Origin of the sequence: Silvimonas soli (genome assembly GCF_030035605.1) — a bacterium.
GTDB lineage: Bacteria > Pseudomonadota > Gammaproteobacteria > Burkholderiales > Chitinibacteraceae > Silvimonas > Silvimonas soli.
The window spans coordinates 2,939,141-2,996,811 of the sequence record NZ_CP106736.1; the positions used below are offsets into that span (position 1 = coordinate 2,939,141).

The window sequence follows — 57,671 nt, forward strand, 5'->3', positions numbered from 1 at the left end:
TCATTTGCGTGATCGCGTGCAATTTACCCAACTGAATCTGATGGCTTTACCGGCCAGGCTGGTGCCGTTTGATGTGATCTTTCTGCGCAATGTGATCATCTATTTTGATGCGCCCACCAAGGCCAAAGTGCTGGCTTCAGTGGTGCATTTTCTGCGTCCGGGCGGCTGGTTGCTGGTCGGGCATTCCGAATCACTGCATGGCATCCAGTTGCCGTTGCAAATGGTTTCACCGTCTGTGTATCGCAAGCTGCCATGAGTACGCCGCGCACTTTCGTCAATCCCGGCGATATCTATTTTGGCCGTGGTGATCAACGCATCGAAACCTTGCTCGGGTCATGCGTGGCCGTCACGTTTTGGCACCCGGCGCTGCATCTGGGCGGTATGTGCCACTTTTTGCTGCCGGGCCGCATCCACGAAAAAGCGCCGGTGATGGCCGGAGATGGCCGTTACGGTGATGAGGCCTTGCAGTACCTGGTCGAGGAAATCGCCTTGCACCACACACAGCTGCGGGATTATCAGGTCAAGGTATTTGGCGGCGGCCGGATTTTTGCCACCGAGTTGCCCGGCGCCAGCATTGGCGAGGCCAACGTGCGCTTTGCACTGGATGCCTTGCGCAAGTTCAATCTGCCGGTGGCGGGGCAGGATGTGGCCGGGTTTGGCTACCGCTATCTGCGGTTTGAACTGGGTAACGGCGATGTCTGGGTACGGCGCGGGCGCGGCCTGCCTGCGAGCGCAGAAGGTACTGGCGTAGTGAAACCGGTCAGGAGCATGTGATATGGCAATCAAGGTAATGATCGTGGACGACTCTTCGGTAGTGCGCCAGGTGGTGCAGGACATCCTGGCGCGCCATCACGATATCGAGGTGATCGGCACCGCGCCTGACCCGATCTTTGCCATGACCCGCATGAAAACCCAATGGCCCGATGTGCTGCTGCTGGATATCGAAATGCCGCGCATGGACGGCATCACCTTTCTGAAACAGATCATGGTCGAGCATCCGACGCCGGTGGTGATCTGTTCCACACTGACGCAAAAAGGCGCGGACATCACCATGGAAGCGCTGGCCGCGGGCGCGGTGAGCGTCATCACCAAGCCCACACTGGGTTTGCGTAACTTTCTGCAAGACAACTCAAATGACTTGGTGAGCGCCATCCGCGCTGCATCCCGCGCAAGGGTGAGCAATTTGCGCAGCATGCCCGCACGTGCACCAGCGGCATCGTCCTCGACCTCGACCTCGGCAGGGGCAATTCGCGAACGTATGGAAAACCCCAAACTGAGCGCTGATGCCGTGCTCAACGCGCCGACCTCCAATGCGTTTTTGCCCACTACTGAAAAAATCGTCGCGCTCGGTACATCGACCGGCGGCACGCAGGCGCTGGAAGTCATCCTCACCGCATTGCCGCGTAACACGCCCGGCGTGGTGGTGGTCCAGCACATGCCGGAGAAATTCACCAAAAGCTTTGCCGACCGGCTTAACGGCATGTGTGAGGTTGAAGTGCTGGAAGCGCAACATAACGACCGTATTGTGCCAGGGCGGGTGTTGATCGCGCCGGGCGGCAAACACATGGTGGTCAAACGCAGTGGCGCGCAATATCACGTAGATGTGGTGGACGGCCCGCTGGTTAGCCGTCACCGGCCTTCTGTGGATGTGTTGTTTCGTTCGGTCGCCAAATGCGCCGGGCGTAATGCGGTGGGCTTCATCATGACCGGCATGGGTGATGATGGCGCGCAAGGCCTCAAAGAGATGCACGACACCGGAGCAACCACCTACGCCCAGGATGAAGCCAGTTGCGTGGTGTTTGGCATGCCCAAAGAAGCCATTGAACTGGGCGGAGTGGATGAAGTGGTCGGGCTGGATCGCATCGCCGGGCTGATCCAGCGCGTCGGACGTTAAACGCCCAACCCAACACAGCCCAGACCAGCAAAGACAAACCGCACAGGAAAGCAACGCAATGCCGAACGCTCGCCCGTCCATGTTGATTGCCGATGACAGCTCGCTGCAGTTGAACCACGCCGTTGAACTGTGTGTGCAGTACGGCTGCGAAGTCATCTGGCAAGCCATGAACGGCCAGGAAGTGCTCACCTTGCTGGCGAGCCTGCCGGAGCGGCCCGACATTCTGCTCACCGATCTGGAAATGCCCGGCATGGACGGTGTGGAGTTGCTGCGCCATCTGGCCGAAAACGACATCCTGATGCCAATCATTTTCATGAGCAGCACCGACGAGCAAGTGTTGCATGCGGTAGAAGCTGCCGCCCTGGCTTATGGCTTTCCGGTGCTGGGTACGCTGCAAAAGCCAATGGCGATTGACGAGCTGAACGCCGCGCTTGACCACTTCACACCAGTGAATCAGCCCGCGTTCAGCCCGGCGCCGGCAGTGGACGTCAGTGACATGGTCCGCGCGCTGGATGCCAGTCATTTTGTGCCGTGGTTTCAGCCTAAAGTGACCACCCGCAGTGGTTTGTTTCAATCGGCCGAAGTGCTGGCCCGCTGGATGCATCCAGAACTGGGCATGATCGCGCCGGTGCATTTTGTGCCGTTTATGGAGAAATCCGGCCTGATCGGGCGACTGACCGAGCAGATCATGGTCAAGGCCATGCGTGAGACCAAATTGCTCTACGCCCGCGGGCTGAAGTTCGGGCTGGCGGTGAATATCTCGGCCGAAAACCTCCCCGAGCCAGGCTTTGCCGAGCGCATCAAGTCACTGCTGGCGCAGGAATCTTTTCCGCCCGGCCAGATGACGCTGGAGATTACCGAATCGGGCGTGATCGCCGATCTGGCTCGCTCGCTGGGCGCCCTGGCACGGCTGCGCATGGCGGGCGTGGGTATCTCGATTGACGATTACGGCACCGGCAATGCTACCTTGCAGCAATTGATGCGCACGCCGTGTTCCGAACTGAAAATTGATCGGGCCTTCGTCAACGGCGCCTCGCGCCGCCCGCAATTACGCACTTTGCTGGAAAGCACCGTTGAGATGGCGCACCGGCTCAAGCTGATCGTGGTGGCCGAAGGCGTCGAAGATGCCGAAGACTGGAAGCTGGTGCAAGAACTGGGTGTTGAACTGGTCCAGGGCTACTTTGTCGCCAAACCCATGCCGGGCGAAAAAATCCACGAGTGGGTACGCAACCGGCATGAGTGGCTGCATTTGTGGGGCAAGCTGCAAAACTGCTGAGCTTATTGCTGGCCACAACCGATATCGCCTTCCTCGCAATGCAGTTGTTCATCCAGCAATTTGGTCTGTTCTTGGGTTAAACGATCAAGGCACATTAAATGCAGCATGGGCTGGGCGCTGTAGGGCGTGGTCGATGAGGTCAGGTATTCGCACTGCGCATCGCGATAGATCAGCCACGCACGCTGGGCTTTTTGCAGCAGCGGTTTGCCATGCTCACTGGTTTGCTTGAGCAGCTGGTTGTAGCTGGCGTTGAGCTTTTTGTCGGATGCTTTGTAGTCCTGTCCGGCGCAGATATTCAGGCTGGTCTGGTCTGAAGCGTTCTTGCAGTCGACGGCAGCGCTGGCGCTGGTGGCAGTGACTAACAAGGCGAATGCCAGCGAACAGGCAGAGATAAGGCGCAAGGTCATCGGGTGTTCTCCAGAATTGAATGCAATGAATGAAAAAACGCGCAGGCAAAAAGAAGCGCCTGCCAGATGTTCAAGCGATGAGTGCGGGATGAAACGGTTGTCGCATCAACGTCTCGTAAAACTGGCAAAAATTTGCGAGTGGCTTACTTTGCCACCATAGTCAGGCTGCGCTTTATGGCGCGTTAACCCATCCTGGTGATCTGACTACACCGTGCCCAGCTTTTTGCAACCCAAGACCCCGCCCAGCAATGGTGACTGGATTACCGAATACGCCAGAACGACCCGCGTTCAATGGCAGGGTGATTGCGTCACTTTGCGCGATATCCGCAATTTTCGGTATATCACCCGCGACCAGCCTCTGCCCGCCTGGTACGACGCCAGCTATGACCTCAACACCGTGCAGTCGGTGGACCTGGTGGTATCGCACTGGTCCGGTCCGGCTATCGCGCATGTGTTTATCAGCTTTGGTTTCAGCGATGGCCGCTATCTGGCCATTTCGATAGAAACGCGACGGCAGAACGGTCAGAAGTACTCCCCGTTTGGCGGCTTTTTACGCAATTACGCGCTGATTTACGTGGTGGCCGATGAGCGTGACCTGATCGGCGTGCGTACCGATATCCGCCGCGAGCGGGTGCATCTGTATCGGCTTGATCTGTCTCCCGCCGTTGCCCGCCAAGTATTTGAGCAATACCTGGCCCGAGTCGATCATCTGAACCGGCATCCCGAGTTCTACAACACGCTTTTCAATAACTGCACCACCAATATCCTGCGTCATGCCCGCGCCTTGGCTCCGCAATTTCGCTATAGCTGGAAAATCCTCGCCAGCGGTTACGCCGATGCCTACACGTGGGATCTGGGCTTGCTTGATCAGGCCATTCCTTTTGCCCAACTCAAGGCACAAAGCCTGATCCAGCGACCGGCCGACGCGCAGATCGACGAACAGTTTTCCAGCACTATCCGCCAGCAGCGAGGCACGCACATTTAGCGCGGCAAGCGTTGGGTAATGAAGGCGATCTCGTATTGATGCCCCGGATAACGGCTGCTGACGCGGCTGGAGAAATCCGTCACCGACATGCGGTGATCATAAGTGTCATGCAGCCATTGCACGAACTCATTGGCTTGTTCATCAGTGTTCAGCGGAATCTTGCGGTATTGCCGGTCGGCCTGGATGTCGCTGGCCAGTTGCATATACCAGGCGAAAAAGGCCGGGTCATTGTGGGCAGAAACGGCGCGCGGGTCGTTCACGCTGGCGCAGCCCTGAGTGAGCAGCACACCGCCCACAGACAACGCAATCATTACGCCAAGCAAAAATTTTCTGAGTTGTTGCTGCATGGTGATTCTCCTCAATCTGTAAAACCGGAAACAACCGGTGGGCGAATCACTGCAGTGTGGGCGCGTCGTACGCTTGGGTAAACCAGGCTAAGTATCGTTATCCATTGCCAATTTTCGCTTAGGTATGGGCATAGGCGATCCCGCATTGGTGGGACTCGTTGGCTGGCGTTTTTTTGCATTGCGCAAAGCCGCCACAGTTTTGAATTGAAAACGAGGGCTTTCTGCGAGCTTGCTTTACCATTTGCCACGGATAAACCTAATATCGCCTGAAATGAAATATTGATAGTGAGTGTGGATGAAATGGTTCGGTTGATTTTGCTGTTGCTGGGTGTGGATTACCTGCGTAAACGCTGGCGTGCGCTGCGGTTGATGGGCTGGATCTGGGCAATACTCGGCATCGGGCTGTTTATTGATGCGCTGGATAACGCCATTTATTTCCCGCTCAATTTCTTTGCCGGGCTACTGATGCTGGATGGTTTTTCCACGCTGGCCGTGGCGTGGACGGGTATGGGCGGGCAGAAAATGCTGCGCTACGTAAAAGGCGGCGCGTTTGTGTTTTCTGCCATGCTGATTCTGGCCGGGCATCACCACGGCAATTTTGTGTTGTCGATGATCTTTGGCACGTTGTTCCTGGCTGACGGCTTGCTGCAAGCAGTGTCGGCGTGGGTGGTGCGTTATCCGCGCTGGCGCCCGGCGTTGATTGGCGGGGTAGTGGAGATCGGCATCGCGATCTTTTTCTATCAGCCATATCCGACTCACTACGTTGGCACCGTGCCGTATTGCATTGGCCTCGGTTTGTTTTTCAGCGGCTGGAGCATGTTGCTGCTGGCATACCGCGTGCGGCGCATGTCCGATAAAGCCTTTGTGAATGCGGTGCTGGAGCGGCCCGCTGCCCAAGCCTGGAAGAACTACAACCCCGAGATTGCCGCCGATGCGCCGCTGGAATGGGATGGCCCGCCAGCAGAAAGCGAGCGGGCGCTGACGGTGCATGTGTGGACGCCGGTTGGCTCATCCAAAGCGCCAGCCCAGCGGCGCTTGCTGGTGGACCGTTATATTGCGGCGGTCGATGCCAATGGCGTGATCTCCACCGGGCATGCGGCACTCGAGTCGCCCGAAGGCATCTACATCAGCTTGTATCCGGGCGTGGAAATTGATCGCTCGCCAGACGATTTTGGCCGCCTGTTGCGCGCCACACGGGAGAACGACGTACCGGGTGTGTTCCAGCCGGATTACGCGACAGAAGCGCAAGCCTGGTGCCCGTCGACCACTCGCGTTCGTATCCGCAATTACAGCCCGGAGCGCTTGCGCGTGTTCTGGGAGGAATACCGCCAGGACACCACCTATAACCTGACCTGGCGCAATTGCTCCAGTACGGTGGCGCGGGCGCTGGAAGCCGCGGTGGAAGGTTCGGTCGGGCACTTTCGCGGGAAGGATCGCGGCTGGGCGCCGTTTTTGCGCATGTTGAGCACGCCGGAATTATGGGTGGCGGCGCAAATTCGCAAACGTGCCAAAACCATGGCCTGGACTCCCGGTTTGACGCTGGATTACGCTCGCGCGCTGAGCATGCTGGTCGATCCGCGCCCGTTTGGCTGGCTGAAAATGGCGCGGATCGCCGTCAAGCGCATGGTGCGTTCGCGGCGGCGCTGGCATCAGGAAGAAGCAACGGCCAAGGCAGACGGGCGTCCTCATTAGCCGGTGAGTGCATGGCAACGGGCCAGCGACAAGTGCGCAGTCATGCAACACCGGGAGATGCCATGCGCTTTGCCGTTTTCTTTCGCAATCTCAATTTCGGGCACGCGGGCAGCCCGACCAAAGCGCAATTTTTGCAGGCGCTAGAGGCTGGCGGCGCGAGGGCGGCCGCGTCCATTCTCTCGCATGGCACAGCGGTTTTTTCGGCCGATTCTGATGAGCATGCCCAGTCTGTAGTGGCGGCGACGTGCGGCCAATTGCAAACGTTATGTGGCTGGCTTGATGCAGCCCATGTTCGCTGCATCGCCGACCTGGCCCGGTTGGTGGCGAGCGAGCCGTTTGCCAGTGGCCCGCAAGACGAGATTTACGAGCGTTGTGTCACTTTTCTGCCCGCCAAAGCAGGCCACGCACTGACTATGCCGATCATCAGCCCGCGCCGCGATATCGAAGTCTTTGCCGCTTTGCCGGACATCGCGCTTGGCGTGGTGCGACTGGTGAACGGCCGCCCCGGCAATATCAATGCATTGCTGGAGCGCCTGATTGCCGCCCGCCTGACCACCCGCAACTGGAACACCGTGTCACGCGTGGTGCGGCAAGAGGCTGCGGCGGGTTACTGCTGATCAGATCGCGCGGCGGGCATCATTCCCAGATCCATTTCCACAGGCCAGGTAGTTCCGGAATTTGGGCGCCGTCTTGCACGCTACGGCCCAGTGCGGCACGTTCCACCGCGCGGCGGTCGTCATAAAATGGCTTGGCGGCAGTCTGCAGATGCACTTCGCGGGCGCTGGTGGTGAGAATCTCCAGGTACTCCGCCATGTGGTCAGCGGTGTAGCTGTTGATGTCGTGAAACGCGACCAGCACCGGGATATTGCCGTCAACGACTGGCAGTTTGCCCTGGGCGATATGCTCACGCAGGTCCGCCAGTTCATGCAGCAAATTGGAGCGGCGGCGCAAGCTGCCTTTAATGCCGTAGATCTTGCCGTCGTTGGCGCTCAAATCGGTCAGCAGAATGTGCATGCCGTGCTGCTGATAGGTGGTGAAAGTACGTTGGTCGTAATTCCAGAAGGGCGGACGCACCAGCTTGGGCGGCTCGCCCTGCAGCGCGGTGATATCGCTAATGCCATCGTTCAGCGATTGTTCCAGCACTTCTGGTTTCAGAAAACGGTGATTGGAATGGAACGGCGTGGCGGTATGAAAGCCCAGCAACTGGCCCTGCGCCACTTCCTGCCGCATGATTTCTTGTCCGGCCACCGTATCGCCTGCGCCCCATGAGCGCGTTTGCACGAAGAACAGTGCCTTGATGCCGTTTTCTTGCGGGTTGTCGGCCAGCGTATGCAGAATCGACAATGTGGGGTTGTCGGTTTTGTCGCGGCTCGGGCCATCATCAAAGGTCAGCAAGAAACGGATGGGTGGTTGCGCTTTGAGCAGCGCCTCGGTTTGCGGCGATAGCGGCGGTGGCGCAGCCGCGCAGCCAGCCAGCAATACGGCAAGCGCACTGATGCTCAATGCCGAATGAGTACGTTGACGAACTGCGGTGATTGTTTGCTGGAGCATGGACATACGGAAGCATCTGATAGAAAAGGCGAAATGGCTGCGAATAATACCCGTGTCTTTACGCTACTCCCGCAGCTTGTTACAAACGGCTACAGCTGGCTGTGAGGTTGTTCGCAGTATTAAGCCAAATTGAGACAGATATCGCCGCCGCGAGGAGTGCCGCAAAAATCTGCAGACTTCGCGTAAATCGGCATAAGATTTGCGCGACTCATTTTCTGGATTGCCGCGTGTCATTTTCGATCAGTCAGAACCGGCCGAACTGGCTTGCCTTGCTGCACAAACTGTTATTGGTGGCCGCAATAACGGCCCTCACCGGCTGCGCCGTGCTGGACCCGCACCGGATTGTCTCGCGCCAGGTCGACCGGCTTACCGTCAGCAGCACGCTGGACGCCCACAACCGGGAGGCCGCATTCAACCAGGTATGGCAAACCATTAACGACGGTTATGTTGACCCGCATTTCAACGGCGTCGATTGGGTGGCGGTGCGTGAGCGTTACCGCCCGCTGGTGCTGAACGCGCCGGATGACGCCACCTTCTGGGCCGAGCTGGATCAGATGGCAGGCGAGCTGAACGATGTCCATACCCGTGTGGAAACACCGGCCCGTTATGCCCAGATCAAACATGACAAAGCCGCTGGCCTGGGCATCGGTGTGGCTTTGCTGGATGGCCAACTGGTGATTGATGGCGTGGGCGGGCAGACGCAGGCGGCGTTGCTGGGGGTGCGGTCCGGGCAAGTTCTGACCGGTATCGACGGTCAGCCTGCGCTGGATTGGTGGCAACAACAGCTGGCGCATGTGCGCGGCGGTTCCACCAGTTGGTCACGCGATGCCTACGTGCTGCGGGCGCTGAATAATCCGCTGCCCGCCACGCAGCGCATGCTTGAACTGGAACGTCCGGACAAATCGGCTTTCAGCGCAACCCTGCGCGACGAACAGATCAAAGCACCGCCGTGGCTGCTATCCCACACGCTGACCGGCAACATCGCCTACCTGCGTTTTTCCGGATTTGACCGGGATATCAAATCCGACATCATGACCGCGCTGGATCAGGCTCAGACCGCGCAAGGCATCGTGCTGGACCTGCGCAGCAACGGTGGCGGTGATGGGCTGATGGCGCTGGATATCCTTGCCCGCTTTGTCACCGGCGAAGTCAAAGGCGCGCGGGTAATTACCCGTGATGGCAAGCCGGTACGGCTATTGGGATACCCGCTGCTGGAGACCGAACCCGTATTGCAAGGGTCGGCTCACCCGCTGACCGCACCGTTGGCGATTTTGATTAATCGCCACTCCGCCAGCGCTGCCGAGTTAACCGCCGGGGCCGCGCAAGCCATCGGCCGGGCTCGGGTGTTTGGCGAGGTCAGTTGCGGCTGCTTGCTGGGTTTCTTTGATTACGACCCGCTACCGGGCGGCGGCGCGCTCGCCTACAGCGAGGTGGATATGCTGCTGCCCAATGGCCAACGCATCGAAGGCCGCGGCGTGCTGCCGGACGAGCCAGTCAAAGTGACGCGCCAGACCTTGAGCCAGGGATCGGACCCGGTTCTGCACGCCGCGCTGGACTGGCTGCAACAGCAAAAACACCCCGCCGCATCAGTGCAGCAGACCAGGTAAAGCACCGGCAATGCCACTGGCGATCACTACCAGCCAAGGTGGTAGTCGCCATAACATCAGCGCGGCCAGCGCCAGCAATACCAGGGCGATATCGGCGACTCCGCGTACCGCGCCAGTCCATACCGGTTGATACAGTGCTGCCAGCAACAGGCCCACCACCGCCGCGTTAACGCCGGTCAGCGCGGCCTGGGTACGCTGGCTGTGGCGTAATGTCTCCCAGAACGGCATTACTCCCAGCACCAGCAGCATCGACGGCAAAAAAATAGCAATCAGGCACCAGCTGCCGCCCAGCCAGCCACTGGGTGTCCCACTGCTGGCCGCCCCGAGAAAAGCGGCAAAGGTGCACAGTGGGCCGGGCATGGCCTGGGTTACGCCATATCCTGCAAGAAACAGATTGGCCGAGACCCAGCCATGCGGAATCACCTGTGCCTGTAGCAGCGGCAACATGACGTGCCCGCCACCAAAAATCAGCGAGCCGGTCTGGTAAAACTCGCTGAACATGGTCAGTGTCTGGCTGGGCCACTGCCGCGCCAGCAATGGCAAACCTGCCAGCAAAGCAAAGAACAACAGCAAGAAGACGGCGCTGGCAGAACGGCTGCGAGTCGGGATGATTGATTCCGGCTGCCGCAGTTGTTGCTGACCGGCAAACAGGCGCATTCCCAGCAAACCCGCGAGCGCAATCAGCGCTAATTGCATGCCGGCTATTGGCCAGAGCAGGACCGTGCCAGCCACCAACAGGGTCAGCAACGCGCGCGCGACACTTCCACTATGCGTGCGGGCCATGCCGTAAACGGCTTGCGCGACCACGGCCACCGCCACCAGTTTCAATCCATGGAGCGCGCCAGCGGGCACCAGATTGCCCCAGTGCGTCAGACCTTGTGCCAGTGCGATCAGCAAGCAGGCTGACGGCAGGGTAAAACCGGCCCAGGCGGCCAGCGCTCCTGCCACACCGGCTCGGCTTAATCCGATCGCCATGCCGACCTGGCTACTGGCCGGGCCTGGCAAAAACTGGCACAACGCGACCAGATCACCAAAGCTGTGCTCGCTGAGCCAGCGGCGGCGCACCACGAATTCCGCACGAAAGTAACCCAGATGCGCGACTGGCCCGCCAAATGCCGTCAGCCCCAGACGTAAAAAGGCAATGAAGACAGGCCATACTTGCCGGCCATGTTCGGAGTCAGGTTGCAGTGCCGGGGCGACTTGAGACATCGGTTGATTCGGTAATCCAGAAAAAATGATTAGCACCGATTCTGCCAGAGCTTGATGGCAACTGTTGCTTTGCCATTCTCGCTTGCCCCGAACAGTTTTTATGCCTTTGGTATTAAGAACGTCGTCATAATGCCGATATAGCGGGGGCGGCGTGACAATAGAGCAGCATAAACAGAAGTACCGGCCCGAGCTTAATTGAAACCGGTTTCAAGATTTAAGTCTGAGTCCTGGGGAGGGCACCATGTTCAAGAGCATGGGTATACGGCAGCGCATGCGCGTTTTGCTGATTTGCATGATGGCGGGGCTGGTTATCGTTTCGGCGCTGGGTTTGTTGTCGACGCGGCAAGGCATGATGGCCGATCGCGAAACACGGGTGCAGCACATGGTCGAAGCGGCCATGGGCATTTTGAAGTACTACCGCGAGCAAGAAGTGAGCGGCAAGATGAGCCGGGCCGACGCGCAAAAAGCGGCGGGCATGGCGATTCAGTCGGCGTCATACAACGGTGGCAAAGACTACTTTTTTGTTTTCGATTACAACTCGGTCGAACTCTATATCCCCAACCCGAAAATGGTTGGCAAGGATATGAGTAACGTCGCGGATGCCGACGGCGTGAAGTTCGTGCCGGAGATGGTCAAGGTCGGGCGCAATGGTGGCGGCTTTGTGCATTACGCCTTCCCGCGCCCGGGTAGCACTGATCCCAAACCCAAGGTCAGCTACGCCATGGCGTTTGATGACTGGCAATGGGTGGTGGGCACCGGGATTTACATCGATGACGTCAGCACTGCTTTCTGGAACGAAGCGCTGCGGCAAATGGCCTATGTGCTGATTGTGCTGGTGGCACTCGGCGTGATTGGCGGCATGCTGGTGCGCTCTGTGTTGCGCCAGTTGGGGGGCGAGCCCGCTTACGCCAGCGAAGTCATGCAGCGTATCGCCGCCGGTGATTTGACCGTGCAGGTACGTACCGACGGCGACAATGAAAACAGTCTGCTGGCGGGCATTCAGCGCATGGCCGTTTCGTTGCGGGCGCTGATCCAGCAGATTCATGAGAACGCGGGAGAAGTCGGACGATTGACGTCAGAAGTGGCTGGTGCGGCTGATAAAGTAGCCTCTGGCTCCGACAGCCAGAACGACGCCACCCGCTCCATGGCCGCCGCTATCGAACAAATGAGCACCAGCATTGTGGTGGTGGCCGACAACGCGGGCGAGGCCAGCCGCCTGAGCGCAGAGGCTGGTTCGCAAGCCGAGCGCGGTAACGAAATCATTGGCGGCACCAGTCACAAGATCAACCAGATATCCGGGATCGTGGCGGACTCGGCGACCAGCATTGGCGCGCTCGGTGAACAAACCGACAGCATTGCCAGCATCATGCAGATGATCCGTGAGGTGGCAGAGCAGACCAATTTGCTGGCGTTGAATGCCGCCATTGAAGCCGCGCGCGCCGGTGAACAAGGCCGTGGCTTTGCCGTGGTTGCCGATGAAGTGCGCAAACTGGCTGAACGCACCAGCGGAGCGACCGCCGAAATCAGCGGCAAGATTGATTCGATTCGCGATGCTTCCAAAGAAGCAACGGTGCGCATGGCTTCGGTGGTGAAAGAGGTGGCGCAAGGCGTACAAATGGCGGGTGAGGCCAGCGCCGCCATCGCCAGCATTCGCACTGATTCGGGCAAGGTAGTGGTTTCTGCCAACCAGATTTCCGAAGCGTTGCGTGAACAAAGTGCGGCCAGCCACGCCATTGCCAGCCATGTGGAAGACATTGCCAACATGACCGAGCAAAACACCGACAACGCGCGCCGGGCAGCAGACGCGGCGCGGCGGCTGGATCAACTCACCCAAAGCCTGCGCGATGCGGTGGATCGTTTCAAGGTTTAGTCCCTTACTGCGCAACCCTTGTTTGCAGTTATCTCAGACCCGGCTTCGTGCCGGGTTTGTTGTTTACCGTTACCTGGAACGCATGCGTAAACGCCGTAATTGTTGCGCAAAAATCAAAAGTATCTGGACGGCCAGCGGCTTAAAGCAAGAAACCGACTCGCGCATACTGCAGTCCAGCCAGCAACAACACTGGATACAAAGGAAAACACTATGAGCATCCCGGCATTGGGCCTTGGCACGTTTCGTCTGAAAGACCAGGTGGTGATTGATTCGGTACGTAATGGCCTGGACGCAGGTTATCGCGTAATCGATACCGCGCAGATTTATGGCAACGAGGCCGAAGTTGGCCAAGCCATCGCCGCCAGCGGCGTGTCGCGCAAAGATCTGTTTATTACCACCAAAATCTGGATCGACCACCTGGCGCACGACCGCCTTATCCCTAGCCTGCAAGAAAGCCTGCACAAGCTGGGGACCGATCACGTTGATCTGACTTTGATTCACTGGCCATCGCCCAATAACGCGGTGCCGGTGAGCGAATTCATGGGCGCGCTGGCTGAGGCCAAACGACAAGGGCTTACCCGGCAGATTGGCGTTTCCAACTTCAATATTGCGCTGCTGCGCGAGGCCATTGCGGCAGTGGGGGCGAGCGAAATTGCCACCAACCAGATCGAACTGCATCCGTATCTGCAAAACCGCAAGCTGGTCGAGTTTGCCCAAAGCCAGGGCATTCATATCACGTCCTATATGACGCTGGCTTATGGTAAGGCACTGCAAGACCCGGTGATTGTGCAGATTGCGCGCAACCACCAAGCCACCCCGGCGCAGGTGGTGCTGGCGTGGGCCATGCAACTGGGCTACGCGGTGATTCCGTCATCTACCAAACGCGAAAATCTGGCAAGCAACTTGCTGGCGGTTGGGTTGACGCTCAGCGAGGCCGAAATGACGCAAATTGCGGCGCTGGACCGCAACGAGCGCCTGACTGACCCGGACGGACTGGCTCCGGCATGGGACTAACAAGTTAGCCCGCCTGCATTGGGCATGGCGCTGGGGTTTGCCAGCGGCAAGCGGACCACCTTCGTGTGGTCCGCTTGCCGTTTAAAGTGGGTTTGATCCCGCCGGTCAACTTGCCGGGTAAAAAGATTTGCCTGGCGGGTCATCCGGCCTGGGCTTTGCGGCGTTTGAACTAAAGTTCAAAGCAGATGGTGTCTGGCTGCCGGCTTATTGCCCCGGCCAGTCACCATCTCCCTTCACGCCACCAAGGCAGGCCGTCATGACCGCACCCAACGCCGTAGCTTCCGATACGGATAACGCTGCCTTCACGCAACTGGTTCAACAGGCCATTACCTTGCATCTGCAAGGTCAGCGCGAATCCGCCGAGGCTATTTATCTGGCCGTGCTGCAGCAACAACCACATCCTGATGCGCTGCACTGGTTAGGCATATTGCGCCACCAGCAAGGCAACGGGGCTGAGGCGGTGCCCTTGCTGGCACGCTCGTGTGAGTTGCAGCCGGAAAACGCGGAATGGCGCAATGATCTGGGCAATGTGCTGGCCAGCAACGACGCCGTTGTTGATGCCGCCGAACAGTTTCGCGCCGCGTTGCAGCTGGATGAGCGCAGCGCCGTGTACTGGAACAACTTTGGCGCGATGTTGCAGCGCCTGAATCATGAGACCGAAGCGGGCGAAGCCTGGTTGCAGGCGGTGACGCTGGCCCCGGATTATATCGACGCGCTGGATAACTATGGCCAATGGCTGATCCGCCAGGGCCGGGATCAGGAAGGCGCCGAGTTTGTCTGCCGCGCCTTCGTGCTTAAACCGGCGGCAGATCAACCGCCGATGATGCGCGGCATCGCCTTTTACCGGCTGGGGCAGATCAGCGATGCTGCGCAGGTTTACCGGCAATGGCTGGACGCTGATCCGGGCAACCCGACGGCAAAGCACTTGCTGGCCGCGTGTTCGGGCGAAAACGTCCCGACCCGCGCTGGCGACGATTATGTGCAGACCACCTTTGACGATTACGCGGCCACCTTCGATGCCCGGCTTAAACAATTGGGCTACGCCATCCCGCAAGCTTTGCACGACACGCTCAAACAGCTGGCTCCCGCCAATCAGCAATGGCAGGTGCTTGATGCCGGTTGCGGCACCGGCTGGTGCGGCACGTTCCTGCGCGATTACGCCAATACGCTGGTCGGGGTTGATCTGTCGGCCAAGATGCTGGAGCAAGCCGCCCATCGCCAGCTTTACGATCAACTGGAACACGCCGAGCTGACTGGCTGGCTACGCCAATGCGCGCAGCAGTTCGGGCTGGTGTGTGCTGCTGATCTGATGATCTATTTTGGCGATCTGACCGAACTGCTGGGAGCCACTCGCCAGGTCATGACTGCAGGCGGTTTGCTGGTGTTCTCAGCGGAAAACCAGACCGACACCCACACCGGAATTGACGGTTTTCAGTTGCTGCCGAGCGGGCGTTATGGGCACAGCGAACATTATCTGCGCGAGGCACTGGCAGAAGCCGGATTTACCGTACAGAGCATCAAATCCCAAGTGGTGCGCCAGGAGTTTGGCCGTCCGGTACCCGGCTGGATTGTGGTGGCGACACGGCGGGCGCACTGACTCCCCCACGCGTATGATCGCCGCCGTGCGGTATGGTCAACACCTCGCACTAGCAGAACCTCGACGACTTTCAGGAAATAGGAAATACCAATTTGGAATCCCTCTACGGCGGCTTTGATCTGGCCCAGTTGCGCAGCGAAGACACCTGGCATGCCATCGCCCCCAGCCTGCACGTGTGTGACAGCGCGTTCTGGCAAAGCCAGCAGGCGCTGCAACTGGATGACACCACGATCGACACACTGGCACAACTGACCACGCGGGAAGGCTATTTTCAGACCGACCCGGTGGATTGGCAGTTGCCGGTGTATGACATGGCTAATCTGATCCACGCGCTGCGGCAGTTGCGTATTCCGCCGGTGTTCGGCTTTGTGTATGACGAGTTCTGGTTGATGTACGTAAAAATGCAGCCGGTGCTGGCGCGGATATTGGGCGACGACTATGTGACGCTGCCCAATGTGTGGGCCTGGCATATCGATCCGGCGGCCAACGAACACGGCTGGCGCCCGCATCGGGATCGCGGCCGGGCTTCGATCTTTGAAGATGGTCGCCCCAAGATATTGAATGTGTGGCTGCCGCTGACCGACGCCACGCCCATCAATGGTTGCATGTACATCGTGCCCGCTGATCGCGATCCGACCTATAACACCGCCGAAGAAATGAACATGCAATATCAGCTCAACGATATCCGCGCCTTGCCTGCCGCTGCGGGCAGCATGCTGGCGTGGAATCAGGCGGTGCTACATTGGGGCTCGCACGCCGCGCCGCGCATTGCGACACCACGGATCAGCATTGGCGCCGAGTTCCAGCGTCGCGACGTGGCGCCGTTCAGCGAGCCGTTTCTGGAACCAGGCACCCAGCCGACCTTCGCCGCACGCCTGTGGATGATCGCGGAACAGTTCAAACGCTACCGGCACCATCACCCGGATGATGCCGGGCTGGCTTTCCTGGCGGACAACCTGGTGCCGGGCAGCGCCAGCTAAGCGGGCGGCTCCGGGTTATTTCGGGTCCTGACCAAACAGCAGCTTGCGCGCTTCGGCGGTCATCAGCGCTTGTGGATCAGTGTTGATCTGTTCCACCAGCGCGTAAGCACGCTGTACCGCAGGCCGGGCAGCCATGCGCTCCAGCCACGCCGCCATATGCGGGAAGTCTTCAATTTTCTGGCGTTGGCCTTCCCACAATTTGGCCCATGGGTAAATGGCCATGTCGGCAATCGAATAGTCCCCGGCGACGTAGTCTTTGTCCGCCAGTTGCCGATCCAGCACGCCGTAGAGTCGGGCGGTTTCTTTGACGTAACGGTCAATCGCATACGGAATCGGCTCGGGTGCATAACGGCCAAAGTGGTGATTCTGCCCGGCCATTGGCCCCACGCCGCCCATTTGCCAGTACAACCACTGCAGCACGGTAAAGCGACCGCGCACATCATTTTGTGGCAAAAACTCGCCCGTTTTGTCGGCCAGATATTCCAGAATCGCCCCCGACTCAAACAAGGAAAACGGCTCGCCACCATCCAGCGGATGCTGATCCACAATGGCTGGAATACGGTTGTTGGGCGCGATTTTCAAAAAGGCCGGAGCAAACTGCTCGCCCTTGCCGATATGGATCGGGTGGATGGTGTAATCCAGCCCGGTCTCTTCCAGAAAAATCGTGACCTTGTGGCCATTGGGCGTAGTCCAGTAATACAGATCGATCATGTCGGTGCATCCTTGTGCGTGGCGTTCACTGGCGTTCACTGGCGTTCACTGGCGTTGACTGGCGTTGACTGATGTCGCCGCAAATCATTGCACAACCTGGCACGTCTGCCCAACCGGCATGGTCCAGCGATGGCCTTGTTCTGGCGGGATGATCCGACGGTCTAGTGGCCCGCTTGCAGGCAGCGCGGGCACAAACAGGCGCGATCAAGCTGCTCTGGCGGTAGCTGATTCAACACCGTGGCATCTACCGTGACGCTCATGCACCAGCAGCTGGCGGCGGCGTCCGGCCCCGATTGCACCATGGCGCAGCCGTTCAGGGCGCCGCAGATCGGGCAAATGGCGCTGGCTGGAATACTGGCGGGGTCGGGGTGGTCGGGCACGGGTGACTCAAACAGGATGTGGGTGAATGTCCACTTTGCCACGGTTGAATCGCTGCCTCAATTGCCGCGCGATGTACCGGGCTGGCCAGCTAGTGCGAACCAGGCATTTTGCATGAACGCGTTGTGCCGTAAAGTAACGCCAACTCCAACATGACGAGGTTGAAATGAAGCTTTCCGAACAGTGGGTACTGGTGACTGGCGGCGCGCGGGGTCTGGGTGCATCGATTACTCGCGCATTGGCGCGTGAAGGCGCCGGGGTAATCATCAACTATCACCAGAGCGCCGCTGCAGCACAGGCGCTGGCAGCCGAGCTTGGCCCGCGCGCCATTGCCCTTCAGGCTGACGTGACCGATGCCGCGCAGGTACAAGCGCTGTTCCAGGCAGCACAAGCACAAACCGGCCGGCCGATCGTGTCGGTGGTGAACAACGCGCTGGTGGATTTTCGCTTTGATGGTGACGCCCGCCCCAAGATCGGCGAGATCACCTGGCAGCGTTTCGAACAACAACTGGCCGGAGCGATGAAAGGTGCGCTCAACACCATCCAGGCCGCGCTGCCCGGCATGCAAGCGCAAGGTTTTGGTCGCGTGGTGAACGTGGGGACTAATCTGTTCCAGAACCCGGTGGTGCCTTATCACGATTACACCGCGGCCAAAGCGGCGCTGCTGTCGCTGACACGTACCGCTGCAAATGATCTGGGGCCGGACGGCATTACCGTGAATATGGTGTCTGGCGGCTTGTTGCGCACGACCGATGCCAGCGCGGCCACGCCAGAAGCGGTGTTCGACATCATCGCCAGCCTGACGCCGCTGCGCCGGGTGACCACGCCGGACGAGTTTGCCGATGCGGTGTTGTTCTTCCTGTCGCCGTGGTCGCGCGCAGTCACCGGGCAAAATCTGGTGGTCGACGGCGGGCTGGTCAAGAACTAACTCTGTTACAACTCAGGCGGGCGAGCGCTCATCAGGCTCGCCCGCTTTGTCTTTGCAGGTGCCTTCTCACGCGCCGCGCGGATGTTTGTAGCGGTTATAGCCCCACAGATATTGCTCGGGCGCGCGGGCGATCAGCTGTTCGAGCTTGCTGTTCAGATGCGATGCGGCAGTCTGACGGTCACTGGACAATGGCTCGGTCAGCACTTCCATATGGATGTGATAACTGCGCGCACCGGGCAAACGCTCGGCAAATACCAGCACAATCGGTGCGTCGCTGAGTGCCTGCAAACGCTGCACCAGATTCATGGTGTAGGCCGATTTGCCAAAAAATGGCGCCCAGTCGCCTTCGCCACCACCTGGACATTGATCCGGCAAGATGCCGATGGTTTCGCCACGCTTGAGCGCTTTGACCAGCATACGCACACCGCGTGGCGTGGCCGGGGCCATGGCCAGATTCGGGCGACTGCGGGTGCGTTCAACCCAGTCGCGCAACCATGGGCGATGCGGCGGCTTGAACAATACGGTGGATGGATAGCGCTGGGCAAACAATGGCCCCAGCAATTCAAAACCGCCCAGATGCGGCGACAGCAGAATCAATCCTTTGCCTTGGGCCAGCAAGACATCCGTCGCTTCATGGAAGTTGGCTGGGGCTATGTTCAAGCCCTCAACCGGGTTGTTACGCATCCAGAAATAGGGAATCTCCAGCAGCATGCGCCCGGCAGCACGGCGAGCTTCCTGCAGTTGCGCCAAAGTCCGCTCGGGAAAGGCTTGCAGATAATTTTGCTGCAGACGCGTGCCGTAACGGCCCGGCAAGCGGGCAGCACCGGCGCCCAACCACGCCCCCAAAGCTTGTGCCCAGCTAAGCGGCAATAAAGAAAGCAGCCAGAAAACGGCGGTCATGATGATCCTGGCTCGACGACGCGGAGCGGCGGTAACAAACTGGAATGGAACAACACCCGACGCAATGCGGGTGTTGACGAGTGAGGCCGGTGCCAAGGCAAGGCACCGAGCGCACTCTACCGGGAAAAGACCGCAGGGCTAAGTGCGCATGTGTGTCGCGGGTGTAATGACGACACCTGTTGTGACACGGCTAACTCTACGCGCACCGCGGTGGGGATCAGCAATCAGGCGATGGCCGGGACCATGGCGCGGCGGTGGATACGCAATACCAGGATCGCCCCCACTACGCACAGTCCGCCGGAAATCATGGTGGCGACGGTGTACGAGCCCAGACTGTTGCGCAACATGCCCGCACCCAGCGCGGCAAAGGCGGCACCTAATTGATGCCCGGCGACAATCCAGCCAAACACAATTGGCGCATCGCGGGAGCCGAACACGTCGGTGGTCAGCCGCACGGTGGGTGGTACCGTGGCAACCCAGTCCAGCCCATAGAAGAAGGCAAAGATCGGCAGGCCAAAGTAGGTGATACCAAATGCGTACGGCAAAAAGATCAGCGCCAGGCCGCGCAGGCCGTAATACCAGAACAACAGCACGCGATTATTGAAGCGGTCTGATAACCAGCCGGAGAACGTGGTGCCCACCAGATCAAGCAAACCCATCGTTGCCAGAATGCTGGCGCCTTTCACTTCCGACAATCCGTAATCGCCACACATGGCAATAAAGTGGGTGCCGATATAGCCATTGGTGCTGGCCCCGCAGATAAAAAAGCTGAAGAACAGCAGCCAGAAGTCACGCGATTTGCTGGCTTTGCCCAGCGCGTCAAAGGCGATTTTGATGGGGTTTATGTGGCTGGCAACTTGATCGGCCGGAGCATCCGCTGGCTCGCCGAACGGGCGCAGCCCAACACTGGTGGGGCGTTCCGGCAGCAAGAAAGCAATCAATGGCAAGATCAGTACAGCCAGTGCGGCAACGGTAAGCACAATCGGCCGCCAGCCATAGCGCTCCACAATGGCCGCCATCAATGGCAGAAATAGCAACTGCCCGGTGGCGGAGCTGGCGGTGAGGATGCCCATCGCCAGACCACGCCGTTGACTGAACCAGCGATTTACCACCGTGGCGCCCAGTGTCATTGAAGTTGCGCCGGTAGCCATGCCCACCAATACGCCCCAGATCAGCACCATATGCCAGGTGGAGGTCATCAGGCTGGATAAGCCCACGCCAATCGCCAGAATGGTGAGTGCGGTGAGCACGGTGCGGCGCAAACCAAAGCGCTGCATGGCGGCAGCGGCGAATGGGCCCATCAAGCCGAACAGCGCCAGGTTGATCGACAAAGCCAGCGATACCGTAGTGCGGCTCCAGCCGAAGTCGTGCTCTAGCGGCACCATCATGACGCTGGGTGTGGAACGCGTGCCGGCGGTAATCAGCATGATCAAAAAGACTACGGCCAGGGTGACCCAGCCGTAATGGAAACGGCCTTTGGACCAGCGCGCTAATGCATACATAGGTTTCTCTCTCTGCCACCGAGGCCAGGTTTTTGAGTGAATTGTTACCGACCGGTAACATTTGCTTGAGATGTTAGTGACCGAGCGGTAACATTGTCAACACTTATGCAATGGAGTACGCAACGATGACCCCGCAAAAAGCAGCTGCCCCACGCACAGTCACGCAGGGTGCACTGGCGCACAGCCAGATTCTGGATGCGGCGGAAGAGTTGTTTTATCAGGAAGGCGCCCGTTCCAGCGGGATCGACGCCGTGGTCAAACGGGCTGGCGTCAACAAGATGAGCCTGTATCGCCAGTTTGAATCCAAAGATGATTTACTTAAGCAGTATTTGCAGCGGCGCGACGAAAAATTCCTGGCCTACCTGCATGCCAGCCTGGATAAACATCCAGGTCAGCCGCGGCGGCAACTGGAACAGTTTTTTACCGATCTGGCTGCGCGCACGGCGACACCGGGCTATCGCGGCTGCCCGTTTGTGAATATCGCTGCGGAATTTCCGGATACCGAACACTTTGCCCGGCAAATGGTGGCGGGCAACAAGGCGCGCTTGTTGGCTACTTTGACTGAATTGGCGCAAGCCGCCGGGGCGAGCGATGCGCCCGGCCTGGCCGCCGGGCTGGCGCTGCTGATTGAAGGTGCTTATACCGCCAGCCAGACTTATGCTCCGGGCAACAGCCTGTTGCCCGCTTTGCCGCTGGTGGCAAAGATCCTGCTGGATGCCGCGTTGCCCGCGAACACCTGAGAGCGGAGTTCGCGAATTACGGCATGCTGCTTACTTGGGTTCGACGTGGTCTTTGAGCAAACGACCCAGCAGCGATGGTTTGGCTTCTTTGCCATCATCGGTTTTGCCTTCGGACGATGCTTTGCCAAAACGGTCGGGCGAGCCCTTCTTGCGCATGGATTCTTTGAGGCGCACAGCGGCGAGGCGCTGCAGGTCAAAATGGTTGATCGGCATGGTGGTTTCCTGATTCAGATCACAAAGATCAATATATGAAATAGCTGCCGCCAAGAGCGCTCTGACGTTCACTCATGGCAACGTCAGCGGTTTTTGCGGCAGTCCAGAGAGGCTCGATCCGATGCCGGTTGATCGACAAAAGTCCTGTCAAATCAGCAGGATCGGCCAGAAAAGTGCGGGCGGGGCCAGCTTGGTCAGGGCGAATGATACGGGTACAGGGCGCCGGGCTGTCAACCGGCACCTCTGAATGGCAGGAAACCGCCCGCAGCCAGGCGCGCTATTCCGGTCGGGTTTTAACTAAAACTGGCGTGTACCAGACGACCCACTTCGGCCAGCGTGGATTGCTCGCGTTCGGTTGGCGTGACCTTGTTGCCGTGGATATACGCCGTGACCAGAATCGGCGCCCGCTGTGGTGGCCAGATAATGGCGATATCGTTGGTTGCCGCACCGGCATTGCCCGAGCCCGTCTTGTCGCCGATCTGCCAGTCCGCCGGTAAACCGGCCTTGATTTTGGCGGTGCCGGTGGTATTGCCGCGCAGCCAGGTGGCCAGTTGCTGGCGCGAAGCGGCCGACAAAATATCATTGCCCAACAAAATGCGTTGCATGGTGGCCAGCATCGCGGCTGGCGTAGTGGTATCGCGTGGATCGCCCGGAATACAAGTATTCAGCGACGGCTCATTGCGGTCCAGCCGGGTAATGGCATCCCCGTGAGCGCGTAAAAACGCGGTCAGTTGCGCCGGGCCGCCAACCATATCCAGCAGCAGATTGGCGGCGGTGTTGTCACTGTATTGCACTGCGGCGGCACACAGCGCGCCGACACTCAATTGGCCTTGCGCCAGATGCTCCCGGGCAATCGGTGCGTATTCCTGCAAGTCCGCCTTGCTGTATTTAACGGGCTGTTCCAGTTGCGTCTGGTGGGCGTCCACCCGCGCCAGGATCGCCGTTGCCAGCAAAAACTTGAAGGTACTGCACATGGGAAAACGCTCATCTGCCCGATGCGCAATGCTCTGACCCGTGCCGGTATCCAGTGCCAGCACGCCAAGACGACCGCCGACGCGGTTTTCCAGTTCTTGCAAGCGGACCGAAGCTGTGGCGATGGCGCTAGCGTTAGTCGCTGCATGGGCGGGCAAACGAGTGAGGGCAAACAAGGCCGCTGCGCCGGTCAGCAATTGACGGCGAGATAGAAAAGACATGAGGTGATTCATTCCGCGAGAGGGCAGGCGCGACGCCCGCCAGCTATTGAAGGAGAAGCCGAACGCGGAAAGTATAGACAAACACCAACCCAACGCGATGTGAGGGAGTCGGCAAAATACACAAAATGGCCTGAATGGAGGGGCAGAACAAACTGGCCTCGCAGTCTGAGCGAGGCCAGTGTTCTAGATCAGGCAGAAGTATTAACCAGCGTGCCCGCAGTGGATGTTGCTGCCGATGCGGTCGTTGTGGAAGGAGTTGTGGCGGCCTGGGTCGCCGTGTTCTGCTGGGCGGCGATTTCTTGCTGGATAGTCTGGATCTGTAGCTCGATGGATTGGACCTGCGCGGCGCCTGCCGGTGTGCTGGCGTTGGCTTCGGCGGTGGCCAGTAGTTTCTCCAGCGCTGCCAGTTGTTGCTGCAAGCTGGTGCTTGAACTGCTGCTGGTGCTTTGCGTGGTGCTGCCAATGGCCGAGGTGGACGAAACTGCGCTGACTGAAGTAACCATGTTCTTATCCTCTAGATATAAGAATATAAGAACCATTCATCCATCCGCTCTGACTAGCTGCATTTGCTGGCGCGGGCTCGCGGAAAAGCGGCAGGAATGGTTCAACACATAAAAAAGCGTGGCCGGTCAGCGCGCGTGCGTGCGCTCACCTGCTGATGGTTAGAGCATATGCCCCACAAATAGTGAAGTCACCGAGAGATACACGCCCGATACAAAAATCCTGGTTTGGCTGGGCGGATCGCGCGCTCTGGCCATACTTGTCATGAAAGCGTCACGGCTGCCCGAGCGCGGACTGGCTATGCTGTTTCCAGTTCAATTAGCGCGCTACCGTGACTCCACTCAACGACCTTCTTCCCGAGCTGGCCCAACTGGAACGTCTTATCAAGATGGGCCAGGGGCGACTCACTGTGCGTACTGTCGCCGAGGTCAATGTGGCGCAGTACTGCTTGCCCATCATGGTGCTGACGCTGGGTAGTTCGGCGCCCGATGCGCCGCTGGTGGGCTTCTTTGGTGGCGTGCACGGACTGGAACGCATCGGTACCCAGGTGGTGCTCACTTTTCTGCACAGTCTGCTGACTCGGCTGCATTGGGACCCAGTACTGGAACATCAGCTAAGCCGGGTCCGCTTGTTGTTCATGCCGCTGGTAAATCCGGGGGGCATGCTCAAGCGACGTCGTTCCAATCCTGCCGGGGTTGATCTGATGCGCAACGCGCCACTTGATGCGATCGACCCGGTGCCCTGGTTGCTGGGTGGGCATCGTATTGGCAGTTGGCTGCCGTGGTATCGCGGGGCACATGGCCAATGGATGCAGCCAGAAAGCGAAGCGCTCTGTGCGGTGGTCGAACAGGAAATCCAGCAGCGCAGCCAGGTCTTGATGCTCGATTGCCACTCCGGTTTTGGCATGCATGACCGCATCTGGTTTCCGCTGGCGGGCAGCCGCCGCCCCATTGAATCGGTGGGCGAGATTTACACGCTCAAAACGCTGTTCGACCAGGCGTATCCGCATCATCGTTATGTATTTGAACCGCAGAGTCACCAGTACCTCACGCATGGCGATTTGTGGGATCACCTCTATCTGCAAGCGCGGGAGCGCAATCCGGACCAGCTGTTTTTACCGCTCACGCTGGAAATGGGTTCGTGGAAATGGGTGCGCAAAAATCCGCGGCAGTTGTTTTCGCGTCTTGGCGCGTTCAACCCGGTGGCGCCGCATCGCCAGCAGCGGGTGATGCGCACGCATCTGGCGTTTATGGAATTCCTCACTCGGCTGGCTGGCAGCGAAGAGCGCTGGCTGGCGGGCGATCAGCGCAGCGCGCGCCACCGGCGTGAAGCCATGAACCTGTGGTATCGCAATGGCACTTGATCCAGCCCACTTGCCAGCGCCAGACAACGCCCGGCCATGGGTGCTATTGCGCGGGCTCGGGCGTGAAGCACGGCACTGGGGCGAGTTTCCGCAGCGATTGCAGCTGGCGCTGGGCGATGTGCCGGTGCTTACGCCAGATCTGCCGGGTAATGGCTATTTATGGCAAGAAAACGCCGGGGTGACCGTCGCCGAACAATGCGAGCACTTGCGTGGACAGTTGGCTCCAGTGCTGGCCGAAGGCCCGGTGAACGTGCTGGCATTGTCGTTGGGCGGCATGGTGGCGCTGGATTGGGCTAGCCGCTATCCGGCTGAAGTGGCGCGACTGGTATTGGTGAACACCAGTCTGTCGGCGCTGGCACCATTCTGGCGCCGTTTGCGCTGGCAAAGTTATCCCGCATTGTTGGGGCTGCTTGGGCAGAAAACAGCCCTGCGCGAACAAGGCATTCTGGCTTTGACCAGCAACCTGCCAGCGCGACGCTCGCAAGTGCTGGCCGACTGGGTTGCGTGGCAAACCGCACATCCGGTCTCTGTCGCCAACCTGTTGCGTCAGTTACTGGCCGCAGCGCGTTTTCAGGCGCCCAAAGTTTGGCCGCGCTGCCCGGCGCTGGTGGTGACCAGCGCACAGGACCGGCTGGTTGATCCCTACTGTTCGGCGCAACTGGCGCAGGCCACCGGTTGGCCGCTGCAGATCAATGCTCACGCCGGGCATGACTTGCCGCTGGACGATGCGCTGTGGCTCGCGCAGGCGGTGGTGTTGTGGCAGGGCATGCAGACCAGGTCGCTTGCCTGAGGTGAAAACGGGCCGCCAACCGACCAACGCCTGTAAGAAATCTGCTGAACAAACTGTTATCGTAATCAGCATTTAATAATTTCCTGATACAAATTGCGCATTCCTGTCCCGTAAGGGTTGCCCGATGCCAGCGCAATTTAATGCCTCACGTGGTTCATTGCCGCGTTTTCGCCAGCCTTCGGCTGCCGATTTGTGCGTCGTCGCGACCGCAATTACCTCAGAAGAAACCAATCAAGCCGTGCTGGATGTCTTCAACGACCAGCGCGAACTGATCAGCTTGCCGGTGGTGGAAAACGGCCGCCCGATCGGGCTGATCAACCGCAATATTTTTATGTCGCAAATGTCCAAGCCGTTTCATCGCGAGCTGTACGGCAAAAAAAGCTGCATTGCTTTTATGGACAAAGAACCGCTGATTGCCGAAGCCACTTTGGGCATCGAAAGCCTGACTTTTCGCGCCGTTGAGTATGGCGAGAAAGCACTGGCTGACGGCTTCATCATTACCCGTGACGGCCGATACGCGGGCGTGGGCCACGGCTTGCAACTGATGCGCGTGGTGGCCGACATGCAGGCGGAGAAAAACCGCCAGATCATGCACAGCATTGATTACGCCAGTGTGATCCAGCGTGCGACCTTGCAAGTGTCGCGGGCCGCGCTGGCCGAAACGCTGACCGATGCCAGCCTGGTGTGGGAGCCGCGCGATGTGGTGGGTGGCGACTTCTATCACTTTGCCCGCTTTGCCGATGGCTGGTTTGCAGCGATTGCTGACTGTACCGGCCACGGCGTGCCCGGCGCCTTCATGACGCTGATTTCGTCGTCCATGCTGGCTCAGGCGATTGAGCGCAACAACCCGCGTGATCCGGCCCACTTAATGGGGCTGGTAAGCCGGGGCATTAAACAGATGCTGGGGCAGACGGCAGAACGCAGCGAACTGGCTGAATCCAATGACGGGCTGGATGCGGCCTTTATGTGGTTCGATAACGCCACGCAAACGCTGACCTTTGCCGGCGCCCGCACCGCGTTGTATCTGCTTTACCCAGACGCTCCGCAAATTGAAATGATCGAGGGTGATCGGGCTGGCGTGGGTTATGTGGACAGCAATGCGGACCACCAGTGGACCAACCGCGTGCTGCCACTGACACCGAACACCTTGTTGTTTGTGACCACCGACGGTCTGGTAGACCAGATTGGCGGGCGCAAGCAAATTGCCTTTGGCAAACGGCGTATCCGCGACGCTATCGTGGCGCGACGCCATCAGAGTACAACGCAGATTACCGACGATTTGCTGATCGAACTGGCCAACTGGCAAGTGGACGAAACGCGCCGCGATGACCTGACCTGCTTATGTGTGCGCATCGCTGGCACCCAACCATGACTGAACTGAACATGTATATGAGTACATTGCCGGAGCACGACATGATTTATCAGCAATACCGCGACTTTTGTGATGCCGCGCGGCAGCGCCATGTGATTTTTTATTACGTAGGCTATTTTTCGCAGCACATTGTCGGTGCCATGGCAGATGCGCTCAAGCTGCGACTGGAAGTCAGCGGAATGGCTGGCCCAACGCGGCGCAAACTGTTCTCGTCTTTTGTCGAGATGTCGCAAAACATCATCCATTATTCGGCCGACGCGTTGACGCCGATTGATCTGGATAACCACGAAGTACGCCATGGATCGGTGTGCATCGGCATTCAGGATGATCACTACTACCTGCTGTGCGCCAACCCGATCAAAGCCGATTCAGCCGAAGCACTGCGCCAGCGGATCGAGCCATTGCGCTCGATGACGCTGGAAGAAATCAAGCAAGCCTACAAAGAAGCACTGCGCTCGGATGCGCCCGAAGACAGCAAAGGCGCTGGCGTGGGCTTTCTGACCATGGCGCGTGACGCTAGCGTGCCACTGGAATTTGAATTTGTGCCGATGCCGCACGAGCCGGATCTGTGCATGTTTTATATCAAAGCCATTATCTGACCGATCAGAACACCAGGACTTATCATGGACAACCTGTTTATCGCCGCCACGCCGACCTCGCCTGAGGTCGATTTCCGTTTTAGCCAACACGTGCTGTCGCTCAAAGGCGAGTCCTATCCGGAAAACGCGGCCGCCTTTTATGGCGAAATCATTGCCAACGTGCGCACGTATCTGGCGGGCTGCCAGCAGGCCAATATCGAGGTCAACGTGGCGCTGGCCTACTTCAATAGCTCCAGCACTAAAGTGTTGTTCAACCTGTTCGATGCCTTCAATCAGGCCGCGCTGATGGGCAATCACGTCACCCTGAACTGGTACCACGACGAAGACGACGACACCATTCTGGAGTTCGGTCAGGAATTGCAGGATGACTTTGGCGCGCTGGATTTTCACGATCACGCACTGAGCGGCGTTTGAAGCCGACACATGCCTGGTACTGATCCTGATCTGTTTGACCTGGAACACGCTGCGCTGGCCGAGGCGAGCGTGGTGTATGACGACGTGCACGCGCCGGCGGGTATCCAGCGGCTGGCGCTGGGTGAGCTGATCGGGCATTACGAGCGCTTGTTGCGTGAAACGCGGCGGCTGATTCAGCGCAGCGACCGGCAAGAGCGCGAAATGAATGTGCTTAACCAGCGGCTGCAAACGCTGGCCATCAACCTGGATTACCGCGCCCGCCACGACACGCTCACTGGCGTGCTCAATCGTGGTGCGGTGATCGAACTGTGCAACGACACACTGCTGCACAGCGATATCGCGCTGGTGGTGCTGGACCTGGACCACTTCAAACGCATCAACGATACCTTCGGCCATCCGGCGGGCGATGCGGTGCTGTGCGCGGTGGTGGAGCAACTGCAGTCGGTGGTGGGTGAGATCGGGCAGATTGGTCGGGTCGGCGGCGAGGAATTCACCGTCATGTTGCCTGGGCTGCTGCTGGACGACGCCATGCAACTGGCGGAGTACATGCGTGCTGCGGTGGCAACGCACGTTTTTCCATCTCCGATCGAACGGGCGATGACTGCCAGCTTTGGCGTGAGCTGGAGTGCCGCGGGCACTCCATTTGAAAGTGCCTACAGCCGCGCTGACGAGGCGCTATATGTGGCCAAGCGCAATGGCCGCAACCAGGTTGTGCGCGCCCGCTGATTGTTGTTTTTCCTTTCCAACTCAACTCGCCCTGCGCGCTGACTTTTCCCCAAGAAACAAGTACTTGTCCAATTGCCGCATCCATATGCGGCTTTCTTACGTATATCCATTGAAACGGCGCTGAGCGGTCATTGCCGTTGCGGCATGCTATTTGTCATGTTTTATTGGAAATTTATGTTTGTACGTAAAAATAAAGTGTTTGTCTTACATTTTTAATTTGACTAAATAAGCTTTTGATTATGCTAATAATGAGTCCAATCTATTGTATGTATTGATATTTTTGATTATAATTCGGCCGTGTTTTATGAGAATTTGTATCGGCAGTTTGAAATAATCTAACAGATATAGACAGGAATCAGGTTGGTTAATGAGTTGCCCTAATGCCGTAACCTCCCTGTCGAGCATAAGCTGGCGTACTGCAAGGCGCTCTGTCCTGCCGTTGTCTCTTGTTTTACTTACGGCTGCGCCCCTTGCGTTGGCCGCTTCTTCTGCCAGCGAAGAGCTGCGCTACCGCGAAGCAATCGAAAACGCCCGCAACAGCAAACTGGGTGACGCCGCTCAGTCATTGCAGGATTTGCTGACCGCGCACCCTGCTGATTTGCGTTATCGCCACGATCTGGTTGCGGTTTATGCCTGGCAGGGTAGTTATGCCCAAGCAGTCGCGCTGGCGCGTGGTTTGAGTCTGGACACCACCCCGCTGTATGTTCTGCAAGCGTGGGCTGACGCCGAAAAGAACACGCAAAACCTGGATCAGGCCCAGGCCATCTACCAAGCCATTGACCGGCGCGAGCCAGGACGGCTGGCGATTCAGATTTCGTTGGCGCAGCTGGATATCCTGCGTGACAAGGCTCCGCAAGCGCTGGCCCGGCTGCAAGCTGTCGATGCCGACAAACTCAATCCAGCTGACCGTATTGCCTTGCAGGAAATGCTGATCCGCACCTGGCTGGCTTTGCAGGATTACCCCGAAGCGATCAAGCAGAGCGACGAGTTGCTGGCGATTGCCCCCGCCAACCGCACCGCGCTGGAGGCGAAATTTGTCTCCAACCTGCGCATGGATGCGCCACGTCTGGCACTGGCCACCAGTTTGACGCTCACTCCGGCTGATCGCGCAGCGGCCAAAACTGCCGCCATTTCACGGGAAATCCGCTGGGGTCGGGCCGAGGCCGATAACTCGCGGGCATCGTCGCCCACCCGTTGGGTGACCACTGACGCTGCCATCAATTCCGCCCAACAACATATCGATGAACTAAGCCGCAACGAGCCAGCCGGATCGGATGCTCTGTTGCGTCAGCAATACGATCTGCTGGTGGTGCTGGTTGATCGCCGCCGCAACCGCGAGGCGGTTGATCTGTACCGCATGCTGCAACTGCAGGGCGCGGCTATCCCGGCGTGGTTGAAAATACCGGCCGCCAGCGCTTACTTGGCGCTACGGCAGCCAGACATGGCCATCAAACTGTATGAACAAGCCTTTGCCGCCAAGGTGGGCGACTTTGATGCGCATGTGAATTATGTTTACGCGCTACTTGAAGCCGAGCACGCCGAGGCCGCCATCGCCGCGGCGGATCAACTGGTGGCCGACACCCCGGAATGGCGCAACAACGCGTATCCGGCGCTGCGCGTGGAAAACCAGAATTATCCGGCAGCGCAACTGCTGGCGGCGCAGGTGCGGGCGTTTACCGAGCAACTGGCCGATGCCCAACGGCGGGTGGATGACCTGCACCGACGCGCACCGGGCAATGAAGACATCGCCGCTGCCCAAGCTGACATTGACCGATTGCGTGGCTGGCCTCGTCGCGCGCTGACGCAACTGAACCGGCTGCATACGCTTAGCCCGGATTACATTTGGGTGATTCCGCCCACGTTTGACGCCCATATGGATACGGCGGACTTTGCCGCCGCCGCGACTGATCTCGCGCGAGCCCAACTGGAAATGCCTGACGACAGCGTCACCCAGCGGATGGAACGCAACTGGCAGGATCATCTGCGCCCGCAAACCGTGACGACGCTGGCATTCGGGCGCAGCGGTGGCGGCAAGGAAGGGCTGGCTGGCAACGGTGATGTCCATGATCTGACGTTTGACAGCCGCGTTTACAGCAGTCCGTTCGCCGACAACTGGCGCGCCTATGCTCGCGCTGGCTGGCAACAAAGCAGCAGCAATGTAGAAAACCTGCTGCGGCGCGTGGGCGGTGCTGGCCTGGAATATCGCTCACCCGATTGGTCCGGCGAAACCGAACTGGATGGTGCCAATGGCTCGTCTGGCACAGCCGGTGGGCATGTCGCGGTGAGCTATCACCCCAGCGACTTCTGGACCGTCGACTTGGGCTACGCCCACGACGGGGATGACACACCGCTGCGCGCTTTTGCCGACGGCGTGCATACCGACTTCACCAACACGGCGTTGCGCTATCGCTGGAGTGAATCGCGCGAAGTGGGGCTGGTGCTGTCGCATGGTCACTTCTCTGACGACAACACCCGGCTGGGCTGGGGTGTTTACGGCGTACAGCGGGCCGTCACCCAACCGTATTACCAGATGGATGTGCGGCTGGATGTCGGCGGCATGCATAACGACTTGCCTGCTACGGCCGCCAACTATTTCAACCCGTCCAGCCAGCAAGCCGGCGTGGTTTCGGTGATCAACCACTGGGTGCAATGGCGTCAGTACGAACGTCAGTTGAGCCACCGTCTCACGCTCACCGCCGGAGAAAACTGGCAGCGCAGCTATGGCGCAGCCACCGTCGGCGGCGCTGCGTATGAACTCGAATATCAACTGAACGCCTTGCTGGACTGGCGGATCGGGACGGGCATTAACCGTGCGTACTACGACGGCAATGGCGAAACCGATTACTCCGTGCACGCCACGCTGGACTGGAAATTCTGATGAAGCACTCTCTGGCAGCGATCTTTCGCTCTGCCCTGGCCGCCGCACAAGGCCTGGTCAACTTGCCGCTACGGTTAGCGTCTGCGCTGGCGCTGGCGCTGGCTTTGACGTTGCTGCTGGCCTTGCCGCTGGCCCGCGCCGAAACGGCCACCTGGCCTGCCGACAGCTTTGAAGTGCTGTGTTATCACGAGGTGCGTGACGACGTTTGGGTGCTGCCTGATCCGTACGCCATCAGCACGCGACGGCTGGTGCAGCATTTTGAGTGGCTGCGTGAGAATGGTTACACCGTCATCAGCGTGGACGACATCCTGGCGGCCCGCGCGGGCACCAAACCACTGCCGCCCAAAGCCGTGTTGCTGACCTTCGACGATGGCTACAAGAGTTTTTATACCCACGTTTTTCCGCTGCTCAAAGAATTTAACTACCACGCGGTGCAAGGGGTCGTCGGGCACTGGATTGACGCCGCCGACGGTGCCGACATTACCGCCGAATCGCGCAATTACAGCCGCGAAGACATCATGACCTGGGCTGAGGTCAAAGAGTTGTCTGACTCTGGCCTGGTCGAGATTGCCTCACACAGCTACAACGAGCACCACGGCATTCAGGCCAATCCGCAAGGTAATCAACTGCCCGCGTTGATCACGCATATTTACGACGCCACCACCGGCAAATATGAAACCGACGCGCAATATCTGGCGCGGGTGCAGCTGGACCTGAAAAAGAACGCAGAAGTTATCGCGCAGCACACCGGCAAAGCCCCGCGTGTGATGGTGTGGCCGTATGGACGCTACAACCGGGCGACAATTGAGGCGGCCAAAGCGGCGGGCATGCCGATCACGCTGACGCTGGATGACGGACCAAATGGTCCGGATATTCCGCTGGACCGCCTGCGTCGCGTGCTGATTACCCATTCCGATGGCGAAAGCGTGAAAGCGCTGGATGCCGCCATGCGCCCGTCGCCCGCCAAGCCCGTCCGCGTCATGCATGTGGATCTGGACTACGTCTACGACCCGGACCCCAAGCAGCAAGAACTGAACTTGGGCAAATTGCTGGATCGGGTCAAAGCCAGCGGTGCCAACACCGTTTTCCTGCAAGCATATGCCGACCCCAGTGGCGCCGGCGCCGCAACGGCGCTGTATTTCCCTAACCGCCATCTGCCCATGCGCGCTGATTTGTTTTCTCGCGCGGCTTGGCAACTTCAGACGCGCGCCGGGGTAAAGGTTTACGCCTGGATGCCGCTCAGTGCCTACGTCTTGCCAGAAACCGACCCGCTGGCAGGAAAACTGGTGACCGCCAGCACGGCCAAAGGGGCGCAGGCTTATCACCGGCTCTCGCCATTTGACCCCGCGGTGCGCCAGTTGATTGGCGAAATCTATAACGATCTGGCCACCCATGCGGTGTTCCAGGGCGTGCTGTTCCATGACGACGCCACGCTCACCGACTTTGAAGATGACAGCCCGGCTGCCCGTGCGGTTTATCAATCTTGGGGTTTGCCCGGCAGTGTGGATGAAATCCGCAAAGACCCGGCGGCGATGCAACGCTGGACTGCGCTCAAGACCAGTTATCTGACGGATTTCTCGCTGCAACTGGCAGACCGGGTTCGCCACTGGCAACCCAATCTGAAAACCGCGCGCAATATGTACGCCCGCGTCGTCCTGCAGCCCGAAGCCCAAGCCTGGTTTGCCCAGTCGCTACCGGATTTCCTCGCCCATTACGACTACACCGCCATTATGGCGATGCCGTATATGGAAGGCGCAGCGCAGCCATTGCCATGGTTGAGCACGCTGGCCAAAACCGTGGCGATTATTCCCGGCGCGCTGGACAAGACGGTGTTCGAATTGCAGGCGGTGGACTGGAAAACCAGCAAGCCGTTGACCGGGCACGAACTGGCAACGCAGATGGACACTCTGATGGACGCCGGTGTCCGCAGCTATGGTTATTACCCGGATGATTTTGTCAAAGACCAACCCAAGCTGGATGAACTGGTCGAGCGTTTCTCGCTGCGCAGCTTTCCATATCGGGGCAGCAAGTGAATGCGCTTTCATCACTCAGCACCGTGTTGCTGCAATTTGCCTTTTTCTATCCACTCACGATGGCGTGGATGTGGATGATTGGCGCGGTGCATTACTACTGGCGCTTTGAACGCCGTACCGCCAGCCTGGCGATTCCGCCCATCCTGGATAACTACCCTGGCGTATCGCTGGTGGTGCCGATGCACAACGAAAGTGCTAACGCGCGCGAGACCATCGCTCAGTTGATGTGTCAGCGTTATCCCTTGTTTGAAGTCATTGCCGTCAACGATGGCAGCCGCGACAACACCGGCGAAATCCTTGATGAACTGGCACTGGAATACCCGCGTTTGCGCGTGATTCACCTGGCCACCAATCAGGGCAAGGCGATGGGACTGAATACCGCAGCCCTGATGGCCAGATATGAATTCCTGATCTGCATTGATGGCGACGCGCTGCTGGATGAATACGCCGCCGCCTGGTTCATGCAGCACTTTGCCCACGGCCCGCGCCTGGGCGCCATTACCGGCAACCCGCGTATCCGCAATCGCTCCACCTTGCTGGGCAAACTGCAAGTGGGTGAGTTCTCGTCGATTATCGGCATGATCAAACGGGCGCAACGCACTTACGGGCGCATCTTCACCATCTCTGGCGTGGTCAGCGCGTTTCGCCGTGCAGCATTGCATGACGTGGGCTACTGGAGCCCGGAGATGCTGACCGAAGACATTGATATCAGCTGGAAACTGCAAATTGCCCACTGGGACATCCGCTACGAACCCAAGGCCCGTTGCTGGATTCTGATGCCCGAAACGCTGATGGGTTTGTGGAAGCAGCGTCTGCGCTGGGCCATGGGTGGTGTGCAGGTGCTGGCCAAGTATTTGCCGTCGCTGCTGTTCTGGCGCAAACGCCGCATGTGGGCGATTTACCTGGAATTCCTGCTGAGTGTGGCGTGGGCTTACGTCATGGGTGGCGTCATGGTGCTGTGGCTGCTCGGCCAGTTTTTGCCGTTGCCAGAGCCGCTGCATATCCAGACCTTGCTGCCCGGCTGGAACGGCGTAGTGATCGGTGCGACCTGTTTGTTGCAGATTGCTGTCGCGCTGCGACTGGACGCGCGTTACGACGAAGGGTTGGGGCGTTCGTATTATTGGATGGTCTGGTATCCGCTGGCTTACTGGTTGCTCAACATGCTGACCACCATCTGGGCCGTGCCCAAAACCCTGATGCGCAAACGCAATGCCCGCGCTGTCTGGGTGAGCCCGGATCGAGGCATTCAGCAAACGGTGCAAACGCCGCATCCGCCGGTGCATGAACACCATGTGAGTACCAAATCATGATGACGCAACCGCCGCGGCCATCGACGCATCTGATTATTGAACGACCCGATTGGCAAACCCGCCGTCAGCGCGTGGTTTATGGCTCGCTAACGGCTATGGGCTGGGCGCTGTGGGGATTTTTGTGGCTGCCGCTGCTGACCGCAGTCGGCTGGCTGGGCGAAGCCTTCTTTGCCTGGCATCACATGGTGCAACTGGACGGATTCTCGGCTTTTCGCCATCTGGCCGCGTCTTATAGCGGCGCGCTGGTAGTGCTGGGCGGGATCTTCGTCGGCTGGGCCTCGTATAACTATCTGCGCTTTCGCGGCTACGACCGCCGCCGTCCACGCCCAACGGTAACCGACCACGATCTGGCCGACGCTTACCATGTGCCCGAAAGCGATGTTGCCCGCTGGCACGCGAGTCGACGGCTGGTGGTGTGGCATGACGAACAAGGGCAGGTGGTGCGCGTGCAAACTGATCCGCCGCCACAACACGAGATCGTGCCGGAACCGGCGCCGGTGGTCTGAATTAGATACGACACGCTCAAAATGGTGGCCAGCTACTCGCGATCAATGCGTTTCTTGCTGTTCCGGTAGCGCCGCCATTGCCAGATGACCACCACACCGGCGATCGGGATCAGGAACAGCAAAAACTCGAATGACCCGTCACCGCCGTCGGGAGAGAAGCCGAATATTTTTTCGATAAAGTCCATTGTTGCTCCTCATCGCCCGAGGCAGCCGTAGCGGCCCACCCGGCTTTGCCGCGAAACAGGTTGGCACCCATGTTATTCGAGCTCATTGGACTGGCCCGTCGCACCGGCGAGACCCGAATGGCTTTGGCTGATTTTTCTGGCCAGCACTTCTGCACTGGTCTGCAACGCGATTTGGGTCCACTGCCGCGCTTGTTCGGCGTTGACGCCAGCCACGGTATCCAGGGTAGCCAGTGCCTCCAGCACCTGGATCACCGGGGAACGGGGCGGGATACGGATGATCTTGCCTCCCACGATGATGAGCCCACCGCCGTCTTCAACCACACCCGCCAGAATTTGCGCGACCAGATCCGGCAAGCGCGGACACACAATTTCTTTGGTTTGAACCAGATTGAAAAACAGCTCCTGCACGCCGGTACGCGTGTCGGTCCAGAGCACGGCAAAATCTTCGACGCCCGCCGCCAGACCGAAGTACTCACCAATGAAGGTGACATTGGGGTCGCCATGCACTGCGGGCGCATCAACGGCTGGGTCCCATGAGCGGTCGGTTACGTCGACAAACCAGGAAAAATCGCTGGCGTTGTTCCATGATCCGGCCAACTGCACTTTGATCAGGTGCTTTCCGAACTCCTCGCCAAATACATAGAATGCGCAGCCCACCACGCCCGTTCGCGTGCAGGCAATTTGGGGGTGAAAACAGTGGCTGCTTCCATAACTGACGTTAGGCAGTAAGGGCTGGCCGGAAGCGTCTCCCTCCCAGGTCACTCCGTTGTTGAGCGAGCGCCGGTAATAGATGCGGCTGTAGCCCTCGCGCATGTCAGCCCAAGCCACCACCAGCACGCCTTGCGTGGTCACGCAGTCGGTTATCAGGGTAATGACGCGGAATTTGCCGAATTCGAAGTGGGGCCAGTCATCAGTAATTGGCAAATTGCCGCGCAGGCTTTTGATCCCGGAAACAACGGTAGTCGCCGCTTCGAAGGTTTCTCCGCCATCAAGGGAGCGGATATGCTGGATTTCCCCCGAACCATCGTTATGCCAAAGAATATGCAGCGTGCCGTCGGGCGCAACGGTTAATTCGGGCGAAAAGGAGAACGAAACCAGGGCACTGCCCGGTGCGTCAGAGCCTCTGCCTTTCCAGCTTTGCCCGCCATCCGTTGAGCGGGCAAAGCGTAGCGGTGATGAAGCGCCCCAGGCGACGTAAACGTTCCCGCGGTGAGGGCTGCCTGGCTGGTTGTCGCAAACCACCCATTGCTTGTCATCCGAAGTGTCGCTGGTTAGCTGTATGGGTTCTTGCCAGGTGACTCCGCCATCCTGCGAGCGGTAAACCACCATGCCCAGACCGGTCAGGTCGCCTGCTCCGGCCGTTCCGGTATTGAAGTGATCGGGTTCTCCCACCAGGAACGCATTGCCGGAACCGTCAAACGTGACGGTAGGGTCGGTCATTACATCCCAGCCGGGTTTAAGCGGAAGTTGGGATTCGGCCCAGGTCTCACCGCTATCAAAGCTGTAAATGACGCCGAGACGAAAGCGGTAAGTGGCGGGGTCGATAAATTTTTTCGAGGCGCCGACCAGATTGGCCGGGTTTTTCGGATTGATGGCAATGCACGATTCACTGCGTTGATTCTGCGGGCTGCTGCTGGTGGCTTGCTGGTTTGCGCCAGGATACAAACCTGCGGCCACGCTACAGATGCTGAACTGATGCAGCAGCGGGACGAAATCGCGAACACCATCAAAGACATGGGTAGTCATGCTCTGGCTTCCTTGCGAGGCGTGGGCCGGGTGGTGAGTCCTGACCCGCAATCTGTGGCAAGTGGTTGCCTGTTCGCTCATGAAACGCAACGGTGATCGTGTTGGAGGAGGTCTCAGGCCTGATTACAGATACGGATACGCACCGGATGGATGTCTGCCTAGCATAGGCTTCATGCACTTGCGTAATACCGTTGGCGTACCGAGTGGGCGATAGGTGGCTTCGTTTGCAGTCAGCAAAAAACAACTGAAATGTCAGTGTTTGCTGTGCCTTTTACACAGCTTGGTCAGTGGTGAGGGCGCAATCATGTTTTCGCCGGTCAGGTCAGCGTGCGGACAACGCTGCCAGACCGGTCGATCCTGCATAAAGGGTTACTTCGGCTTCTTGGTCATGCCTGCATACAGCGTATCCACGTTGTAGCGGAACATGGCCTCATACGTTGCTGCGGGGCCGGTTTTGGGCGACAACGCCTCTACATACAACTCGCCACCAGGTTGCGCACCTGTGGATGACGCAATCTGCCGCACCAGCCGCGGATCATTGGAGTTCTCAAAGAAATACGCCGCCACGTTCTCGCGTTTGATCTGGGTAATCAGCCGGGCGACATCGGCTGCGGCGGGCTCGGCCTCGGTTGATATCCCCACAGGCGACAAAAACGTAACGCCGTACGCCGCACCAAAATAACCAAAGGCATCATGGCTGGTCAGCACTTTGCGCCGGGCTTTGGGAATGCTGGCAAATTTTGCCTTGGCGTATTGATCCAGCGCTTGCAGTTTGCTGATGTAGGCCGCGCCATTTCTGGCAAATTCGGCGGCGTCTTGCGGGTCGGTGGCGGACAGCGTTTTAATCACATTGCGGGTGTAGATCACGCCATTGCTGATGTCGTTCCAGGCGTGCGGGTCAGTGATCACTTTGCCATCGTCTTCCATCTTGCGCGTATGAATACCCGTGCTCGCCACGGTAATACTGCCTTTGTAACCAGACACCTTGATGAGCCGGGTCATCCAGCCTTCCAGACCCAAGCCGCTCACAAATACGGCATCGGCATTTTTCAGCGCGGTAGCATCTTGCGGCGTGGGCTCATACACATGCGGGTCACCATTCGGGCCGACCAGACTGGTGACATGCACATGATCGCCGCCGACGTTCTGCACGATATCTGCCAGTACGGTAAAGCTGGCCACCACATTCAGTTCTTTGGCTGCAGCGACTTGGGCCACGGTGGCTAGCGCCAGACCGGCTAGCCAGACTTGCTTGTTCATTGCAAAACTCCTTCCTGCCAATGGGAGGCACGCGCCGGGCGTCGTGCCGGGAAACGGTGAGGTGCGGACGCGCAGTCTTGTGCTGCGTTTTTTTGGGGACATTTCGATAAATGCAACAATATTGCATTTCGTCGAAAAACGTAGAATAAGCCGAAATGCAACAATGTTGCAATTGGTGTGTTGAAAATGAGCCGGGCGAGGATCACGCAGTGGTGTGCGGACTGTTTTTGCCTCGGCATTGCATACGGCAGCGGAAGATCAAACAGCGGATCGCACTGGCACTGCCATGACAAATGGGTTCAAATAACGCCAGGACGGGTCACGACAATAGACCGCTCACGGTTATCGACATTCCGGTTTCATCACGTTCCAACCATCTCACTGACTACTTGGGATTCACCATGACGCAAGCTGTGCAAAACATTCCTCTGCAAAAAATCGACGGTTCCGCTGCCACCCTGAATGACTACGCAGGCAAGGTATTGCTGGTGGTGAATGTGGCCTCCAAGTGCGGTTTGACCGCGCAATATCAAGGTCTGGAACAGTTCTATCGCAGCCATCAGGCCAAGGGTCTGGAAGTGCTGGGATTTCCGGCCAACAACTTCAAAGGTCAGGAGCCTGGCACCAATGAAGAAATCGCCAGCTTTTGTTCCACCACCTATGACGTGACCTTTCCGCTGTTTGCCAAGATTTCGGTAGTGGGCGAAGACCAGCATCCGCTGTACCAGGCATTGATTGCGGCCCAGCCGGACGCGCTGGGGGAAGGCCCGTTCCGTGAGCGTTTGTCGGGCAAGGGCATTGATATCGCGCCGCAACCGCAAGTGTTGTGGAATTTCGAGAAATTCCTGGTGAACCGTAAAGGTGAAGTAGTCGGGCGTTTCTCGCCGGATGTCACCGCAGAAGACGCGCGCCTGGTCGCCGCAGTGGAGGCTGAACTGGCCAAGGCTTGATGGCGGCGGCTCAGCCGCTCGTGATCGCATCAGAAAGCATCCTGTGGGGTGCTTTTTGTTTTTCAGCGTGTGCACAGTTTTGCCACCATCGGGCGAACACCTGAGTAAGCCCGTTGATGAAGCAGACTATGATGTGCGACTGCTTATGGCGGTTTCAATCAGTAGATTTTGATCGGGAAAGGAAAGGGTATGGGAGAGAAAAAACGGCGTCTGGCCGCTGGTGGCACTGGAGTGGCGGAAGCAACATCACCCACTCAAGCCGTAGATCAACTGGTTGAAACCGGTATGCGTCTGCATCGCGAAGGCCGTTTGCCGGAGGCGCTGGCGACGTATCAGCGCGCACTGGAGCGCAATCCGCAACAGGCCGATGCCATGCATTACCAGGGTTTGGCGCTGGTTGCCATTGGCCAGCCGCAGATTGGCGTGAACCTGATGCAACGCTCGCTTGCCATGGCACCCGATAATCCAGGCTTTCATTACAACCTGGGACTGCATCTGCGTCGGGTTGATCCTGCTGCTGCGCTCAAGCATATGGCTCGCGCCAACGCGCTGGTGCCGGACGATCTGGAATACACGCTTGAATATGCTCGCTTGTTGTCGCATCAGGGCGATGATCGCACCGCGCTGGATGTACTGGCTGCCGGCAAACCCCATCATCCGGAAAGCGGAGCATTGGCGGAACGCCTGGTACAACTGGCTTATGCGCAAGACAGTCTCGAACTGGCCCGCAGTACCGCGCAGGAAATTGCTGCCCAACATCCTCAGTTTGAAGCGCGCTTTCGCGTCGGTTTCGCCTTGCCGCGCAAAGATCAGCCAGAACACGAAACCATCATGACGGATTCGCAGTGGCAGAACGTCACCCTGCAAGGCGCGGCGCTGGCTGATTTTATTGCCGAGCGCGATTTGCACGTGATTGATGATTTTCTGACCGATGCAGCGGCCTGGCGTGAGCACGCGCTCAAGCAGGCGTTTCAGGCCAATCTGTATGAAGGTCAGAATTTTCCGGGCGTGCAAACGGATGGCCAGCCTTGTCAGGAAGTCATGGAGCGTATCGCCACCGTGCTGCAGCGTCCGGTGAAGTGGTCCTCGCCTGATAACGGCGCCTTCCGGGTGAGCGTGGCCAGTGCGCAAGCTCGCACGGACATCCATATCGACAACGAATCGCAGGGGCAGACGCACACTTATGCCGCTGTGCTGTATCTGAACCCGCCGGAGCAATGTCAGGGCGGCACTACGTTCTGGCAGCATCGCGCCACCGGTTGGGATCGGCGCCCGCCAGAGGCCGAGGTCAAAGCCGCCGGTTATGCGAGCTTTGCCGCTTTCCAGGATAGCTGGAGTACTGGTGAAACGGTGCGCGCGTTTGACGAGCTGCAAGCCGAACGCGAAACCTGGCTGGCGCAAGCCGAAATCCCCATGCGCAGTAACCGGCTGGTGATTTATCGCGGCAATTACTATCACTCCATCAGCAACGTGTTTGGCAGCACTTTGCAAGATGGCCGACTGGCACAGCTGTTCTTTTTTGAGACGGTGGCCGACGCCAGCTCCGTGGTTTAACGCTCGATGCCGAGTGCAGCCATTTTCTTGTAGAGGGTAGCGCGGCCCAGCCCGAGGCGCCGCGCTGCCAGCACTGCCCGCCCGCCGCAGGCTTGCAGCGCTTCTTCAATCAGCCGTTTTTCAAAGGTGGCCATCGCTTGTTGATGGCTGGGTGCGTTGTCGACATGGCCACGTAATGCGCCCGCATCGACCAAGGCCGCCAGATCATCCACCCGCAATTCGGCGCGGTCGGACAGCATGATGGCGCGTTCCAGCACATTGCGCAGTTCACGCACATTGCCGGGCCAGTGGTAGTGGCGCAAAAATTCAATGGCTGCCGGGGCGATATGCCGCACGCCGCAAGTCATGGCCAGATCATTCAGCAAGGCATGGCACAGAGCCGGCAGGTCTTCCTGGCGTGAGCGCAACGGCGGCACCTCAATGGCCAGTACGTTGAGCCGGTAAAACAGATCCGCGCGGAACTCACCGGTTTCCACTCGCTGCGCCAGCCGGGCCGACGTAGCAGCGATAATGCGCACATCGGCGCGGATTACCTTGTTGGCGCCTAGCGGCTCAAACTCTTTGTCCTGCAGCACGCGCAACAACTTGCTTTGCAGGCTCAGTGGCAAGTCACCCATCTCATCCATAAACAACGTGCCGCCATCGGCCAGCTGGAATTTGCCGATGCGCCCTTTGCGATCCAGCCCGGTATAGGCGCCCGGCGCCGCACCAAACAGTTCGGCTTCCAGCAATGTTTCCGGGATGGCGGCCATATTGATGCTGACCAGCGGTTTATGTGCACGCGGCGAGGCGGCGTGAATGGCGTGCGCCAGGACTTCTTTACCGGTGCCGGTTTCACCCAGCAGCAGCACGGGTGAATCCATTTGCGCCGCACGCTGGGCGCGCCGTTTGACTTCGGTGGCGGCTTCGCCATCGCCAATAAAGTTGTCGAAGGAATATTTGGCCTTGCGCGCTTGCGCCAAAGATTCGCGGGCGTTGGCCAGTTCTTCTTGCAGCCGGGTGAATTTGGCAACGATGGGCGAGAGCGACTGCAACTGGTCGAACAAGGCAAAACCAATGGCGCCCACGACCTGGCCGGTTTTGTCCTTGAGCGGCAAGCGCGTGACGACCAGCGATTCATTGCCCGCTGCGGGCATGATATCCAGCAGTTGCGGCTTGCCGTTGCGCACCACCTCCCGCATCTGGCTGTGCGCAATGACTTCTTCTACCGGCTTGCCAATGGCCCCGGCCGGATCATCAAAGCCAAAGCGGGCGGCATAGCGCGCGTTGATCCAGACAATGCGCGCATCGTGATCGACAATCACCGTGCCTTCGCAAAAGTCTTCCATGGTGTCGAACATGCTCTGGATTGCCCACTGGCGCACCGAGTCATAATCGGTCAACAGCACATTCAGGGGTAGATCGGGTGGACTCAGACTGGCAGGGGCGGCTGGGTTCATGGCAGTGGCTCAAGCACTTGAAGAGTGCGGCTAGCCTACTACGCCGCTGGCCGGGCGGGAATGCGGGTTCTGCCCCGGCATGCAAACAGCTAACGAACGGCTAATCAAACAGCCGATGCAGCGTACGCACCAGCCAGCGCTCGCGCTGGAACTCGCTCACCCGGCGCAACAGCCGGGCGTAGTCCAGCATCAAGCCAGGGGTCCAGGTCATGGTGTTGGCGCGAGTGCGCAACAACGACAGCAACCAGATATTGGGATCAGTAAACAGGATGAAAAAACGGTACCAGGGCCGTGTGTGGCCGACCACGCCTTCCAGTGCCACGTCCAGGGCCAGCGCAACGGTGGTGGAGCAATTACGGCTGGTGAGATTGTATTTGGTGTCTTTGCGATAGATTTCCCAAAACGCCCGTAATGCCGGTTCGTTGTAATTGCGAAACCAGATTTGCCGGTTGGGCTCGCACCAGGCGGCAACTTCCGTCTCGTACGATTCCAGAAAACGCCCGCGCGTGTCGTTTTCGACCCGAGAGTTCAGCATGTCGCGAAACTGCTGGGAAGAGGCATCCAGTTCATCCGCCGGATACAGGCTGATATACAGATCGGGCGGCAATTCCAGCGAAGAGTGGCCGGTGGATACTTTGCCGCTGGTATCCACAGCGGCGATGTAACGATCCACAATCGCCCGCCGCTGCGGATTGGGAATCGACCCCACCGGCGTCCAGATATGCACCATCAGGGGAAAAAAAGGCCGTTCGGCCCGGGTCGCAAAAATGGGGAGCTTTTCGTACCAGTACCAGTTGCGCTTGCGAAAATAAGGCATCGACAACACTGAGACATTGGGCGGCAAGCGGCGAAACTGAAACCCCAAATGGCACAGCATGTAGCCGGAGGAAATCATGACAATGCCAAAACATACCGAAAAGGTATGCAAATGGCTGATGGGCCAATGCGTCATGACCTGGGCGGCAATGATGACTTCAAGCAATCCGGTTAGCAAACTGCGACGCCAGTAACGAAAGCGGATGACATGCGCCGACGCCATACGCAGGGTGCCATCGATCAAAAAGCCGATACCAAAAACCAGCGTGCTGCCCAGGCTGTCATCAAACGGCGCCCGAATCAACAGGCAGCCCAACAGGATCAAGCCGCATTCACGCAGCAGTAAAACCCATTGGTGCCTGCGGCGCGCCAGGCTCAGATCGCTGAGCCCGACCACCCCTTCAATAATGCAAATGATGCCGAATACATCGCTGACAAACATCAGCAGCCAGCTCGCCATATTCAGCACGCTGGCGATGCCCACCATGATCAGGATGATCCCCATCATCGGCAGCTTATGCCATTCCCGGCGAAACGGCTCGGCACCAATCAAGAGAATAATGAGACGGATCATCGCGCTCCTCTTTGAGCATATATCCGTAGCACAGTATTGATTTATTCTTACGAAAGTTGCCAGTATTTCGGGACTTGCGGCAACACTTTCTGGAGAAGGTCAGGCAGGAAGAGCTGAAGATTGCAGCGCGATGACAAACCGGAATGATTTGCCAGAGGCACCGGCCAAGCCCCATGGGGCCAGGCCAGCTTTTAAAATAGCGGATAAAACGAGAGCTGCCAGCCCGAATCAGGGCAGCGCGCGTTTGAAGATGGTGACCTGCTGGGCGGTCAGGCTCAATTCGTCAGTTTGAAGCTGAATATCAGCTTTGTCTGTTGTAGTGTAAAGAAACTGCCAATGCTGGTTTGCAAGTGCCGGCGGCAGCTTGAAGCTGGCCGGGCGACGGCTGTAATTCAGCGCCACCAGTATTTGTTCGCCCGCCGCTTCACGGGTGAATACCAGTACCGGATCATCGTCATCCGACAGCAATTTGAGGTTGCCGGTTTGCAGCGCAGGATGGGCTTTGCGCAACGCAATCAGGGCGCGATAGGTTTCCAGCAATGAACCGGGTTGGCCTTGTTCGGCGGCGACGTTGGCTGTGGCATGGTTGGCGGCCAGCGCGCGGAACGGTTTGGCGGTGGAGAAACCGGCGTTGGCCGAGTCATCCCAACTCATTGGCCCACGCAAACGCTGATCATCCCATTGCACGGGTTCGCTGAAAGTCTGGCCGATCTCTTCGCCGTAATACAAAAACGGAATGCCCGGCAGCGTCAGCAAAGTGGCTGCGGCAATCTTGTTGCTGGCGATATCGCCACCCAATTGTTGCGCGATGCGTGCTCCGGCAAAGGTGTCATGGTTGGATAAAAACGTGCCCATGCGCGCAACGGGCTTTTGCTTGAGATAGCCGGTGAGCGTGTCCATGGTGCGGCCCATCTGCACGCTTTTGAGAATGGCCGTTTGCAGACCGAAAGCGAAGGCGCTGCCGGCGGAATCGCTGGCGGAAAACTCGGTAGGCGCACTGGGTACTTCTGCGACCATGTAGCGCTTGCCGTATTCGTTCAGCAAGTCATGAACACGCCGCATGATCTGGTGGTTTTCCGGTTGGTTTTCCCACAGATTGGGGCCGTTTTCCACCAGCGCGCCTACCGCATCAAAGCGGAAACCATCGACGCCGCGATTAAGCCAGAAGCGCAGGTTATCGAGATGGAACTCCAGCACCTGGGGGTTGCGGAAATTGAAATCGGGCATGGTGCTGGCAAACGCGCCGTAGTAATAACCGCCCGCTTTGCCCGCATACCAAGGGTCGCCGCCGTAGGTTTGCCAGCCTTTGGGTTTGTCGTTATGCCAGACATACCAGTTACGCCACGGCGAATTGCGCGCGCTGTTGGCGGCGGCGAACAGCGGGTGAGTATCGGCGCTGTGGTTCATGACGTAATCCAGAATCACGCCGATGCCGCGTTTGTGCGCTTCGGCCACCAGCCGGTCAAAATCAGCAAGTGTGCCGTAGTCCGGCTCGATATTCCGGTAGTCGGTAATGGCATAGCCGTGATCGTGATCGGCGCTGCGATACACCGGCAGCAGCCAGATGCCGGTGATGCCCAGTGCTTTCAGATAATCCAGCCGGCGAGTCACGCCATTCAGATCGCCAATACCGTCACCGTTGCTGTCCTGGTACGAGCGCACCAGAATTTCCATGAATACGCCGCGCTGCTGCCAGTCTTGCGGCAAGCCACTGTCGTGCGCTTGGGGCGCGACCGGGCTGATATCGGCCGGGGCGGTCAGCTCTGCTGCCTGCAAAGGCTGGCCCAGTAGCAGGGCGGTGAGACTGGCCAGGCTAAAAAGCGAACGGGGCAAATTCATGGTGATGGTTTCTCGTCTGGAGGCGCAGCGGCAATGCCTGCAAGCATATTTTCAAACCGGTTTGATATCCAGTAAGGCGTGAACCTTAAAGGGGCGCTTGCTCTGCGTAATGGCGGCGCAATCGCGCCAGTGTCGCCAGCTCAAGCTTGATCCTCGACCGGTTTGCACAAATCTGCCGCGCTGCCTTTCCGGGTTTCAGCTACATTCTTATGGCATATAAAAACCCTGGACCGCCACATGATTACCGTTCATCACCTGAATAACTCCCGCTCCCAACGTGTGTTGTGGCTGCTGGAAGAACTGGGCGTGGAGTATGAAATCAAGTATTACCAGCGTGACAAAGCCACCATGCTGGCCCCGCCTCAGTTGCGGGCGATTCATCCGTTGGGCAAGGCGCCAGTGATTACCGATGGCGATATCACGGTGGCCGAGTCCGGTGCCATTGTCGAATATCTGCTGGATCAGTATGGCGAAGGATATCTGCGCCCGGCTGCAGGCACCGCACCGCGCCGCCAGTTCACGTACTGGCTGCATTACGCCGAAGGTTCGGCTATGCCGTTGCTGGTGATGAGCCTGATATTTGGCAAGCTACCGCAACAGCCCATGCCGTTTTTTATCCGGCCGATCGTGCGCGGCATTGCCGATAAAGTACGCAAGGTGTTTCTGCGTCCCCAACTGAAAAACCACGCCGATTTCATGGAAGGGGAACTGGCCCGTTCTGGCTGGTTTGCGGGCGACGAATTTACCGCTGCCGATATCCAGATGAGTTTTGTGGTGGAGGCTGCGGCAGCGCGTGGTGTGACTGAAGATCGACCGCATCTGGCAGCTTTTTTGAAAAACATTCACGCCCGCCCGGCGTATCAGCGCGCGCTCACGCGTGGCGGCCCTTATGAATTGATGGGCTCCTGAAGCAGGGCGCAGGCAGGTGTCCAGCGACGGGGTGAGCATCATCTTTTCCACGGGCATCATGCTTGGCGGGCACAGAATGCGAGTGTCAGTTTCTAGTCATGCTCGGCTTGAATGAGTGTGACATTAGAGATAGTCTCTCGTTTTGCTTTTTTCCCCTGACTGGTCTTTTTCATGCAATCAAGCAAGTCTGCTGAAATCGCGGCATTGATCGCACAAAGTGAGCGCCTGACTTACTCTGATGCCGACGAAGCATTGCGCCTTGCCGAAGAAGCCGCCAGGCAAGTGCCCGGTAGTACCGACTTGATGCTGGCCGTGCGCGCGTTGCAGCGTTGCGCCACCATGCAGCTGATTTTTGGCCAGATGCATGAGGGTCAGCGCTCCTTGCTCAAAGCCCTGACCATAGCCGAGAAAGAAGACTTCGAGGCCGTGCGCGGCGAAATCATGCAGGACATGGCCGCCGTGTATTACACCATCGGTGAGTACGACGACGCCATTGACTACTGGGCGGATTGCCTTGATCCAGCCAATGCGCTGTTCACCGTCGAAACCCGCGTGCATTCGCATATCGGTCTGGGCCAGATCTACTTTGCTCACGAAAACTACGAGATGGCGCTGTCGCATCACCGCCGTGCCCAGCGCATGGCCGGGACTGCGCTGGCCGCCACTTTGCGTTGCCGGGTGCTGATCAACGTCGCCACCGATTGCCTGCGTTTGTCTTTGCTGGATGAGGCAGAAAAGGCGCTGATTGAAGGGCTGGTGCTGGCTGAGCAAACCGGCCAGAACGAATATCAGGAAGAAATCTCGGTGTATCAGTCCACCGTGGCGATGGATCGGGGTGACCTGGCTACGGCGGCCAATTGGCTGGACCGCGCCGAGAAAATAGAACATGTCTGTCTGTGGGGGCAGAATCTGCGCTTGCTGGCGCGCGGGCGCTTGCACATCATGAACAGCGAGTACGACGCTGCGCTCAATATCCTGCACCACGCGCTGGAACTGTCCGCTGAAATGGGCATCTCGCACAAAGCTTTTCAGGCGCATCACTTGCTGGCGCAGACCTACACGCATATGGGGCGTCCGGTGGACGCCGAGCAGCATCATCGCCGCTATCTGGAAGTATTTACCCGGATCGTCCGGCCTGGCACCTATAGCCGCCTGCAACAACTGGAAACCCGTTTCCAGAACCTGCTGACCGACTGATCCGGTCTGCTCACCCTGGCTGCACTTGCCTTTGTGCCAATGTAACTTCGATTGGTCACGTTTTTCGTCCACAATGGCGGGGCTCAGTTCCTGGGGAGTAACGCACGATGAAGTCCTTCACTTTTTACAATCCCACCCGCCTGCATTTTGGTAATGGCCAGATCGCCCGACTGGCCGACGAAATCGCCCCCGGCAGCCGTGTGTTGCTGGTTTATGGTGGCGGCAGCGTCAAAAAAAATGATGTGTACGCACAGATCATGGCGGCGCTGGCCGGGTCTGAAGTCACGGAATTTGGCGGCATTGAGCCTAATCCAGAGTTCGATACGCTGATGAAAGCGGTGGCTTTGGGGCGCGAGCAACGGCCAGACTGGATTATTGCTGCGGGTGGCGGCTCGGTATCAGATGGTGCCAAGTTCATTGCCGCTGCGATTGATCTGGACCCGGCACTGGATCCATGGTTGATCGTGGGTAATCGCATCAAGCTGGAATCCGCAGTGCCGCTGGGTGTGGTGCTGACGCTGCCTGCGACCGGCTCCGAAAGCAACCTTGCTTCGGTCATCACCCGTTCCAGTACGCATGACAAAATCTCTTTCAAGAATCCGCTGGTGTTCCCGCGCTTTGCAGTGCTTGACCCAGCGGTCATGGCCACCTTGCCGCCACGGCAGTTGGGTAACGGCGTGGTCGATGCCTTTGTGCACACCACCGAGCAATATCTGACATTCCCCGCGCAGGCACACATTCAGGATCGATTGGCAGAAGGCATTCTGGCCACGTTGGCAGAAGTCGGCCCCAATCTGCTGACCGCGCAAGACGACGAAGCGCGTGCCAACGTCATGTGGGCGGCCAATCAAGCCTTGTTTGGTCTGGTGGGGGTCGGGCAGCCGCAGGATTGGGCTACGCACGCCATCGGCCACGAACTGACCGCGCTATACGGGCTGGATCATGCGCAAACGCTGGCGGTGACCTTGCCTTCACTACTGCGTTATTGCATTGCCGAGAAAGAAGCCAAGCTGGTGCAATATGCCAACCGGGTATGGGGTATTCCCGGCAGCGGCCCGGGCGTTGCCGCCGCAGCGATTGAAGCCACGGCCGATTTCTTTGAGCGCATGGGTGTGCCAGTGCATCTGGGTGCTTATGGGATAGACCCGGACCAAGCCGCAACCCGCGTGCAAGAGCAACTCATCCGCCACGGTCGCGCAGATCTGGGCGAACACGGACGACTCTCTCCGGCCGATTGTGCGGCCATTGTGCGGGCGGCAGGTTAGCTGTTGCAGCTCCTGGTTGGCGTCAGGCGCGGATATCCTGATAAGCGGGGGTGGTGTCGAATTCATGCTTGGCAAAGGGGCATAGCGGGATAATCTTGCGGCCCTCTTTGCGCATCTTTTCCACCACCCGGGCGACCAGTTGCTTGCCCACGCCTTGACCCTTCAAGCTCTCGTCCACCCAGGTGTGGTCGATGATGCTCAGCTTGTCGCCGGTGGGTACAAACACGATTTCGGCCACCAGATTGTCCTCCGCATCGTTCAGATAGAACCGGTTTTCGCCTTCCAGAATGTTCATGCCATGCTTCCCGTGTGTGGAGTTGCGTGCTATTTGGCCCGCAATTACTTGGTGCGATATACCAGTGCGCCGCTGGGGCATTGATCGATTACCTGCATGACGGTGGCAACATCAGCGTTATCTGGCACGATCCAGGGCTTGCGCTCGAGCTTGAATATCCGGCTGTCGCCGCGAACGCATTTTCCGGCATGTTGACAGATCTTCTGGTTGAAATAGATGTCCACATCGTTTCCATGATAAAGCCGGTAACCCGCATCGATCAGTGCTTGTTCCATCGCCTGGTTCCTGTTCCGGAGGTAGTCGTCACGTGAGACGCCAACGCGGCAAAAAGCGCGGCGGCCAATATGACAACAGATATACGGGGACGTCTGCAGCTTCTGGCAGGTGGTTTGAACGCCTTGGCTGCCAGGGTGTCATCTATGATGAACATCTACAAACAGTAGTCCAGTCTGGCGCGGTTGGCATGCAAGACTGCTGCAACATGACAGTGCGAGGGTGTGCCTGTAGAAGCGCCCATTCCGGAGGATGTTGATTATGGCGACACAAGACATCGATGCCTTGCTTGATCGCGCACGGCGGCTGGTTTCGTCGCACAGTGGCGAGGCACTGGCACTGGCCGGACAAGCACGTGAGCTGGCCGTGGCCGAAGGCCTGCAAGGTTTGCAGGCCGCGGCGCTGGTGGTGGAAGCCCACGCCATGACCATGTTCGGCCAGCAGGCAGAGGCACTGGACGCTTTGCTGGTGGCGCTTGATCTGGGCGATCACCATGGCATGGGGCTGGCCCGTGGTGATGCGTTGCAGATGCTGGCCAGGGTCTATTACACCCGCGGCGAGTATGAACGCGCCAGCGACTGCTGGTGCGCCTGCGTCGAACTGGAAGACGCAGATATTGCGCCAACCGTGCGCATTCGTGCCCACGTCGGCCTTGGCCAGTTGCTGTATGCCCATGAGCAATACGACAGCGCGCTGGCGCACCACCGGCGGGCGCTGGTGCTGGCCGAAGAAAGCGACGATCCGCAACTGACTAGCAGTTGCCTCATCAATATCGCTGTTGATTTGATGCGATTGGGGCTGCTCAGTGACGCCATTGCTTCGCTCAAGCAGGCGCTACCGCTGGTGCGAGCCGACAAAAACTACGAGTACGAAGCAGAAATTTACAGCGTACTGGGCCAGATTGACATGGCGCGTGGCGATATCGAGCGCGCCCGCATGAGCCTGATGGTGGCCCTCAAGATCAATCGCCTGCACGTCAATTCCTGGGGCGAAGCCAGCAATTTGCTGTGGCTGGGGCAATGCAGCCTGGCCGAGGGTTTGCTGGAAACGGCGGACGACGAATTGCGTAGCGCGCTGGCGCTGGCGCAATCCATGGGCTCGCAGCATTTGCTGGCCAATGCACACCATGCGCTGGCCACGCTGTGCCGCTCCAACGGACAGACCGAAATCGCCGACAAGCATGAATTGAGCTACCGCGAATTACGGCGTCAATTACTGGAACATGCCCGCTCGCCGCGTCTGGCCACCATGGAATTACGCCTCTCGCCGGTGACCTGAAAACACCCTTGGCATGCACCAGAATTGTTGCAACTGCACACTCGCCAGCCCTTATTTGATGCCATTTGGAAAAACCCCAGTAAAAATGGGACTTTAGCTCCGCGTTTTTTCGATAAAATCGACCTTTAAACGTTGATTAAAAAAACCGCGAGCGCCCCCGCCATGGCCGATACGACCGCCGCAATCCCTGCTGACCAGCAAGATCGCCTGCGTGAAATTCCTTATAACTACACTTCTTTTTCTGATCGGGAAGTTGTCATTCGCTTGTTGGGTGACGATGGCTGGCAGACTTTGCAAGAGTTGCGCCGTGAGCGCGTAACCGGCCGTTCTGCCCGCATGTTGTTCGAAGTGCTGGGCGATATCTGGGCGGTAAAACGCAATCCGTACCTGGAAGACGACCTGCTGGACAACCCCAAGCGGCTGGCCATGCTGGTCGACGCCATGAAGCATCGTTTGTCTGAAATCGAAAAGCGCCGCGATGGCAACGACAAGGTCGGCATTCTGGTGGCCCGTGCACGTCAGGCTGTGGATGCGTTCTCTAATGGTTTCCGTGACACCGCCGCGCTGCGCAAAAAAGTACTGCGCCTGCTGGCTGGCGTAACTCGCCGCGACAATATCAATTTTGATGGTCTGGCCCGCGTTTCGCACGTGACCGATGCGACTGACTGGCGCGTTGAATACCCGTTTGTGGTGCTCAACCCCGATACCGAAGACGAAATGGCGCCCATGGTGGCGGCCTGTATCGAGCTAGGCCTGACCATCATCCCGCGTGGCGGCGGTACCGGTTATACCGGCGGCGCTGTGCCGCTGACGCCCATGTCGGCCGTCATCAACACCGAAAAACTCGATCTGCACAACGGCGTGGAAATGCGCCGGATTCCGGGCGTGGATCACGAAATCGCCACCATCCAGTGCGGGGCCGGTGTCGTTACCCGCCGCGTAATGGAAGCCGCTGAAGAAAAAGGCCTGGTGTTTGCGGTTGATCCGACCTCGGCCGATGCCTCCTGTATTGGCGGCAACGTGGCCATGAACGCCGGTGGCAAGAAAGCCGTGTTGTGGGGCACCGCGCTGGACAATCTGGTGAGCTGGAAGATGGTTGATCCAGATGGCAACTGGATGTTCATCGAGCGGCTGGACCACAATCTGGGCAAGATCCATGACGCTGAATCGGCCAGCTTCAAAGTGGCGCGCTACAAGCCCGACGGCAAAACGCTGATCAACGAAGAAACGCTGGTCATTCCAGGTAACAAGTTCCGCAAAGTGGGCTTGGGCAAGGATGTGACCGACAAATTCCTGGCCGGTTTGCCGGGCATTCAGAAAGAAGGCACGGACGGCATCATCACCTCCGCACGCTTTGTACTGCATCGCTTGCCCGCGCATACCCGCACCGTATGCCTGGAATTCTTTGGCGAAGTCAGCCGCGCCGTGCCCGCCATTGTGGAAATCAAAGACTACATTGATGGCCTGACTGGCGTGCAACTGGCGGGTCTGGAGCATCTGGACTGGCGCTACGTGCGTGCCGTGGGTTACACCACCAAGGCCAAGAGCCGTGGTCGCCCGAAAATGGTGTTGATCGCTGACATTGTGTCGGACGATGAAAACAAGCTGGGCGAAGCCGCATCGCAAGTGGTGATGATCGCCAACCGCCGCAGCGCCGAAGGCTTTATTGCCGTCACCAGCGAACAACGCAAAAAATTCTGGCTGGATCGCGCGCGTACCGCCGCCATCGCCAAACACACCAACGCGTTCAAGATCAACGAAGACGTGGTGATTCCACTGCCGCGCCTGGGTGAGTATTCCGACGCCATCGAACGCATCAACATCGAGTTGTCGATCCACAACAAGCTGGAATTGCTGGATGCGCTGACCGGTTTCTTCACCCGTGGCCGCTTGCCGATGGACATGAGCGATGCCGCTGTCAGCCACGATGAGCTGATCGCAGACCGTCGGGAATCGGCCATCAGCCTGATCGCCGCTGTGCGCACCCGCTGGCAGTGGCTGGGGGACAATCTGGACAGCGCGTTTGAGTCGTATACCGATGCATGGCCAGAAGCGCCGCTGGAACGGGTTGTGACCGCCTCTGACGCGCCACAAAGCGTTTATCACGGCATGCGTGATTACGTACTGCGCGTGTCGTACAAGCGTGAGCTGCTGGCTTCGCTGGAAGCGTTGTTTGTGGGCCGTACCGACAAACCCATCATGGATGCCGTGCAAAAGCTGCACGAGCAAGTGCTCAAGGGCCGGACCTGGGTAGCGCTGCACATGCACGCTGGTGATGGAAACGTGCACACCAATCTGCCGGTGAACTCCGACAATTACGAGATGTTGCAGCGGGCGCACCATGCCGTCGCGCGCATCATGCAAGTGGCGCGTGATCTGAACGGCGTGATCTCGGGCGAACATGGTATCGGCATTACCAAATACGAGTTCCTGACCCACGAAGAACTGGCCCCGTTCGAGGCCTACAAGCAACAGGTTGATCCGAATGGCCGCTTCAACAAGGGCAAGCTGTTGCCCGGAGCCGATCTGACCAATGCCTATACGCCCTCGTTCAGTTTGCTGGGTGCAGAGTCGCTGATCCTGGAACAATCGGGCATCGGCAATATCTCCAATATGGTCAAAGACTGCCTGCGCTGCGGTAAGTGCAAGCCGGTGTGTTCGACGCATGTGCCACGCGCCAACCTTTTGTACAGCCCGCGCAACAAGATTCTGGCCACCGGTTTGCTGACCGAAGCATTCCTGTATGAAGAACAAACCCGCCGTGGCGTGTCGCTTAAGCACTTTGAAGAACTGGGCGACGTCGCGGACCATTGCACGGTATGTCACCGCTGCGTGAATCCGTGCCCGGTGAAGATCGACTTTGGCGATGTGTCGATTGCCATGCGCAACTTCTTGCGCGATGAAGGCCAGAAGAAATTCAACCCGATGACCGCACTGGCGATGGGCTTTTTGACCATCAAAGACCCGGCCACCATCAAGCTGATCCGCAAGGTGACGATCGAGTGGGGCGGCAAAGCGCAGCGACTGGGTTATCGCATCGGTAAATCGCTGGGGCTGATTCAGGGCGTGCTCAAGCAACCGCCATCAACTGAAGGCGGCAAGCCAGCGCTCAAGACGCAGGTGATCCACTTCATCAACAAGCCGATGCCGGGCAATCTGCCCAAGAAAACCGCACGGGCGTTGCTGGATGTGGAAGACGCCAGCGTAGTGCCGGTGATTCGTGATCCGCAATTGCAGGTTGCCGAGCAAGATCGCGAAGCGGTGTTCTACTTCCCGGGTTGCGGCTCCGAGCGTTTGTTCAGCCAGGTTGGCCTGGCAACGCAGGCCATGCTGTGGCACGTCGGCACCACCACCGTGCTGCCGCCGGGCTATCTGTGTTGCGGTTATCCGCAGACTTCAGCCGGGTTTGAGGACAAGGGGAACAAGATCACCACCGAGAACCGGGTGTTGTTCCATCGCGTGGCCAACACGCTGAACTATCTGGATATCAAGACGGTAATCGTCTCTTGCGGCACGTGCATGGATCAACTGATGAAGTATCAGTTTGAGCAAATCTTCCCGGGTTGCCGCTTGCTGGATATCCACGAATATCTGTTGGAAAAAGGCGTCAAGCTGGAGGGCGTGAGCGGAACGCGTTACATGTACCACGAGCCATGCCACACCCCAATGAAGGTGTACAAGGGGATCGACGTAGCCAACGAACTCATGGGCAGTAAAGTTGATCTGAATGACCGGTGTTGCGGCGAGTCGGGAACCTTCGGCACCTCGCAGCCTCACATCGCGACTCAAGTACGGTTCCGCAAGCAAGAAGAAATGGAAAAAGGCGCGGGCAAGCTGCGCGCTGAATCGGGCGCCGACGCCAAGGTGAAAATCCTCACTTCTTGCCCATCGTGTCTGCAAGGTTTGCATCGTTATGATGACGATGCCAATACCGATGCTGATTATATTGTGGTGGAAATGGCGAAATACGTGCTGGGTGAGAACTGGTTGCCCGAGTATGTTGAAAAGGCCCGTACTGGCGGGATTGAACGCGTTTTGCTGTAAAGCCGGCGTGGTTCGCAGCACCTTATAGCGTTGCGCCCGAGAGACGGGGCAGGCGCGTACCGTTCCTGCCACCTTTTCGACCATCGGTCAGCTACAATGGCTTTCGGGGTGTGACAGCATTCATGCCCCGATTGTTTATGCTGAATGGTTGTTTATAATCCGGCGCAAACATAAGGAAATCGTGATGGAAGGCGGGTGTGTTCTGTGCAATGATCATGATCAAGTCGTGCTGTGGCAGGATGAGATATGTCGGGTGATTTGGGTCGATGACCCGGACTACCCGGGTTTCTGCCGCGTCATCCTTAATCGTCATGTTGCCGAAATGACCGATTTGCCGGCACAGGAAAGGGATTGGCTCATGGAGGTGGTTTTTGCCGTGGAACACGCTGTACGCGATACGCTTCATCCCGACAAAATCAATCTTGCCAGTCTTGGCAATATGGTGCCGCACGTGCATTGGCACGTTATCCCGCGCTGGAAAACCGACCGGCATTTTCCTGCCGCTGTCTGGGCCGCGCCGCAAAATGAGCATCCCCAATTGCCTATCAGTGCAGCCATGATCGAAAGCCTGAAACAACGTATTAGCCAGCTCACGCCATGACCCAGACTGATTTGCTTCCCGCCTATCACGGAACGGCTACACCGCCCTTTACCGATGCCCGATCGGCCAAGGCGTGGCTGCAATTGTTGCCGTTGATTAACGCCCCAGTGGCGCAGGCCGAACTGGTCGAGGCAATTGCTGCGCTCAACGCCAGTAATATTCCACCTTACGAATCGCTCAAAATTCTGGAGTTGTTCCGCGAAGCTGTGCATCTGGTGCACCACACGCTGGCGGATCGGTATCTGGGTCGGGCTGTGCCATTTGGCAAAGATGAACTGGCGGCATGGGAAGCAGCATTGTCGCTGTGGTCGCATATGGCCCTGGCTTATGGCCGTTGCTGGCGCGCAGCGCTGGAAGGGCAATCCGACGTACTGGAACATCTGGCCTTGCTGGCTGAACGCAGCCTGCGCTACCAGTGCTTGATGGTGCGCGAGCATTTGATGGCCTACCAAGTGGTTTCCAGCGAGTTATGGAAAACCATTTTTGCTTATTACCGCATTGCCGAAGCACGCGGCATTGCCGAGAAACCAGCCAAAGACAGCTTGCTCAAGGCCGCTGGCGTGGCGACACCGCAGAGCGTCTTCATTCATGCGTTGTTGCTGGCTGGTGCCAGTCCGTATCACTTTACTGCTCGCCAGATTCAATGGCTGGATGAGCGTCTACCTGCATTGGCGCCGCGCGCCCCGCTGGAGCGCGAAGCCCGCGCCTTGCCTGGTCGTGGCAGTTTGCAGATTGATTTTGATGATCCCGGTCCACCGCGGCGCACTGAGCCCCGGATGGATGGCCCCAATGTGCTAGAGATTGATACCTATCAGCTGGCACAGGCGTTGTCGCGGCGTATCAAGCTGCTGCGCAACGGGGAAAGCCCGGACAAGTTAGGTCTGGGGGAGCAATTCGCGGGTAGCGTGGTGGAAACCTTGCTGGTCGAGCTCTATCGCACCTGGTGCGAGCAACTGTCTGATCGTTCATTGCCGCGGCATATTTCCTCGCGGCAGATTGAAGTTGTGTTTGGCTTGCAGCGGCAACATCACGCCGCAGCGGGTGGCACGTTCCATCTAATGGAAGAACAGCAAGCGCTGGACCAGCAAGATCTGGTGCGCTTGCAGTTGTTCGGCCAGTCTGCCGCCGCCGCTAACGCGGTCGCGCCAGTTGATCCGGCTAGTTATGCCGAACGTTGGCAAGTACGCAACGAGTCGGCCAACGGTATGCAATTGGCCCGGCCGTTACATGAAGGCGCACGGATTTCGCTGCAGCAATTGCTGGCGGTCAATCTGGGTGGTCGCTACTTTGTCGGGGTAATTCGCTGGTTGCAGCAGGAAGAAACCCAGGTCGTCGCCGGGATTCGCTTGATGCCAGGGGCGCCGCAAGCAGCGGCAGTGCGACCGGTCGATATGGTCAATGCCGGTCGGCGTAGCTGGACAGAATGTCTGTGGTTGCCAGCGGCTCCGAGCTTGAAAGCGCATCCAGCATTGTTGCTGCCAGTGGGCTGGTTCCGCCCAGGGCGTCTGGTGGAATGGTGGGATGGCCAAACCACGCGCAAAATTCGCCTGGAAACGGTGGTGGAGCGTGGCGTCGACTTTGAGCGTGTTCAATATGTGGTCTCTACCGCTGCACGCTGAGTCTGTTTATCCAGCGTGACTTTGCTGGGGATATACCTACGGGCGCCTGAATGGCGCCCGTTTTGTTTTGTGTTCATCTCGGTTTGATTTTCCGAACACGGGGCTGTCACTTGCTATTCACAATCCTGACGTAATTATTCCACATGCCCTTCAGACGGGCGGTGCAATAGGGCGTCGGCCAGGGTCTAAAGTAAGAGAACGACAAAATTCGGAGACACGCATGGCAACCCAATTGCTGTCGTTGGGGCTGATCGGCGTACGTTTGTACGACAGGATTCTTACTTCATCGGCTATTTATCCCGGCGAACTGGCCGACCATATCGTTGACGAAATCAACATGT

Annotated in this window: 53 protein-coding genes (2 of these 53 running past the window's edge); 34 read left to right on the top strand and 19 right to left on the bottom strand. The window is 58.5% G+C overall.

Features of this window, described 5'->3' with window-relative positions:
• The 4 genes in view from N7220_RS13430 to N7220_RS13445 are tightly spaced (at most 58 nt apart) and all read left to right on the top strand, a layout consistent with a single transcriptional unit that may run on beyond the window.
• Positions 1 to 256, top strand: partial view of a CheR family methyltransferase gene (locus tag N7220_RS13430; protein ID WP_283148033.1) — the 3' end only. The gene continues 569 nt to the left of window position 1, outside the view; the window shows 256 of its 825 coding nt (coding positions 570–825); its start codon lies off the left edge, out of view; its stop codon occupies positions 254 to 256.
• Positions 253 to 774, top strand: a complete 522-nt coding sequence (locus tag N7220_RS13435; protein WP_283148034.1) for a chemotaxis protein CheD — start codon at positions 253 to 255, stop codon at positions 772 to 774. The genes N7220_RS13430 and N7220_RS13435 overlap by 4 nt, the downstream gene beginning before the upstream one ends.
• A 1-nt stretch (position 775) precedes the next feature.
• Positions 776 to 1,894, top strand: coding sequence for a protein-glutamate methylesterase/protein-glutamine glutaminase (locus N7220_RS13440; RefSeq protein WP_283148035.1), 1,119 nt, complete (start codon positions 776 to 778; stop codon positions 1,892 to 1,894).
• 58 nt (positions 1,895 to 1,952) lie between these two features.
• Positions 1,953 to 3,170, top strand: a complete 1,218-nt coding sequence (locus tag N7220_RS13445) for an EAL domain-containing response regulator (RefSeq protein WP_283148036.1) — start codon at positions 1,953 to 1,955, stop codon at positions 3,168 to 3,170.
• A 2-nt stretch (positions 3,171 to 3,172) separates the two neighbouring features.
• On the opposite strand, the gene N7220_RS13450 is transcribed toward N7220_RS13445, so the two are convergent.
• Positions 3,173 to 3,577, bottom strand: a complete 405-nt coding sequence (locus tag N7220_RS13450) for a lysozyme inhibitor LprI family protein (protein WP_283148037.1) — start codon at positions 3,575 to 3,577, stop codon at positions 3,173 to 3,175.
• Positions 3,578 to 3,788: 211 nt separating this feature from the next.
• Between N7220_RS13450 and N7220_RS13455 the strand changes: the two genes are divergently transcribed.
• Complete coding sequence (locus N7220_RS13455) at positions 3,789 to 4,562, top strand: Lnb N-terminal periplasmic domain-containing protein (protein ID WP_283148038.1); 774 nt, start codon at positions 3,789 to 3,791, stop codon at positions 4,560 to 4,562.
• On the opposite strand, the gene N7220_RS13460 is transcribed toward N7220_RS13455, so the two are convergent.
• Positions 4,559 to 4,909, bottom strand: a complete 351-nt coding sequence (locus N7220_RS13460) for a hypothetical protein (protein ID WP_283148039.1) — start codon at positions 4,907 to 4,909, stop codon at positions 4,559 to 4,561. The genes N7220_RS13455 and N7220_RS13460 overlap by 4 nt on opposite strands.
• Positions 4,910 to 5,200: 291 nt before the next feature.
• Here N7220_RS13460 and N7220_RS13465 point away from each other — a divergent pair, with 291 nt between their 5' ends.
• Together N7220_RS13465 and N7220_RS13470 are read left to right on the top strand one after the other, a co-directional pair.
• On the top strand, positions 5,201 to 6,601 hold the full coding sequence (locus N7220_RS13465; protein WP_283148040.1) for an HdeD family acid-resistance protein: 1,401 nt from the start codon (positions 5,201 to 5,203) through the stop codon (positions 6,599 to 6,601).
• Between the two features lie 62 nt (positions 6,602 to 6,663).
• On the top strand, positions 6,664 to 7,218 hold the full coding sequence (locus N7220_RS13470; protein WP_283148041.1) for a DUF1697 domain-containing protein: 555 nt from the start codon (positions 6,664 to 6,666) through the stop codon (positions 7,216 to 7,218).
• A gap of 19 nt (positions 7,219 to 7,237) precedes the next feature.
• Here the strand turns inward: N7220_RS13470 and N7220_RS13475 are convergent, their stop codons facing one another.
• Entirely contained in the window at positions 7,238 to 8,158 is a 921-nt protein-coding gene (locus tag N7220_RS13475) for a polysaccharide deacetylase family protein (protein WP_283148042.1), read from the bottom strand.
• 221 nt (positions 8,159 to 8,379) lie between these two features.
• On the opposite strand from N7220_RS13475, the gene N7220_RS13480 reads away from it, so the two are divergent.
• Positions 8,380 to 9,759 carry a S41 family peptidase gene (locus N7220_RS13480; protein WP_283148043.1) on the top strand — a complete coding sequence of 460 codons (1,380 nt, stop codon included), beginning with the start codon at positions 8,380 to 8,382 and terminating at the stop codon, positions 9,757 to 9,759.
• Here N7220_RS13480 and chrA read toward each other — a convergent pair.
• Positions 9,739 to 10,968, bottom strand: a complete 1,230-nt coding sequence (gene chrA / locus N7220_RS13485) for a chromate efflux transporter (RefSeq protein ID WP_283148044.1) — start codon at positions 10,966 to 10,968, stop codon at positions 9,739 to 9,741. The two genes, N7220_RS13480 and chrA, sit on opposite strands and share 21 nt — an antisense overlap.
• A gap of 241 nt (positions 10,969 to 11,209) precedes the next feature.
• Here chrA and N7220_RS13490 point away from each other — a divergent pair, with 241 nt between their 5' ends.
• The 4 genes from N7220_RS13490 to N7220_RS13505 all read left to right on the top strand — a co-directional run bounded on the left by N7220_RS13490 (position 11,210) and on the right by N7220_RS13505 (position 16,429).
• Positions 11,210 to 12,838 carry a methyl-accepting chemotaxis protein gene (locus N7220_RS13490; RefSeq protein WP_283148045.1) on the top strand — a complete coding sequence of 543 codons (1,629 nt, stop codon included), beginning with the start codon at positions 11,210 to 11,212 and terminating at the stop codon, positions 12,836 to 12,838.
• Between the two features lie 210 nt (positions 12,839 to 13,048).
• The gene (dkgB, locus tag N7220_RS13495) at positions 13,049 to 13,852 is read left to right on the top strand and encodes a 2,5-didehydrogluconate reductase DkgB (protein ID WP_283148046.1); all 804 of its coding nucleotides are present in this window, start codon (positions 13,049 to 13,051) and stop codon (positions 13,850 to 13,852) included.
• A 256-nt stretch (positions 13,853 to 14,108) separates the two neighbouring features.
• On the top strand, positions 14,109 to 15,449 hold the full coding sequence (locus N7220_RS13500) for a tetratricopeptide repeat protein (RefSeq protein ID WP_283148047.1): 1,341 nt from the start codon (positions 14,109 to 14,111) through the stop codon (positions 15,447 to 15,449).
• 92 nt (positions 15,450 to 15,541) lie between these two features.
• Positions 15,542 to 16,429, top strand: a complete 888-nt coding sequence (locus N7220_RS13505; RefSeq protein WP_283148048.1) for a phytanoyl-CoA dioxygenase family protein — start codon at positions 15,542 to 15,544, stop codon at positions 16,427 to 16,429.
• 15 nt (positions 16,430 to 16,444) lie between these two features.
• On the opposite strand, the gene N7220_RS13510 is transcribed toward N7220_RS13505, so the two are convergent.
• Together N7220_RS13510 and N7220_RS13515 are read right to left on the bottom strand one after the other, a co-directional pair.
• On the bottom strand, positions 16,445 to 17,140 hold the full coding sequence (locus N7220_RS13510) for a glutathione S-transferase N-terminal domain-containing protein (RefSeq protein ID WP_283148049.1): 696 nt from the start codon (positions 17,138 to 17,140) through the stop codon (positions 16,445 to 16,447).
• Between the two features lie 161 nt (positions 17,141 to 17,301).
• The gene (locus N7220_RS13515; RefSeq protein WP_283148050.1) at positions 17,302 to 17,562 is read right to left on the bottom strand and encodes a cysteine-rich CWC family protein; all 261 of its coding nucleotides are present in this window, start codon (positions 17,560 to 17,562) and stop codon (positions 17,302 to 17,304) included.
• A gap of 122 nt (positions 17,563 to 17,684) precedes the next feature.
• On the opposite strand from N7220_RS13515, the gene N7220_RS13520 reads away from it, so the two are divergent.
• Complete coding sequence (locus tag N7220_RS13520) at positions 17,685 to 18,446, top strand: 3-oxoacyl-ACP reductase (protein ID WP_283148051.1); 762 nt, start codon at positions 17,685 to 17,687, stop codon at positions 18,444 to 18,446.
• 66 nt (positions 18,447 to 18,512) lie between these two features.
• Here N7220_RS13520 and N7220_RS13525 read toward each other — a convergent pair whose 3' ends face one another.
• Positions 18,513 to 19,442 (bottom strand): lysophospholipid acyltransferase family protein, encoded by a 930-nt coding sequence (locus N7220_RS13525; RefSeq protein WP_283148052.1) that lies wholly within the window; start codon positions 19,440 to 19,442, stop codon positions 18,513 to 18,515.
• Between the two features lie 128 nt (positions 19,443 to 19,570).
• Positions 19,571 to 20,848 (bottom strand): MFS transporter, encoded by a 1,278-nt coding sequence (locus N7220_RS13530; protein ID WP_283148053.1) that lies wholly within the window; start codon positions 20,846 to 20,848, stop codon positions 19,571 to 19,573.
• Between the two features lie 125 nt (positions 20,849 to 20,973).
• Here N7220_RS13530 and N7220_RS13535 point away from each other — a divergent pair, with 125 nt between their 5' ends.
• Positions 20,974 to 21,588, top strand: a complete 615-nt coding sequence (locus tag N7220_RS13535) for a TetR/AcrR family transcriptional regulator (protein WP_283148054.1) — start codon at positions 20,974 to 20,976, stop codon at positions 21,586 to 21,588.
• Positions 21,589 to 21,618: 30 nt separating this feature from the next.
• Here N7220_RS13535 and N7220_RS13540 read toward each other — a convergent pair whose 3' ends face one another.
• From N7220_RS13540 to N7220_RS13550, 3 genes are all read right to left on the bottom strand, one after another.
• Positions 21,619 to 21,801 (bottom strand): hypothetical protein, encoded by a 183-nt coding sequence (locus N7220_RS13540; protein ID WP_283148055.1) that lies wholly within the window; start codon positions 21,799 to 21,801, stop codon positions 21,619 to 21,621.
• A 293-nt stretch (positions 21,802 to 22,094) separates the two neighbouring features.
• Positions 22,095 to 23,006 carry a class A beta-lactamase gene (gene bla / locus N7220_RS13545; RefSeq protein ID WP_390901498.1) on the bottom strand — a complete coding sequence of 304 codons (912 nt, stop codon included), beginning with the start codon at positions 23,004 to 23,006 and terminating at the stop codon, positions 22,095 to 22,097.
• 176 nt (positions 23,007 to 23,182) lie between these two features.
• Positions 23,183 to 23,497: a FlxA-like family protein gene (locus tag N7220_RS13550; protein WP_283148057.1), complete on the bottom strand. Its 315-nt coding sequence runs from the start codon at positions 23,495 to 23,497 to the stop codon at positions 23,183 to 23,185.
• A gap of 329 nt (positions 23,498 to 23,826) precedes the next feature.
• Here N7220_RS13550 and N7220_RS13555 point away from each other — a divergent pair, with 329 nt between their 5' ends.
• From N7220_RS13555 to pgaD, 10 genes are all read left to right on the top strand, one after another.
• Positions 23,827 to 24,858 (top strand): M14 family zinc carboxypeptidase, encoded by a 1,032-nt coding sequence (locus tag N7220_RS13555; protein WP_283148058.1) that lies wholly within the window; start codon positions 23,827 to 23,829, stop codon positions 24,856 to 24,858.
• Positions 24,848 to 25,648, top strand: coding sequence for an alpha/beta fold hydrolase (locus N7220_RS13560; RefSeq protein ID WP_283148059.1), 801 nt, complete (start codon positions 24,848 to 24,850; stop codon positions 25,646 to 25,648). The genes N7220_RS13555 and N7220_RS13560 overlap by 11 nt, the downstream gene beginning before the upstream one ends.
• 124 nt (positions 25,649 to 25,772) lie before the next feature.
• Entirely contained in the window at positions 25,773 to 27,020 is a 1,248-nt protein-coding gene (locus N7220_RS13565; protein WP_283148060.1) for a SpoIIE family protein phosphatase, read from the top strand.
• On the top strand, positions 27,017 to 27,619 hold the full coding sequence (locus N7220_RS13570) for a SiaB family protein kinase (protein WP_283148061.1): 603 nt from the start codon (positions 27,017 to 27,019) through the stop codon (positions 27,617 to 27,619). Before N7220_RS13565 ends, N7220_RS13570 begins: the two co-directional genes overlap by 4 nt.
• 24 nt (positions 27,620 to 27,643) lie before the next feature.
• The gene (locus N7220_RS13575; RefSeq protein WP_283148062.1) at positions 27,644 to 28,033 is read left to right on the top strand and encodes a DUF1987 domain-containing protein; all 390 of its coding nucleotides are present in this window, start codon (positions 27,644 to 27,646) and stop codon (positions 28,031 to 28,033) included.
• A 9-nt stretch (positions 28,034 to 28,042) separates the two neighbouring features.
• Positions 28,043 to 28,759, top strand: coding sequence for a diguanylate cyclase (locus N7220_RS13580; RefSeq protein WP_283148063.1), 717 nt, complete (start codon positions 28,043 to 28,045; stop codon positions 28,757 to 28,759).
• Positions 28,760 to 29,126: 367 nt separating this feature from the next.
• The gene (gene pgaA, locus N7220_RS13585) at positions 29,127 to 31,637 is read left to right on the top strand and encodes a poly-beta-1,6 N-acetyl-D-glucosamine export porin PgaA (protein WP_283148064.1); all 2,511 of its coding nucleotides are present in this window, start codon (positions 29,127 to 29,129) and stop codon (positions 31,635 to 31,637) included.
• The gene (pgaB, locus tag N7220_RS13590) at positions 31,637 to 33,670 is read left to right on the top strand and encodes a poly-beta-1,6-N-acetyl-D-glucosamine N-deacetylase PgaB (RefSeq protein WP_283148065.1); all 2,034 of its coding nucleotides are present in this window, start codon (positions 31,637 to 31,639) and stop codon (positions 33,668 to 33,670) included. The genes pgaA and pgaB overlap by 1 nt, the downstream gene beginning before the upstream one ends.
• Positions 33,667 to 34,980 carry a poly-beta-1,6-N-acetyl-D-glucosamine synthase gene (gene pgaC, locus N7220_RS13595; RefSeq protein ID WP_283148066.1) on the top strand — a complete coding sequence of 438 codons (1,314 nt, stop codon included), beginning with the start codon at positions 33,667 to 33,669 and terminating at the stop codon, positions 34,978 to 34,980. Before pgaB ends, pgaC begins: the two co-directional genes overlap by 4 nt.
• Positions 34,977 to 35,486: a poly-beta-1,6-N-acetyl-D-glucosamine biosynthesis protein PgaD gene (gene pgaD, locus N7220_RS13600; protein WP_283148067.1), complete on the top strand. Its 510-nt coding sequence runs from the start codon at positions 34,977 to 34,979 to the stop codon at positions 35,484 to 35,486. Before pgaC ends, pgaD begins: the two co-directional genes overlap by 4 nt.
• Before the next feature lie 32 nt (positions 35,487 to 35,518).
• Here pgaD and N7220_RS13605 read toward each other — a convergent pair whose 3' ends face one another.
• The 3 genes from N7220_RS13605 to N7220_RS13615 form a co-directional block, all read right to left on the bottom strand.
• Complete coding sequence (locus N7220_RS13605; RefSeq protein ID WP_283148068.1) at positions 35,519 to 35,671, bottom strand: hypothetical protein; 153 nt, start codon at positions 35,669 to 35,671, stop codon at positions 35,519 to 35,521.
• Positions 35,672 to 35,743: 72 nt separating this feature from the next.
• Positions 35,744 to 37,417 (bottom strand): sialidase family protein, encoded by a 1,674-nt coding sequence (locus N7220_RS13610; RefSeq protein WP_283148069.1) that lies wholly within the window; start codon positions 37,415 to 37,417, stop codon positions 35,744 to 35,746.
• A gap of 369 nt (positions 37,418 to 37,786) precedes the next feature.
• Positions 37,787 to 38,677 carry a metal ABC transporter substrate-binding protein gene (locus tag N7220_RS13615; RefSeq protein ID WP_283148070.1) on the bottom strand — a complete coding sequence of 297 codons (891 nt, stop codon included), beginning with the start codon at positions 38,675 to 38,677 and terminating at the stop codon, positions 37,787 to 37,789.
• A gap of 401 nt (positions 38,678 to 39,078) precedes the next feature.
• Here N7220_RS13615 and N7220_RS13620 point away from each other — a divergent pair, with 401 nt between their 5' ends.
• Positions 39,079 to 39,627, top strand: a complete 549-nt coding sequence (locus tag N7220_RS13620) for a glutathione peroxidase (RefSeq protein WP_283148071.1) — start codon at positions 39,079 to 39,081, stop codon at positions 39,625 to 39,627.
• Between the two features lie 189 nt (positions 39,628 to 39,816).
• Entirely contained in the window at positions 39,817 to 41,181 is a 1,365-nt protein-coding gene (locus N7220_RS13625) for a DUF6445 family protein (protein WP_283148072.1), read from the top strand.
• Here the strand turns inward: N7220_RS13625 and N7220_RS13630 are convergent.
• The 3 genes from N7220_RS13630 to N7220_RS13640 form a co-directional block, all read right to left on the bottom strand.
• A complete protein-coding gene (locus tag N7220_RS13630; RefSeq protein WP_283148073.1) occupies positions 41,178 to 42,620 on the bottom strand; it encodes a sigma-54 interaction domain-containing protein in 1,443 nt (480 codons plus the stop codon). The two genes, N7220_RS13625 and N7220_RS13630, sit on opposite strands and share 4 nt — an antisense overlap.
• A 100-nt stretch (positions 42,621 to 42,720) precedes the next feature.
• Positions 42,721 to 44,010: an HdeD family acid-resistance protein gene (locus tag N7220_RS13635; RefSeq protein WP_283148074.1), complete on the bottom strand. Its 1,290-nt coding sequence runs from the start codon at positions 44,008 to 44,010 to the stop codon at positions 42,721 to 42,723.
• Between the two features lie 228 nt (positions 44,011 to 44,238).
• Positions 44,239 to 45,849, bottom strand: coding sequence for an alpha-amylase family glycosyl hydrolase (locus N7220_RS13640; protein WP_283148075.1), 1,611 nt, complete (start codon positions 45,847 to 45,849; stop codon positions 44,239 to 44,241).
• A gap of 237 nt (positions 45,850 to 46,086) precedes the next feature.
• On the opposite strand from N7220_RS13640, the gene N7220_RS13645 reads away from it, so the two are divergent.
• The 3 genes from N7220_RS13645 (at position 46,087) to N7220_RS13655 (ending at position 49,220) form a co-directional block, all read left to right on the top strand.
• A complete protein-coding gene (locus N7220_RS13645; protein WP_283148076.1) occupies positions 46,087 to 46,758 on the top strand; it encodes a glutathione S-transferase in 672 nt (223 codons plus the stop codon).
• Between the two features lie 171 nt (positions 46,759 to 46,929).
• Positions 46,930 to 47,955, top strand: a complete 1,026-nt coding sequence (locus N7220_RS13650; RefSeq protein WP_283148077.1) for a tetratricopeptide repeat protein — start codon at positions 46,930 to 46,932, stop codon at positions 47,953 to 47,955.
• Between the two features lie 107 nt (positions 47,956 to 48,062).
• Positions 48,063 to 49,220 (top strand): iron-containing alcohol dehydrogenase, encoded by a 1,158-nt coding sequence (locus tag N7220_RS13655; RefSeq protein ID WP_283148078.1) that lies wholly within the window; start codon positions 48,063 to 48,065, stop codon positions 49,218 to 49,220.
• Between the two features lie 22 nt (positions 49,221 to 49,242).
• Here the strand turns inward: N7220_RS13655 and N7220_RS13660 are convergent, their stop codons facing one another.
• Positions 49,243 to 49,515, bottom strand: a complete 273-nt coding sequence (locus tag N7220_RS13660) for a GNAT family N-acetyltransferase (protein WP_283148079.1) — start codon at positions 49,513 to 49,515, stop codon at positions 49,243 to 49,245.
• 44 nt (positions 49,516 to 49,559) lie between these two features.
• Entirely contained in the window at positions 49,560 to 49,790 is a 231-nt protein-coding gene (locus N7220_RS13665) for a (4Fe-4S)-binding protein (protein ID WP_283148080.1), read from the bottom strand.
• 259 nt (positions 49,791 to 50,049) lie between these two features.
• Here N7220_RS13665 and N7220_RS13670 point away from each other — a divergent pair, with 259 nt between their 5' ends.
• The 5 genes from N7220_RS13670 to N7220_RS13690 all read left to right on the top strand — a co-directional run.
• Positions 50,050 to 51,066: a tetratricopeptide repeat protein gene (locus N7220_RS13670; protein ID WP_283148081.1), complete on the top strand. Its 1,017-nt coding sequence runs from the start codon at positions 50,050 to 50,052 to the stop codon at positions 51,064 to 51,066.
• Between the two features lie 162 nt (positions 51,067 to 51,228).
• A complete protein-coding gene (locus N7220_RS13675) occupies positions 51,229 to 55,110 on the top strand; it encodes a DUF3683 domain-containing protein (RefSeq protein ID WP_283148082.1) in 3,882 nt (1,293 codons plus the stop codon).
• A gap of 184 nt (positions 55,111 to 55,294) precedes the next feature.
• The gene (locus tag N7220_RS13680) at positions 55,295 to 55,711 is read left to right on the top strand and encodes an HIT family protein (protein WP_283151446.1); all 417 of its coding nucleotides are present in this window, start codon (positions 55,295 to 55,297) and stop codon (positions 55,709 to 55,711) included.
• The gene (locus N7220_RS13685; protein ID WP_283148083.1) at positions 55,708 to 57,330 is read left to right on the top strand and encodes a hypothetical protein; all 1,623 of its coding nucleotides are present in this window, start codon (positions 55,708 to 55,710) and stop codon (positions 57,328 to 57,330) included. Before N7220_RS13680 ends, N7220_RS13685 begins: the two co-directional genes overlap by 4 nt.
• A 220-nt stretch (positions 57,331 to 57,550) precedes the next feature.
• Positions 57,551 to 57,671, top strand: partial view of a hypothetical protein gene (locus tag N7220_RS13690; RefSeq protein WP_283148084.1) — the start only. The gene runs 176 nt beyond the window's last position; the window shows 121 of its 297 coding nt (coding positions 1–121); the start codon lies at positions 57,551 to 57,553; its stop codon lies off the right edge, out of view.

Coding starts and splice junctions, on each gene's coding strand:
- N7220_RS13435 (WP_283148034.1), top strand. CDS start 253: ATGAGTACGCCGCGCACTTTCGTCAATCCCGGCGATATCTATTTTGGC.
- N7220_RS13440 (WP_283148035.1), top strand. CDS start 776: ATGGCAATCAAGGTAATGATCGTGGACGACTCTTCGGTAGTGCGCCAG.
- N7220_RS13445 (WP_283148036.1), top strand. CDS start 1,953: ATGCCGAACGCTCGCCCGTCCATGTTGATTGCCGATGACAGCTCGCTG.
- N7220_RS13450 (WP_283148037.1), bottom strand. CDS start 3,577: ATGACCTTGCGCCTTATCTCTGCCTGTTCGCTGGCATTCGCCTTGTTA.
- N7220_RS13460 (WP_283148039.1), bottom strand. CDS start 4,909: ATGCAGCAACAACTCAGAAAATTTTTGCTTGGCGTAATGATTGCGTTG.
- N7220_RS13470 (WP_283148041.1), top strand. CDS start 6,664: ATGCGCTTTGCCGTTTTCTTTCGCAATCTCAATTTCGGGCACGCGGGC.
- N7220_RS13475 (WP_283148042.1), bottom strand. CDS start 8,158: ATGTCCATGCTCCAGCAAACAATCACCGCAGTTCGTCAACGTACTCAT.
- chrA (WP_283148044.1), bottom strand. CDS start 10,968: ATGTCTCAAGTCGCCCCGGCACTGCAACCTGACTCCGAACATGGCCGG.
- N7220_RS13490 (WP_283148045.1), top strand. CDS start 11,210: ATGTTCAAGAGCATGGGTATACGGCAGCGCATGCGCGTTTTGCTGATT.
- dkgB (WP_283148046.1), top strand. CDS start 13,049: ATGAGCATCCCGGCATTGGGCCTTGGCACGTTTCGTCTGAAAGACCAG.
- N7220_RS13500 (WP_283148047.1), top strand. CDS start 14,109: ATGACCGCACCCAACGCCGTAGCTTCCGATACGGATAACGCTGCCTTC.
- N7220_RS13510 (WP_283148049.1), bottom strand. CDS start 17,140: ATGATCGATCTGTATTACTGGACTACGCCCAATGGCCACAAGGTCACG.
- N7220_RS13520 (WP_283148051.1), top strand. CDS start 17,685: ATGAAGCTTTCCGAACAGTGGGTACTGGTGACTGGCGGCGCGCGGGGT.
- N7220_RS13530 (WP_283148053.1), bottom strand. CDS start 20,848: ATGTATGCATTAGCGCGCTGGTCCAAAGGCCGTTTCCATTACGGCTGG.
- N7220_RS13535 (WP_283148054.1), top strand. CDS start 20,974: ATGACCCCGCAAAAAGCAGCTGCCCCACGCACAGTCACGCAGGGTGCA.
- N7220_RS13540 (WP_283148055.1), bottom strand. CDS start 21,801: ATGCCGATCAACCATTTTGACCTGCAGCGCCTCGCCGCTGTGCGCCTC.
- bla (WP_390901498.1), bottom strand. CDS start 23,006: ATGAATCACCTCATGTCTTTTCTATCTCGCCGTCAATTGCTGACCGGC.
- N7220_RS13550 (WP_283148057.1), bottom strand. CDS start 23,497: ATGGTTACTTCAGTCAGCGCAGTTTCGTCCACCTCGGCCATTGGCAGC.
- N7220_RS13560 (WP_283148059.1), top strand. CDS start 24,848: ATGGCACTTGATCCAGCCCACTTGCCAGCGCCAGACAACGCCCGGCCA.
- N7220_RS13565 (WP_283148060.1), top strand. CDS start 25,773: ATGCCAGCGCAATTTAATGCCTCACGTGGTTCATTGCCGCGTTTTCGC.
- N7220_RS13570 (WP_283148061.1), top strand. CDS start 27,017: ATGACTGAACTGAACATGTATATGAGTACATTGCCGGAGCACGACATG.
- N7220_RS13575 (WP_283148062.1), top strand. CDS start 27,644: ATGGACAACCTGTTTATCGCCGCCACGCCGACCTCGCCTGAGGTCGAT.
- N7220_RS13580 (WP_283148063.1), top strand. CDS start 28,043: ATGCCTGGTACTGATCCTGATCTGTTTGACCTGGAACACGCTGCGCTG.
- pgaA (WP_283148064.1), top strand. CDS start 29,127: ATGAGTTGCCCTAATGCCGTAACCTCCCTGTCGAGCATAAGCTGGCGT.
- pgaB (WP_283148065.1), top strand. CDS start 31,637: ATGAAGCACTCTCTGGCAGCGATCTTTCGCTCTGCCCTGGCCGCCGCA.
- pgaD (WP_283148067.1), top strand. CDS start 34,977: ATGATGACGCAACCGCCGCGGCCATCGACGCATCTGATTATTGAACGA.
- N7220_RS13605 (WP_283148068.1), bottom strand. CDS start 35,671: ATGGACTTTATCGAAAAAATATTCGGCTTCTCTCCCGACGGCGGTGAC.
- N7220_RS13610 (WP_283148069.1), bottom strand. CDS start 37,417: ATGACTACCCATGTCTTTGATGGTGTTCGCGATTTCGTCCCGCTGCTG.
- N7220_RS13615 (WP_283148070.1), bottom strand. CDS start 38,677: ATGAACAAGCAAGTCTGGCTAGCCGGTCTGGCGCTAGCCACCGTGGCC.
- N7220_RS13620 (WP_283148071.1), top strand. CDS start 39,079: ATGACGCAAGCTGTGCAAAACATTCCTCTGCAAAAAATCGACGGTTCC.
- N7220_RS13625 (WP_283148072.1), top strand. CDS start 39,817: ATGGGAGAGAAAAAACGGCGTCTGGCCGCTGGTGGCACTGGAGTGGCG.
- N7220_RS13630 (WP_283148073.1), bottom strand. CDS start 42,620: ATGAACCCAGCCGCCCCTGCCAGTCTGAGTCCACCCGATCTACCCCTG.
- N7220_RS13635 (WP_283148074.1), bottom strand. CDS start 44,010: ATGATCCGTCTCATTATTCTCTTGATTGGTGCCGAGCCGTTTCGCCGG.
- N7220_RS13640 (WP_283148075.1), bottom strand. CDS start 45,849: ATGAATTTGCCCCGTTCGCTTTTTAGCCTGGCCAGTCTCACCGCCCTG.
- N7220_RS13645 (WP_283148076.1), top strand. CDS start 46,087: ATGATTACCGTTCATCACCTGAATAACTCCCGCTCCCAACGTGTGTTG.
- N7220_RS13650 (WP_283148077.1), top strand. CDS start 46,930: ATGCAATCAAGCAAGTCTGCTGAAATCGCGGCATTGATCGCACAAAGT.
- N7220_RS13655 (WP_283148078.1), top strand. CDS start 48,063: ATGAAGTCCTTCACTTTTTACAATCCCACCCGCCTGCATTTTGGTAAT.
- N7220_RS13660 (WP_283148079.1), bottom strand. CDS start 49,515: ATGAACATTCTGGAAGGCGAAAACCGGTTCTATCTGAACGATGCGGAG.
- N7220_RS13665 (WP_283148080.1), bottom strand. CDS start 49,790: ATGGAACAAGCACTGATCGATGCGGGTTACCGGCTTTATCATGGAAAC.
- N7220_RS13670 (WP_283148081.1), top strand. CDS start 50,050: ATGGCGACACAAGACATCGATGCCTTGCTTGATCGCGCACGGCGGCTG.
- N7220_RS13675 (WP_283148082.1), top strand. CDS start 51,229: ATGGCCGATACGACCGCCGCAATCCCTGCTGACCAGCAAGATCGCCTG.
- N7220_RS13680 (WP_283151446.1), top strand. CDS start 55,295: ATGGAAGGCGGGTGTGTTCTGTGCAATGATCATGATCAAGTCGTGCTG.
- N7220_RS13685 (WP_283148083.1), top strand. CDS start 55,708: ATGACCCAGACTGATTTGCTTCCCGCCTATCACGGAACGGCTACACCG.